The 57,671-nt window shown below is 40.9% G+C and carries 57 protein-coding genes and 2 tRNA genes (2 of these 59 cut by a window edge); 26 read left to right on the plus strand and 33 right to left on the minus strand.

The window, feature by feature from the left end; all coding sequences use genetic code 11:
• The 3 genes from METTI_RS15150 to METTI_RS08915 form a co-directional block, all read left to right on the plus strand.
• Positions 1–1,075, plus strand: the 3' portion of a protein-coding gene (locus METTI_RS15150) for a PAS domain-containing sensor histidine kinase (protein ID WP_169729107.1). The gene continues 209 nt to the left of window position 1, outside the view; 1,075 of the gene's 1,284 nt are visible here — the last part of the coding sequence; the start codon falls outside the window, past its left edge; it ends in the stop codon at positions 1,073–1,075.
• 167 nt (positions 1,076–1,242) lie between these two features.
• Positions 1,243–1,992, plus strand: coding sequence for a proteasome assembly chaperone family protein (locus METTI_RS08910; protein ID WP_023845485.1), 750 nt, complete (start codon positions 1,243–1,245; stop codon positions 1,990–1,992).
• A gap of 4 nt (positions 1,993–1,996) precedes the next feature.
• A complete protein-coding gene (locus tag METTI_RS08915) occupies positions 1,997–2,386 on the plus strand; it encodes a DUF473 domain-containing protein (protein ID WP_023845486.1) in 390 nt (129 codons plus the stop codon).
• A 59-nt stretch (positions 2,387–2,445) separates the two neighbouring features.
• Here the strand turns inward: METTI_RS08915 and METTI_RS08920 are convergent, their stop codons facing one another.
• From METTI_RS08920 to METTI_RS08940, 5 genes are all read right to left on the minus strand, one after another.
• Positions 2,446–3,117, minus strand: coding sequence for a DUF169 domain-containing protein (locus METTI_RS08920; RefSeq protein WP_023845487.1), 672 nt, complete (start codon positions 3,115–3,117; stop codon positions 2,446–2,448).
• A gap of 4 nt (positions 3,118–3,121) precedes the next feature.
• Positions 3,122–3,820, minus strand: coding sequence for an endonuclease V (locus METTI_RS08925; RefSeq protein WP_023845488.1), 699 nt, complete (start codon positions 3,818–3,820; stop codon positions 3,122–3,124).
• Entirely contained in the window at positions 3,813–5,432 is a 1,620-nt protein-coding gene (gene sepS / locus METTI_RS08930; RefSeq protein WP_023845489.1) for an O-phosphoserine--tRNA ligase, read from the minus strand. Before sepS ends, METTI_RS08925 begins: the two co-directional genes overlap by 8 nt.
• A 66-nt stretch (positions 5,433–5,498) precedes the next feature.
• Positions 5,499–6,128, minus strand: coding sequence for a translin family protein (locus METTI_RS08935; protein WP_023845490.1), 630 nt, complete (start codon positions 6,126–6,128; stop codon positions 5,499–5,501).
• Positions 6,129–6,270: 142 nt separating this feature from the next.
• Positions 6,271–6,537 carry a UPF0147 family protein gene (locus METTI_RS08940; protein ID WP_023845491.1) on the minus strand — a complete coding sequence of 89 codons (267 nt, stop codon included), beginning with the start codon at positions 6,535–6,537 and terminating at the stop codon, positions 6,271–6,273.
• Positions 6,538–6,654: 117 nt separating this feature from the next.
• On the opposite strand from METTI_RS08940, the gene METTI_RS08945 reads away from it, so the two are divergent.
• The gene (locus METTI_RS08945) at positions 6,655–7,122 is read left to right on the plus strand and encodes an Sjogren's syndrome/scleroderma autoantigen 1 family protein (protein WP_023845492.1); all 468 of its coding nucleotides are present in this window, start codon (positions 6,655–6,657) and stop codon (positions 7,120–7,122) included.
• Positions 7,123–7,185: 63 nt separating this feature from the next.
• Here METTI_RS08945 and METTI_RS08950 read toward each other — a convergent pair whose 3' ends face one another.
• From METTI_RS08950 to METTI_RS08965, 4 genes are all read right to left on the minus strand, one after another.
• A complete protein-coding gene (locus METTI_RS08950; protein ID WP_023845493.1) occupies positions 7,186–9,477 on the minus strand; it encodes a DEAD/DEAH box helicase in 2,292 nt (763 codons plus the stop codon).
• A gap of 190 nt (positions 9,478–9,667) precedes the next feature.
• A complete protein-coding gene (glyS, locus tag METTI_RS08955) occupies positions 9,668–11,422 on the minus strand; it encodes a glycine--tRNA ligase (RefSeq protein WP_023845494.1) in 1,755 nt (584 codons plus the stop codon).
• Positions 11,423–11,935: 513 nt separating this feature from the next.
• On the minus strand, positions 11,936–12,727 hold the full coding sequence (locus tag METTI_RS08960) for a 2-amino-3,7-dideoxy-D-threo-hept-6-ulosonate synthase (RefSeq protein ID WP_023845495.1): 792 nt from the start codon (positions 12,725–12,727) through the stop codon (positions 11,936–11,938).
• Positions 12,728–12,781: 54 nt separating this feature from the next.
• The gene (locus METTI_RS08965) at positions 12,782–13,294 is read right to left on the minus strand and encodes a deoxyuridine 5'-triphosphate nucleotidohydrolase (RefSeq protein WP_023845496.1); all 513 of its coding nucleotides are present in this window, start codon (positions 13,292–13,294) and stop codon (positions 12,782–12,784) included.
• Between the two features lie 237 nt (positions 13,295–13,531).
• On the opposite strand from METTI_RS08965, the gene METTI_RS08970 reads away from it, so the two are divergent.
• Together METTI_RS08970 and METTI_RS15155 are read left to right on the plus strand one after the other, a co-directional pair.
• The gene (locus METTI_RS08970; protein WP_023845497.1) at positions 13,532–13,744 is read left to right on the plus strand and encodes a hypothetical protein; all 213 of its coding nucleotides are present in this window, start codon (positions 13,532–13,534) and stop codon (positions 13,742–13,744) included.
• 267 nt (positions 13,745–14,011) lie between these two features.
• The gene (locus METTI_RS15155; RefSeq protein ID WP_023845498.1) at positions 14,012–15,667 is read left to right on the plus strand and encodes a PAS domain-containing sensor histidine kinase; all 1,656 of its coding nucleotides are present in this window, start codon (positions 14,012–14,014) and stop codon (positions 15,665–15,667) included.
• Between the two features lie 157 nt (positions 15,668–15,824).
• Here the strand turns inward: METTI_RS15155 and METTI_RS08980 are convergent, their stop codons facing one another.
• Together METTI_RS08980 and METTI_RS08985 are read right to left on the minus strand one after the other, a co-directional pair.
• Complete coding sequence (locus METTI_RS08980) at positions 15,825–16,025, minus strand: hypothetical protein (RefSeq protein WP_023845499.1); 201 nt, start codon at positions 16,023–16,025, stop codon at positions 15,825–15,827.
• 157 nt (positions 16,026–16,182) lie between these two features.
• Positions 16,183–16,650, minus strand: a complete 468-nt coding sequence (locus METTI_RS08985) for a YqaA family protein (protein WP_023845500.1) — start codon at positions 16,648–16,650, stop codon at positions 16,183–16,185.
• A gap of 198 nt (positions 16,651–16,848) precedes the next feature.
• Between METTI_RS08985 and METTI_RS15160 the strand changes: the two genes are divergently transcribed.
• From METTI_RS15160 to tpiA, 5 genes are all read left to right on the plus strand, one after another.
• Positions 16,849–19,146, plus strand: coding sequence for a PAS domain S-box protein (locus METTI_RS15160; RefSeq protein ID WP_023845501.1), 2,298 nt, complete (start codon positions 16,849–16,851; stop codon positions 19,144–19,146).
• Positions 19,147–19,238: 92 nt separating this feature from the next.
• Positions 19,239–20,447, plus strand: a complete 1,209-nt coding sequence (locus tag METTI_RS08995) for an ISL3 family transposase (protein ID WP_048135336.1) — start codon at positions 19,239–19,241, stop codon at positions 20,445–20,447.
• Between the two features lie 77 nt (positions 20,448–20,524).
• Positions 20,525–21,136, plus strand: a complete 612-nt coding sequence (gene nth / locus METTI_RS09000) for an endonuclease III (RefSeq protein WP_048136008.1) — start codon at positions 20,525–20,527, stop codon at positions 21,134–21,136.
• Between the two features lie 261 nt (positions 21,137–21,397).
• Positions 21,398–22,576, plus strand: a complete 1,179-nt coding sequence (locus METTI_RS09005; RefSeq protein WP_023845504.1) for a bifunctional 5,6,7,8-tetrahydromethanopterin hydro-lyase/3-hexulose-6-phosphate synthase — start codon at positions 21,398–21,400, stop codon at positions 22,574–22,576.
• Between the two features lie 169 nt (positions 22,577–22,745).
• The gene (tpiA, locus tag METTI_RS09010; RefSeq protein WP_023845505.1) at positions 22,746–23,414 is read left to right on the plus strand and encodes a triose-phosphate isomerase; all 669 of its coding nucleotides are present in this window, start codon (positions 22,746–22,748) and stop codon (positions 23,412–23,414) included.
• Between the two features lie 22 nt (positions 23,415–23,436).
• Here tpiA and METTI_RS09015 read toward each other — a convergent pair whose 3' ends face one another.
• The 7 genes from METTI_RS09015 to METTI_RS09045 all read right to left on the minus strand — a co-directional run bounded on the left by METTI_RS09015 (position 23,437) and on the right by METTI_RS09045 (position 31,843).
• Entirely contained in the window at positions 23,437–25,275 is a 1,839-nt protein-coding gene (locus tag METTI_RS09015; protein ID WP_023845506.1) for an ATP-dependent nuclease, read from the minus strand.
• A 175-nt stretch (positions 25,276–25,450) separates the two neighbouring features.
• Positions 25,451–26,770: a prephenate dehydrogenase gene (locus tag METTI_RS09020; protein WP_023845507.1), complete on the minus strand. Its 1,320-nt coding sequence runs from the start codon at positions 26,768–26,770 to the stop codon at positions 25,451–25,453.
• A 2-nt stretch (positions 26,771–26,772) separates the two neighbouring features.
• The gene (aroE, locus tag METTI_RS09025; RefSeq protein WP_023845508.1) at positions 26,773–27,588 is read right to left on the minus strand and encodes a shikimate dehydrogenase; all 816 of its coding nucleotides are present in this window, start codon (positions 27,586–27,588) and stop codon (positions 26,773–26,775) included.
• Positions 27,585–28,289 carry a type I 3-dehydroquinate dehydratase gene (gene aroD / locus METTI_RS09030; RefSeq protein ID WP_023845509.1) on the minus strand — a complete coding sequence of 235 codons (705 nt, stop codon included), beginning with the start codon at positions 28,287–28,289 and terminating at the stop codon, positions 27,585–27,587. Before aroD ends, aroE begins: the two co-directional genes overlap by 4 nt.
• Positions 28,290–28,320: 31 nt before the next feature.
• Positions 28,321–29,463 (minus strand): 3-dehydroquinate synthase II, encoded by a 1,143-nt coding sequence (locus METTI_RS09035; RefSeq protein WP_023845510.1) that lies wholly within the window; start codon positions 29,461–29,463, stop codon positions 28,321–28,323.
• 37 nt (positions 29,464–29,500) lie between these two features.
• Positions 29,501–30,298 (minus strand): 2-amino-3,7-dideoxy-D-threo-hept-6-ulosonate synthase, encoded by a 798-nt coding sequence (locus tag METTI_RS09040; protein ID WP_023845511.1) that lies wholly within the window; start codon positions 30,296–30,298, stop codon positions 29,501–29,503.
• Positions 30,299–30,475: 177 nt separating this feature from the next.
• On the minus strand, positions 30,476–31,843 hold the full coding sequence (locus METTI_RS09045) for an ATPase domain-containing protein (RefSeq protein ID WP_023845512.1): 1,368 nt from the start codon (positions 31,841–31,843) through the stop codon (positions 30,476–30,478).
• Between the two features lie 365 nt (positions 31,844–32,208).
• Between METTI_RS09045 and METTI_RS09050 the strand changes: the two genes are divergently transcribed.
• A complete protein-coding gene (locus METTI_RS09050; protein ID WP_023845513.1) occupies positions 32,209–32,778 on the plus strand; it encodes a GMP synthase subunit A in 570 nt (189 codons plus the stop codon).
• 100 nt (positions 32,779–32,878) lie between these two features.
• Here the strand turns inward: METTI_RS09050 and METTI_RS09055 are convergent, their stop codons facing one another.
• From METTI_RS09055 to METTI_RS09065, 3 genes are all read right to left on the minus strand, one after another.
• Entirely contained in the window at positions 32,879–34,198 is a 1,320-nt protein-coding gene (locus tag METTI_RS09055) for a signal recognition particle protein Srp54 (protein WP_023845514.1), read from the minus strand.
• Positions 34,199–34,487: 289 nt separating this feature from the next.
• Positions 34,488–34,562: transfer RNA gene (locus METTI_RS09060), tRNA-Met, on the minus strand.
• Positions 34,563–34,684: 122 nt separating this feature from the next.
• Positions 34,685–34,759 (minus strand) — tRNA-Met (locus tag METTI_RS09065).
• A gap of 189 nt (positions 34,760–34,948) precedes the next feature.
• Between METTI_RS09065 and METTI_RS09070 the strand changes: the two genes are divergently transcribed.
• The 4 genes from METTI_RS09070 to METTI_RS09085 all read left to right on the plus strand — a co-directional run bounded on the left by METTI_RS09070 (position 34,949) and on the right by METTI_RS09085 (position 37,833).
• Positions 34,949–35,650: a phosphoribosyltransferase gene (locus METTI_RS09070; RefSeq protein WP_023845515.1), complete on the plus strand. Its 702-nt coding sequence runs from the start codon at positions 34,949–34,951 to the stop codon at positions 35,648–35,650.
• A 13-nt stretch (positions 35,651–35,663) separates the two neighbouring features.
• The gene (gene mtnP / locus METTI_RS09075; RefSeq protein ID WP_023845516.1) at positions 35,664–36,539 is read left to right on the plus strand and encodes an S-methyl-5'-thioadenosine phosphorylase; all 876 of its coding nucleotides are present in this window, start codon (positions 35,664–35,666) and stop codon (positions 36,537–36,539) included.
• 72 nt (positions 36,540–36,611) lie between these two features.
• A complete protein-coding gene (locus METTI_RS09080) occupies positions 36,612–37,070 on the plus strand; it encodes a Zn-ribbon domain-containing protein (protein ID WP_023845517.1) in 459 nt (152 codons plus the stop codon).
• A gap of 19 nt (positions 37,071–37,089) precedes the next feature.
• Positions 37,090–37,833 (plus strand): heparan-alpha-glucosaminide N-acetyltransferase, encoded by a 744-nt coding sequence (locus tag METTI_RS09085; protein WP_023845518.1) that lies wholly within the window; start codon positions 37,090–37,092, stop codon positions 37,831–37,833.
• Between the two features lie 29 nt (positions 37,834–37,862).
• On the opposite strand, the gene METTI_RS09090 is transcribed toward METTI_RS09085, so the two are convergent.
• The 5 genes from METTI_RS09090 to dinB all read right to left on the minus strand — a co-directional run bounded on the left by METTI_RS09090 (position 37,863) and on the right by dinB (position 43,166).
• Positions 37,863–38,135, minus strand: coding sequence for a ferritin family protein (locus tag METTI_RS09090; RefSeq protein ID WP_023845519.1), 273 nt, complete (start codon positions 38,133–38,135; stop codon positions 37,863–37,865).
• A gap of 11 nt (positions 38,136–38,146) precedes the next feature.
• The gene (locus tag METTI_RS09095) at positions 38,147–38,431 is read right to left on the minus strand and encodes a ferritin family protein (protein ID WP_023845520.1); all 285 of its coding nucleotides are present in this window, start codon (positions 38,429–38,431) and stop codon (positions 38,147–38,149) included.
• Positions 38,432–38,631: 200 nt separating this feature from the next.
• Entirely contained in the window at positions 38,632–40,554 is a 1,923-nt protein-coding gene (locus METTI_RS09100; protein ID WP_023845521.1) for a methyltransferase domain-containing protein, read from the minus strand.
• Positions 40,555–40,871: 317 nt separating this feature from the next.
• On the minus strand, positions 40,872–41,903 hold the full coding sequence (locus tag METTI_RS16105) for a PEF-CTERM sorting domain-containing protein (protein WP_023845522.1): 1,032 nt from the start codon (positions 41,901–41,903) through the stop codon (positions 40,872–40,874).
• A gap of 174 nt (positions 41,904–42,077) precedes the next feature.
• Entirely contained in the window at positions 42,078–43,166 is a 1,089-nt protein-coding gene (dinB, locus tag METTI_RS09110; protein WP_023845523.1) for a DNA polymerase IV, read from the minus strand.
• Positions 43,167–43,326: 160 nt separating this feature from the next.
• Between dinB and METTI_RS09115 the strand changes: the two genes are divergently transcribed.
• The 4 genes from METTI_RS09115 (at position 43,327) to dapB (ending at position 45,634) form a co-directional block, all read left to right on the plus strand.
• Complete coding sequence (locus tag METTI_RS09115) at positions 43,327–43,617, plus strand: hypothetical protein (protein ID WP_023845524.1); 291 nt, start codon at positions 43,327–43,329, stop codon at positions 43,615–43,617.
• Between the two features lie 134 nt (positions 43,618–43,751).
• Positions 43,752–43,946 carry a 30S ribosomal protein S17e gene (locus tag METTI_RS09120; protein WP_023845525.1) on the plus strand — a complete coding sequence of 65 codons (195 nt, stop codon included), beginning with the start codon at positions 43,752–43,754 and terminating at the stop codon, positions 43,944–43,946.
• Positions 43,947–43,970: 24 nt separating this feature from the next.
• Positions 43,971–44,846, plus strand: a complete 876-nt coding sequence (gene dapA, locus METTI_RS09125; protein WP_023845526.1) for a 4-hydroxy-tetrahydrodipicolinate synthase — start codon at positions 43,971–43,973, stop codon at positions 44,844–44,846.
• Complete coding sequence (gene dapB, locus METTI_RS09130) at positions 44,843–45,634, plus strand: 4-hydroxy-tetrahydrodipicolinate reductase (protein ID WP_023845527.1); 792 nt, start codon at positions 44,843–44,845, stop codon at positions 45,632–45,634. Before dapA ends, dapB begins: the two co-directional genes overlap by 4 nt.
• Positions 45,635–45,844: 210 nt before the next feature.
• Here dapB and pyrI read toward each other — a convergent pair whose 3' ends face one another.
• From pyrI to METTI_RS09145, 3 genes are read right to left on the minus strand one after another with little or no spacing between them, the layout of a single operon-like run.
• Complete coding sequence (gene pyrI / locus METTI_RS09135) at positions 45,845–46,315, minus strand: aspartate carbamoyltransferase regulatory subunit (protein WP_023845529.1); 471 nt, start codon at positions 46,313–46,315, stop codon at positions 45,845–45,847.
• A complete protein-coding gene (pyrB, locus tag METTI_RS09140) occupies positions 46,312–47,238 on the minus strand; it encodes an aspartate carbamoyltransferase (protein WP_023845530.1) in 927 nt (308 codons plus the stop codon). The genes pyrI and pyrB overlap by 4 nt, the downstream gene beginning before the upstream one ends.
• A 45-nt stretch (positions 47,239–47,283) precedes the next feature.
• Positions 47,284–47,742, minus strand: coding sequence for a DUF5788 family protein (locus METTI_RS09145; protein ID WP_023845531.1), 459 nt, complete (start codon positions 47,740–47,742; stop codon positions 47,284–47,286).
• A 78-nt stretch (positions 47,743–47,820) separates the two neighbouring features.
• Here METTI_RS09145 and hxlA point away from each other — a divergent pair, with 78 nt between their 5' ends.
• The 3 genes from hxlA to METTI_RS16190 all read left to right on the plus strand — a co-directional run bounded on the left by hxlA (position 47,821) and on the right by METTI_RS16190 (position 50,089).
• A complete protein-coding gene (gene hxlA, locus METTI_RS09150; RefSeq protein ID WP_023845532.1) occupies positions 47,821–49,119 on the plus strand; it encodes a 3-hexulose-6-phosphate synthase in 1,299 nt (432 codons plus the stop codon).
• A gap of 1 nt (position 49,120) precedes the next feature.
• The gene (locus tag METTI_RS09155) at positions 49,121–49,879 is read left to right on the plus strand and encodes an A24 family peptidase C-terminal domain-containing protein (protein ID WP_023845533.1); all 759 of its coding nucleotides are present in this window, start codon (positions 49,121–49,123) and stop codon (positions 49,877–49,879) included.
• 84 nt (positions 49,880–49,963) lie between these two features.
• Positions 49,964–50,089, plus strand: coding sequence for a hypothetical protein (locus METTI_RS16190; RefSeq protein WP_023845534.1), 126 nt, complete (start codon positions 49,964–49,966; stop codon positions 50,087–50,089).
• Between the two features lie 36 nt (positions 50,090–50,125).
• Here the strand turns inward: METTI_RS16190 and recQ are convergent, their stop codons facing one another.
• A complete protein-coding gene (recQ, locus tag METTI_RS09160) occupies positions 50,126–52,201 on the minus strand; it encodes a DNA helicase RecQ (RefSeq protein WP_023845535.1) in 2,076 nt (691 codons plus the stop codon).
• 176 nt (positions 52,202–52,377) lie between these two features.
• The gene (locus METTI_RS09165; protein ID WP_023845536.1) at positions 52,378–52,959 is read right to left on the minus strand and encodes a PEF-CTERM sorting domain-containing protein; all 582 of its coding nucleotides are present in this window, start codon (positions 52,957–52,959) and stop codon (positions 52,378–52,380) included.
• A 266-nt stretch (positions 52,960–53,225) separates the two neighbouring features.
• Between METTI_RS09165 and guaA the strand changes: the two genes are divergently transcribed.
• Both guaA and METTI_RS09175 read left to right on the plus strand, forming a co-directional pair.
• Positions 53,226–54,140 carry a glutamine-hydrolyzing GMP synthase gene (gene guaA, locus METTI_RS09170; protein ID WP_023845537.1) on the plus strand — a complete coding sequence of 305 codons (915 nt, stop codon included), beginning with the start codon at positions 53,226–53,228 and terminating at the stop codon, positions 54,138–54,140.
• A gap of 26 nt (positions 54,141–54,166) precedes the next feature.
• A complete protein-coding gene (locus tag METTI_RS09175) occupies positions 54,167–55,207 on the plus strand; it encodes an archaeosine biosynthesis radical SAM protein RaSEA (protein ID WP_023845538.1) in 1,041 nt (346 codons plus the stop codon).
• 44 nt (positions 55,208–55,251) lie between these two features.
• On the opposite strand, the gene argB is transcribed toward METTI_RS09175, so the two are convergent.
• Both argB and METTI_RS09185 read right to left on the minus strand, forming a co-directional pair.
• The gene (argB, locus tag METTI_RS09180) at positions 55,252–56,145 is read right to left on the minus strand and encodes an acetylglutamate kinase (protein ID WP_023845539.1); all 894 of its coding nucleotides are present in this window, start codon (positions 56,143–56,145) and stop codon (positions 55,252–55,254) included.
• 192 nt (positions 56,146–56,337) lie between these two features.
• Positions 56,338–56,628, minus strand: a complete 291-nt coding sequence (locus tag METTI_RS09185; RefSeq protein ID WP_023845540.1) for a non-histone chromosomal MC1 family protein — start codon at positions 56,626–56,628, stop codon at positions 56,338–56,340.
• A gap of 438 nt (positions 56,629–57,066) precedes the next feature.
• Here METTI_RS09185 and mptA point away from each other — a divergent pair, with 438 nt between their 5' ends.
• Positions 57,067–57,671, plus strand: partial view of a GTP cyclohydrolase MptA gene (gene mptA, locus METTI_RS09190; RefSeq protein ID WP_023845541.1) — the 5' portion only. 352 nt of this gene lie beyond the right edge of the window; 605 of the gene's 957 nt are visible here — the first part of the coding sequence; its start codon is at positions 57,067–57,069; the stop codon falls past the right edge of the window.

Consider the following 57,671-nt stretch of genomic DNA (forward strand, 5'->3'; position numbering starts at 1 on the left):
GAATGGACAGAGAATGAACAGTGAAATTGAATTTTCAAGGCTGAAGGCACAGGAGTTTGCAGAACGCTATTCTCATGCGGTCAAATCTGCAAAAGCATATGTATGGGATCTTGATCTGGAAACCGGGGATCTATTCTGGGATGACGCACTCGATAAATTATACGGGTCACCAATTGAATCTCAAAAACAACTTAAAAGCATATGTCAGTCATTTGGTATTGATATTGATGATGTTTCAAATCTTGGGAACTTGTGTAATACGAATGTGATTGAAGAAGATCTGACTGTTGAGGTTACTTTCCACCATCCTGAAAATGGAATGAGATTCTTGCTGGTTCATGCAACTACTTCATGTGACAATTCAAATCCTAGTAGATTAAGCGGATTAATTTATGATCTCACATCTTTGAGAAAGGTTGAGCATGCATTAAAGGAATCTCACCGGAAACTAAATCTTTTAACTCAGATAACTCGCCATGATATACTTAACAGGGTTCATATTGTACGTGGTTTTGGACAACTTCTGGCCAGGGAATTAGAACAGCCTAAACAGCAGGAAATGGCAGAACATATCGTTGTAAGTGCTGATCTGATTTTTGATCTTATATCTTTCACAGGACAATATCAGAACATTGGGATGCAAGAGCCAAAATGGCAGGATATTGCTGTTCTACTGGATTCAAATGATATTCGTAATTCGATCGATGGAATTGAATTGAACCGCCCTGACTCTGGAACATTGATCTATGCAGATGTAATGCTGGAGAAACTTCTGTTCAATTTAATTGAGAATTCATTGAGACATGGTGGTGATGTAAAAGTAATTTCTCTTTCATGCGAGCACTCAGATGAATACCTCAAAATAGTATATCAGGATGATGGCGTTGGTGTTCCGGAATCTGAAAAAGATCAGATATTTGAAAGAGGATATGGTAAAAATACCGGTATGGGCTTATTTTTTTGTAGAGAAATACTGGAAATAACTAATTTGGACATCCGTGAAACCGGGGCTTTTGGTGAAGGTGTCAGATTTGAAATGAAAGTTCCTCCTGGTTATTTCAGGATTGGAAATTAATTCAGATCTTTTCTATAACCTGAAAATCGGCTAAATTTAAATCCTGGTGGGAACTTAATGCTTTCTATCTTTCTGTTTTATTATGCTTACAAACGATGCTCTTATCTATAATCGGAATCTTATATTAATCAGGGAGTTTACTAAGTTGTATTTTAAAAGGTGATCGTTTGGCTGAAACAGATTATGACGATAATAATGTAAAGATCATAACTACAGAGATTCAGACTGAAAATCCGGTACTTATTGAGGGATTTCCGGGTATAGGTTTAGTTGGTAATATTGCCAGTCAGCAGATAATAGATGAACTTAAGATGGAATATGTCGGTTCCATAGATTCCAGGCATTTTCCACCGATAGCAGTTCTCTATGAAGGGCTTATCAACATGCCAGTCAGGATTTACGAAAGCACAGAGCATGGCATGGTAATGGTGGTATCTGACATTCCAATCAATCCTGTAGTTGCATACGATATAAGCAAAGCACTTCTCACATGGGCTCAGTCCATCAATGTGAAAGAAATCGTATCCCTTGCAGGAATTGCAACCATGAGCGAGGAACACAAAGTGTTCGGTGCAGCCACCAACATGGACATGCTGGAGAGAATAAAGGAAAAAGTCGAATTATTCCAGATGGGAACAATCTCAGGAATTTCCGGCAGCATCATGGGAGAATGTCTCGTACGTGAAGTGCCGGCAATAAGTCTGCTCGGTTCAACCATGAGTCAGAACCCTGACCCAAGGGCAGCAGCAGTAGTAATTGATGTCCTGAATCTTCTTTACGACTATGGTATCAACACAGAAGGTCTCATAGAACAGGCAGAGAAGATCGAAATAGAGATGCAGAGACTCGCTGAGGATGTAAGGACAACCGAACAACCCACTGCAGGTGGAAGAAAAGAGTTCCCAATGTACGGGTGATAACATGGAATATATTGCTTTGACAGGAATATCTGAGCGTGTTATCTCAGAACTGAGACAAAACAGGCTTCTGACAATCGAGATCAGGAGTCCTAACAACTTTCTGGCTGCACTGCGCATGAACGTAGGAGAAATGCTGTTCCTGACCCACACAAGTGCCGAGGATCTCACAGGTGGCAGCATGGGTATAATCACAAAACTGGTCAGGCATCAGGTATCAACCCACCGCGTAATGCAGAGCAACGAAGCCTTTTATGAGGAACGTGAAACCACGAGCCTCAGACTTCAGCTCGACCCAAACTGTATTGCACGTGTAAGAAAAGTCCTGAACAACACCATCGGTGAAGTCACAAAAGTAGATGCTGAAGAAATCCCACTCTACAATGCCAGATGATTGTAATCAATGAGTGTAATTAGTAGGATTAGTAGGTTCAATCAAATAGACATACATAATTAATCAAAAGTTTCAGGGATGGTTTTAAGTCCCTCTTCTATTTTTTCCAGCATACTATATGAAATTCCAATCGGAACTTCCTCATTAGCATAGCCGCTATGTTTCCTAGAACCCTTGCAGCCATAGGATATCCCAATTCCCTCTTTCAGTACCCTTGCAGTACAATCTCCACATATGGATGCCGCACCAATTGATCTTGAAGTGATACTCTCTCCAAAATGAAATGCATATGCCTGTATAATCTTCATTGCACTTTCAGGTTTAAGATAAAGCAAAAGAACATCAAATTCACCATCATTCTTCTTAAGCGGCTCGATTTTAATTGACCTGTACTCTTTTTCAATCCTCGGGAGTGAGTCCACAGCTCTCTTTGCAGTCTCTTCGTCTTTGTAGCGATTGGATTTCAGGTAATAATCTGCCGGACTGTTTTCACTCAGGCCAAGTATGAATTTTCCGGGTCTGCATCTCTGGTCTTCTATCAGGAAAGATTCTCCGTTTCGTGCCAGATGAATTAGTTCACAGTAAAGCCTCTCTGAAGTTTCACCTTCATCATCACACAGGGAGATGCACACAGGTTCGCCTTCGTCCATAAGCGCTTCAATATTCGGGTAATTTTGATAATATTGATGATTTGAATAATCAGGAGAATTTGAATCGTTGTATGTTTTCATAATCTCATTTCCTGTTCTTGTGTTCCGGAATTTCTATCTTAGCTTCCGCCGCATACATATGTGCAAGTCTCGTAGGTTCTGGCAATTTATATCCTTTCAGGCAGTGTTTTACAATTTCAAGCGAGCTTTCAACAGAAACCTTGTGTCCGGGTGCGATTATGATTGGATTGCTACGTTTATTACTTTTCAGAAGCCAGCCAACCTGTTCACCTTTGAACATCAGTTTTTGTGATTCTCCCACCTCATTAGGTGTTTCGGATTCACCGCAAAGGATCTTTTTGGAAACTCCAATTGTCGGGATATCCATAACCGCTCCAAAATAAGTAGCCATGCCTGCCTTAATCGGATGATTGATGCCGCAGGAATCAAACACAATTATGTCCGGTTTATTTTTAAGTTCCGTAAAAACAGATGCAATGGCTTTTCCTTCCCTGAAGTTCAGGTAGGTGGGTATGTAAGGAAGAGGCACTTTCTGTACAATGTGCTTTTTCTCAATTAGTTCAAGTGATTTATAGTCCAGGACAGGCATAGAGCAGATGATTTTATCGTCATAATATGCGCAGTCCACACCTGCTATTCTGTCTATCTTTCCAAAGCCATCCTCAAGGCTGAGATTCCCAATGGCTTTGTTCTGGAGGAGTCTTAGTTCCTCCAGAGTACGTGAAGATGGATCGAACCAGTAATCCAGTTCGCTATTATTCAATAGTTGCCCTCACAGTAGTGAACACAGGTCCACGGATGTCTATTTTCTTCTTGTTGCTTGTGATAAAGCGCTGTGCCAGTGGTTCAAGGCGAATGTTAATCTCGGAAGGAACCTTCACGATTCTGACCCTTGTTTCAACTTCGCTTTCACCATTTTCAACAGCACATTCAATATCCTTTGCAGCCTGGCATGCAAAAGCATCAAGGAACCTTACACCAGTCCTTGCAGAATGGTTCTCAAGTACTTTCTTCCACTTCTTATTGTCAGGTACGCCAAGTACGTCATTTTCGTATGCAACAATTTCATTAAACACTGCAGGTCCACAGAGTTTTGTTTCCTCTTCCGGTTCAATAACCGAGACCTTTACTGTCTTTCCTTTGACTGTACCTTCCCATGCAGGGAATTCACACGGACTTGGGGTTGAACCATTCTCCTCACAGACAGCCACGATAGCCTTTACAATTTCCATTCCTTCTTCAGTCTCAGGAACATTAGCCACATGCACTGTCTTTGCAAGTTCGTTGTCGGTCATCTTCCATTCAGAATACTGAGTAATCTGTGGATATGTGAGAGAACGGATGTCAGTTGCATCGTGGAGTATCATTGCAAGCCTTTCCACGCCAAGTCCCAGGTTCATCACAGGATAGGGTATATCGTACTGTGAGAGGGCTGTAGGTGAGTAAATTCCAAAGGTTGCTATCTCTATCCATCCGTCGGAGTATTTTGTCTTAGAACCCACCAGATTTGGATGGTAAGCAAATACCTCTATCTGTGTGTCAGGTACGTAGTACTTGCTGCGCTTGTCATCCGGCCTGAACATAAACTTCTCAAAACCGAACTGTGAAAGTAATCCCTGCGCTACTGCTTTTCCGTGGTCTATGGTCACATTCTCATCCATAATCACACAGGATGCAGAGTAGTAAGTCATCAGACGTGCCGCATCTTCGTCCTGCTCCCTTCTGAAGCAGCGGTCAATTGAGAAGAAATTGAAAGGCGGGTTTGCACGTTCAATTACTGATGCAAGACTGATGAACCATCCTGAAGTCATGTGACTTCTGAGTGTCTTCTTGGTAGCCTGAGGAATGAGTTCCTTAAATTCCGGGAAGACCTGGTCAATCATCTCAACAACAAGTGAGTCTGATACGTTGATACTTGCTGCAATCTCAGGTACGAGGTCATCTCCTTCGACATCTCCCTTCTTGTATGCGTGAAGAACTTTCCTGATGGTCTCAATGGCTTCATCATCAACTCCCCCGAGTATCTCCTTAATCTCAGCGATACGCTCGTCTGAGATACCTACATTCGGACGTGGGAGTCCTGCAAGGTAGAAGCATCTGTCAAGGACAGCCAGCGCTTCATGGCTGAACTGCTTGTGAACCTCTCTCTCATCAACAATAAGCGGGTTCATCATTTCCTCAAATCCCATTCTGAGGTAAGCATCACGAAGCTTTGAGATTGTGTCATAAACCGGATGTGGCTTACCATATTTGATAGTCATATGTGGGTACTGTTCATTCAGCTTTGACTCGCTGATGTACTCTGTACCCTTATTCCATGCAGCGTCAAAATCCTCGCTTGCTGCTTTTTTGATATCATCAGGGTTGAATTTCATGTATATTCCTCGTAATATGTGTAAATATGTAACTGAATTGAAAGCGGGTTAATTTTGATTAATTGACTAGTTTATTCTATTCTCAAATTCCTTCATTGCCTTTTCCAGCTTCTGCTGGCGCATTGCATTTGTAAGGTCGCCTCTGGTCTTCTCTATAATTGACCTAGTGACATCGGTCTTATGTCGAAGTCCGTGTGTCATGGCGTCGGGATAGTCAAACATCATGAGGCAATTGTATATCTCTTCCATCAGGCCCAGGTATTTTTCTCCTTCTTCGGGAGTATCTTTTCTAATAAGATCCAGAATATGTCGTCTGAGTTCCCCGCCAACATCTCCAAGCCCGTTAAGGTATGCTACGTTGCTGACATTAAGTTCCTGAGGTCCGGGAATCTCGTCATCTTCACCGCTGAGTATGTTGTACACAACAAGGCATTCGACGAATTCCTGCTGGGCATGTTCCAGAAAACCGGAATAGTATATGTCAGGATGATCCGCAAGCAATGTATCCATTTTTTCTATCATTTCTACGGATTTGGATATCAGCAAATTTGCTTTATCAAAATCCCTGTTATGTATGCTGTACATTGCTGTCCTGCAGTTGCGCACAACATCTCTGGAAATTGCCAGAGTGCTTTCTCTTGCTTTGTCTTTTTCCTCAAAGCTGTCTTTTATACTACAGGATATATTGTAGATCATTCCAATCCTTTAGTTCATTTACAGCTTGATATAAACAGTTTTTCAAAAGCCTGGATAAAAACAGTGATATTTTGTCGAAACTACGGCCTATGCATAGTTCAAAATTAAAAAAAGTAAAAGGCGAACAATTATATTGTTCGTTTTACTCGTCGACCGGAATGGTCTCGAGCTGGCTTGCAACATCCCAGATGAGTGTTCTTGTGTGAACAGGGATGTTAGGGTCGTTGCTGATATCCTCAAGAATGGATATGCTTGATGATGTCCTCAAAAAGAGAGGTTCATCTTTCTTACTTAATGTTTCCAGTATATCATTTGCAGAACGCCTAATGTTTCTTGGTACTGAATTATCGTTTGCGATATATTCTAACTTTTGTTTGCATTCTTCAATGACTTGATCAAAATTTGACATGTAGGATCACCTTGATAAGTTTGAAATCAAAATAGGGTTGCTCAATTTATCCCTAAATAATTATATTCTATAAAAAGACTTTCATTGGTATATAGGTTTTGAGAAAAAGGAGATAACATGTCAAACACTGATGATGAAAATATACAAAAAATATCCCGAATGCTTGAGATTGGCGGAACAATGCTTGCACAACATTGTGGCAACTGTGGAGCCCCTCTCTTCCGCTATCAGGGTAGGGTACTATGTCCGGTCTGTGATGATGTTCGCGACCCACGTGGAAGCATGCAGCAAGCATCTGCTCCGGTAGTTACACCTGAGCCAGAAACAGAAATTTCTCCAGTAGAAGAAAAGAAAACTCCGGTTGCGGCAGTTCCGAAAACCACGCCTGTAAGATCTCAGTCTGAAGATACATCTGTGGGACAATCAACTTCAGCTCCGGCATCAATCCCTGAACTGGAAAATTTGCTCGTAAGAAAAATGGTTTCACTTGCAAATACTATGCAGGATGAAACTGATGTAAGAAGAATATCTGATTATCTTGATATGATCGAACGCTGTATGGATATAATGAATAAAATGAAGTAGCCAGGTAATCTTCAATTTGGTAAGTGGTAAACTCCACTTAACTCCCTTTTTTATTTTTAGGAATCAACGCTTATACTCACTGCCGATAATTTCCCTTATTTTTGCTGCGGTCTTGGGTCCAACATTGTTGACATCAAGCAGTTCTTCATAACTGGCTTTCATCACATTTTCCACAGAACCGAAATGTTTCAGGAGGTTTCTGGCTGCTTTCGGACCGATATCAGATATTGAAGACACAACATATTCCTGCTGCTGTGGAAGCATAGCAGCAGCTTTCTTCCCGTGCATGTTAACTTCCCGTTTCTCATCAACCTGCTCTCTTTTTGCAACCTGTTGTAAGAGGGCAGCAGTATCTTCCGGGTCGCGCGTATAGAATATTGAAACCCCAAAATCCAGTGATATTGATGACAGGGTTCCATGAATTGCATTCGGATTTATTCCTCTGCAATTAAAGAGGCTTTCACCCTCAATTATCAGTATTGGCTTTTCATAGGCTCTTGAGAGGTTTGATATCTGCTCGAACAGTTTTTGTTCAATAAGCGAACCCACAAAGTCCTGTGTATCTTTCCTTTCCGCAGCAATGCGGTCACTCAGGATGTAGTCACCAACTTCCAGTGTTTTTACTGTAATTTCAACACCGTTTCTGTCAAGGGAACGGGCAACAGAACTGCGAATCTCACGCTGGTCCACAACAATTTTGATATTATCCTTGTTTTCAGGTTTAGATTCATTGTTGTCATCGTATTCAAACAATGTCTTCTGGTCCTTCCCGTTACTATCCAGCATGAATTCCTCTTCAATTGAGTTATTCTTCCGTGCCGGCATGGCTGACTGAAGCTCTTTCATGTTGCTCTGCATTTTCCTTTCCTTTGAAAGGCTGCTCCAGTAGTATCCTTCATCCCTGGTGCCTTTTGTAACTAGAACAACAACACGACCTTCATGCTTTCTTCCTGTTCGCCCTTTTCTCTGGATACTCCTAATTTCAGAGGGAATTGGTTCGTAAAACAACACAAGATCTGTTGATGGAATATCAAGGCCTTCCTCTGCAACCGAGGTTGCCACAAGAACATTGTAATCTCCAGCCTTGAATTGTTCGATTATCTCGACCTGTTGCTTCTGTGTCAGTCCCTTATCCTTGTATTTGGACGCCTGTCCCACAAATCTCACAGGTCTTATCCCTTCAACTTCGGCAAGTGCTTTTGTCAGCATCTCGGCTGTGTCACGATAATTTGCAAAAACAATAACTCTGGAATGCGGCTTGTTCTCAAGTTCATTAAGGACTATATCTTTCACATATTCCAGTTTGGGATGCTCAAGGTCACAGTCTTTCAGGCGGTGTACGACCTGCCTGATGTAAAGGTCTTCAGCAAGACGCTTTGAAGCCTTGCTTCCACTTTTAGAACCTGCTTCGTTGTCCAGTCTTTCCATGTACATACGGAGAGCTTCAAGTCCCTGAGTTTCTGTGATTTCCACAGCGTGGCTTACTTTCAGTATCTCTGCAAGCAAGGAAATTGCACTATAAACTGAAGTATCGGGCATTCCTCCCCTGAGTTCTCCCTGAAGTTTTGTCTGCAATCCAAGAAGGTCTTTTTTTGAGACAAATCTCTTATTATATATTGGGTAACCAAGTTCAGTAAGCTTCTTGTACCTGTCTTCAAGGACCTTATTCAACAGGTCTTTAATCTCTTTCATTTCGTCAGGAAGGTTGATGCGCTTCCATTCGATCTCTTTTTTATGAATGTAAGGTTTGACATCGCTATCTGATTCAGTTTTAACGGCAACCGATTCAATGTGAAGTGATTCACAGACCTCCGCTATCTTCTCATCAGAACTTCCAGGACTTGCAGTAATCCCTAAACAAAGAGGGTTTTTTGCGGTTTCAAAATATTTCTCTGCAATATAGGTATAAGCGTAATTTCCAACTGCACGGTGTGCCTCATCAAATGTAATGTGTGTAACATTTTCAAGACTTATTCTTTTGGTAAGTATGTCATTCTCAATGACCTGCGGTGTGGAAATGATTACTTTGCCTGTTTTCCAGAGTTCTGATCTTTTTTCAGGACTGATGCTACCTGTGAATGTGAGGACTTCTTCCTCCGGAATGTTCATTACATTTTTGAAAAAAGATGCATGCTGTTCCACAAGAGGTTTTGTTGGTGAGAGCACCATGACCTTGCCGCCTAATTTCTCAAGGCGAGATGCCATGACAAGAAGACATACAACGGTTTTTCCAAGTCCGGTTGGCAAAACCACAAGTGTGGAAACATCAAGAGCCTTGCCCGCCAGATCAAGTTGATATAGCCTCTGCTCCACAGTATCTGCTTTTATCAAAGGGTGTTTGATATATTCCGGCATGTTACCATACTTGCATGTTTGCAATTTTTATGATTATTATAATATTTACATTAAGTATCTGGTTTTGCAATATATAATCTCTTCAGGCTTTTAAAGCTGAGCTAAGCAGGGTGAAAGTATTGTTTAATTTCGAAAACAGGAAATGAACTAATAAAGTAAAAGAAAAACTAAAAGAGAAAAGAAAATGAATTTAGAGTGCTTTTCCAGCACTCTCAAAATCCCTATTCATGTAAATCATCTCATAAATAAGGTCTGCAATTCCGTCAATTGGTGCACGAACCTGCTTCATGCTGTCCCTGTCCCTGATTGTGACGGTGTTATCTTCCAGTGTATCATAGTCTATTGTAATGGAGTATGGTGTTCCAATCTCATCGTTTCTTCTGTAACGTCTTCCGATGGTTCCTGAGTCATCATAGGAAACAAGCAGGCCTTTTTGTTTCAACTGAGCCTCGATTTGCCTTGCAGGGTTGATGAGTTCTTCCCTTGTAAGCAGTGGAAGAATTGCAACCTGTACAGGAGAGACTTCCTTCTTGAATCTCAGGACAATCCTTGCTTCTGCCTCTTCATTCTCAGTTTCTTCCTTGCCGCTGACCATTTCCTCTTCAAATGCATGTTCCATGGTTGAGTAGAATATCCTGTCAATACCGTAGGATGGCTCGATAACGTGAGGAATGACATTTTCTCCGCTTATCTTGACAGTTTCCTCTGCAAACTCGACAATATCTCCGGGTACAGTTACTTCTTCTCCGTCAACAGTGATTGTGATGTTCTCCTGTTCGAGTTCTGCCTGGTTGAGTGCTTTGAGTGCATCTGCAACAGCCTTTGCCTTTCCTTTGAAGAGTGGTCCGAGTTTACCCATATTTGGCTTGACAACAAACTGAGTAACCATCTTAGGTTCGCTGTATTCTCTGTAGATTGAGAGTTCGGTCTTGCTTACAGCAGCATGTGCCTTCAGGTCATAGTCTGTCCTGTCTGCAATTCCCACAACTTCTACCCAGTCGAATCTGTCAGTTAGAATCTCAGCATCCCAGCAGTCTATTGCATAGTGTGCCATCTCATCTTTCTGGTGCTGTCTGAATCTCAGCTTGTCTGCTGAAATTCCAATACGCTGGAGAAAATGGTTTGTAAGTCCTATCTGGTAAGCGAGGAACTCGTGGGCAATGGTGCCTTTCTCCACTGCTTCGCCGAGAGTCATTTTCTCGATAACACCTTTATGCTGTGCTTCCTCGGAGTAAAGGTTGATAACAGTGTCAGCAAACCTGCTGAAGTTTGCGTGTTTTTTGTCGTTAGGATCAATAAATATCTCAGCTTCAGCCTGGGTAAATTCTCTTAGCCTGATAACTCCCTGTCTTGGTGAGATCTCGTTACGGTAGGATTTTCCGATCTGTGTTGCACCGAACGGAAGTTTCTCACGGTAGAATCTTGCGAGTCTTAAAAAGTCAACAAACATTCCCTGTGCAGTCTCAGGACGCATGTATCCCTGTCTTCCTGTACCCGGGCCGATGTTTGTCTTGAACATGAGGTTAAATTCATAGGCCTCTCCCAGTTCCCCATCACATTCAGGACACCTGACATTGTTCTCTATTATAACTTTGTCAAGCTCTTTGACGTGAAGTGCGTCAGCACAGTCTACTATTTTGTCAATAAGATGATCTGCCCTGAATGCTTCTCCACAGTTTTTACATTCACAGAGAGGATCTGAGAAACCGCCAACGTGACCTGATGCCACGAAAACTTCTTCAATACCGATTGTTGGGGCTTCTATCTCCATGAAACCCTCCTGTACAACGTAGGTTTCTCTCCAGATCTGCTCAATCCTGCGCTTTAAGGTGCTTCCAAGTGGTCCGTAGTCGTAAAATCCTGCGGTTCCTCCGTATAGCTCAAAAGAGTTCCACAAAAATCCGCGACGTTTAGCCAGTTCTATTACCTGCTCATATTTATCCATGAATGATCCTCGATAATTGTGTATATCTATGATTCTTATGAGTCATCGATATGCCCATTACATTTAATGGTAACGAAAGCATCCCCAAAACATCTATGTTCATAAAATCTGATTTTATGTAGTAATATGACATTTTTATACTCGCAATTATTATATGCATGTTCATATATTGTATGATTGAGCAAGGTCGAATCTCAATCAAATCATATCATATCGTACCACCATCTAAATATGATTCAATTGGTCATTTCAACACTGACCTTGCTCTTCCTATCCATTTTTTTGATATTGAATATTACTATTGAATCCTGTTTATCCAATGGTTTTTTTCATCAATGAGCTAACATTATTTTTTCTTGGCTGTTATTTTCAATTAGCTCCGATTCTGTGTAAGGGTACACACGTCAAAAAAGAATGCATTTGTGAATAGTAAACAAAACCCCTTTGTTTCCACTGGAGTATAAAATATATACTATTATGAATAAAATTAGCGAAAATAAAATATGAGTGCTCTTATTCTTTGAGCACTTCTTCCGGGGTCATTCCACCATGTACAATCCTGGATATGTGTGACACCAGTTTTGTAGGGTCATCTGACTGGAATACGTTTCTTCCGATAGCTACTCCTTTTCCTCCGGCCTGGAGTGAGTCATAAACCATTTCCAGGAGCTGTTGTTCAGTATCCATTCTGGGACCGCCTGCAACTACAATAGGTACAGGACATCCGCTGACAACTTCCTTGAATGTATCAATATCACCGGTATAATTTGTCTTGACAATATCTGCTCCAAGTTCCGCTCCGATCCTTGCTGCATGCTTTACATACTCAACATCATGTTCGGAGGTTACTTTAGGTCCTCTTGGATACAACATTGCAAGCAGAGGCATTCCCCATTCATCGCATTTTCGGGCAACATGTCCCATGTCCTGAAGCATCTGTGCCTCGTCATCAGCCCCAACATTTACATGGATTGATACTGCATCAGCACCGACTTTGATAGCTTCCTCGATGTCTGTGACAATGACCTTGTGGTTTGGGTCAGGTCCCAGGGATGTTGAAGCTGAGAGGTGTATAATAAGTCCAATGTCTCTTCCATATCCACGGTGGCCGTGTTTTGGAAGTCCCATATGTCCGAGAACTGCGTTTGCTCCGCCGTCTGCAACTTTGTTCACAGCAGCAGGCAGGTCAATAATTCCTTTTATAGGCCCTGCACCCACACCATGGTCCATTGGAATGATAATTGCATTCTTTGTATTTCGATCGAAGATCCTTTCCATCCTGACAGATTTGCCTATTTCACTCATGATTGCGTGATTGCTTTAATTATAGATAATCCTAACGTAGATTATGTTACTATGTCACAGGTTCTCATGTTGGTACTTTCCGTTGTACCCTTCTGAAAGTTTGCTGTGCAGGTCAAAAAATATCAGTTGCATTACACGTGCATTTCTTTTCAGCCTGAATCCATGAGGATTGTAAACAACAAGCATGGATTCACTTCTTCCTCTGTAGCCGGAATCCCATACTGCAGTTCCTATATTTGCTCCGCATCTGAGTAATGTGGATCTTGGTCTTGCAATGGCAGCCCTGTCAAGAGGAATGTTGACTATTTCGTTGAATGTAATTTTGTATACTCCGGGTTCCAGGTGTGCCCAGTCTTTCTCATCAAATTCCACTGGTTTTGTAGAAGGTGTTTCTCTTTCACTATTATCAAAGTCAACTGCACCGGAACTTGTGTATGTCTCGATACCTTTGAGGGTCAGTTCAACACTGTTTGGTTGCAGTTGAGTTTCAGTATCTATCATGTTCTCAACAAGTGGCGGTTCGCTGTTTATCAATTCCCTGAGTTCGTTTCTGGATAATAGGGTCATGGTTGTAGGTTTGCATTATCTAATATATCATTTTGTGTAGTATCCAGAATATCTGTAAACACAAATTAGTATTAAATTATATATTTGTAAACCAATCAGTTTATATTTCTTAGTAACTATCTGGTTTATGGTGAGTTTGAAAATGTTTTCATAATTCCAGTTCCCTGAGGAAAAGGCATTGGATGTGGAAACCTGTATCGAATACATAAAAATATTTGACTAGAAGGAGTGAATGATGTGAGTAGTACGGATCTAGTAAAGAATGGAAGCAGGCCTGAAATGTTGTTTAAAGTAACTTTAAGCCCTGATGGAACCACTTATCAGAAAGAGATTTCTCTTGTTTTCCCGAAGTATGCAAGTGCAGATCTTCCTCATTATAAAGAGGAATTTGATTCCCAGTCACGTGAAATGCGTGATGACTGCCAGTGGCATTTCCAGGCAGAGGATTGATATTTTAATCCTCTCTTTTTTAATTCTGATCAGTATTTACTGATCTGAATCTTATATTTTCTATTTGTATTGTATGGCTATTTTCTCATAGAATACTCGTATCCTGATTTTTTCTTGTTACTATGACTTTTCATTTTATTATTTTGATAAAATACTTTTATTTATTATTACTATCAAATAGTGAACTCGGAAGTGAGCTGCCTTTGAAATCTGATATTCTATGGGTATTCAGAAGGTAACCCTGAACAGGTATGTGGGAAAGGTATTATGGTGAATCTGAAGTCTAATGGTCTGCAGGGGAATGATGACATTCGTTCCAATAGTGAAACTGATGTTTCCTGTACTTCTTCCCGTGAATGTGATAATGTTCAATCGGACGATTCTGTCAAAAATACAGACTCTGAATCGGGCAATGGTGCAGACTTTTTAAGTCCTACTGATAGGTTTTTCATGGAAAAGGGTGATGTGTACCGCTCCCTTTTCAAGTACAACAAAGCAATTACCCTTCTCATTAATCCTGAAAACTTTGAAATAATTGATGCAAATAATGCTGCGTGCGATTATTATGGCTGGTCGCTTGAAGTCATCACATGTATGAAGATACAGGACATCAATCTTCTTCCTCCTGATAAAATATTGGAAGAGATGCAGAATGCAGTTGCTGAAAAAAGAAACTATTTCCTTTTTAAGCATAAACTTGCAGATGGCCAGATCCGTGATGTGGAAGTGTATAGCAGTCCTGTAATTGTAAATTCAAAGAAGCTTCTTTACTCTATTATCCATGACATAACTGAACGCAAGAAAGCCGAAGCTGAATTAAATAAAAGAAATATGCAGCTTAGAACTGCTCAAAAAATAGGTCATATCGGAAGCTGGGACTTAAATCTGAATTCTGGTATGATGGATTCTTCAGATGAAGCTAAAAGAATTTATGGGTATGAACCCGATGATACTATTTTCTCTCTTAAAGAGGTACAGGCCGTAGTTTTTCCAGAATATCGGCCGATGATGGATGAGGCAATGCGGGATTTGATAGGACATGGGGTCACCTATGATGTGCAGTTTAAGATCACCAGGCAGAATGATGGAGCTGTACGTGATATTCATTCAATTGCCGAATATGATGCAGAGAAAAATACAATTATAGGTACAATTCAGGATATCACAGAACGCAAAAAAGTTGAAGATGCTTTGCTGCATGCTAAGATTGTTGCAGAGGCAGCAAATCGCAGTAAGGATGAATTCTTGGCTACCATGAGCCACGAATTGAGAACTCCGCTTACATCTATAATTGGTTTTTCTGATATTCTCATGGACAATATGTTTGGTGAGTTGAATGAAAAGCAGAATCGTTATGCTGGCCATATTTTAGATGCTGGTAATCATTTGTTACAACTTATCAATGATGTGCTGGACCTCTCAAAAGTGGAAGCAGGAAAAATGGAGCTTCAATACGAATATTTTTCATTGTCTCCTGCAGTAGATGAAGTAAAAACCCTGGTTTCTCCAATGGCAATGGATAAGAGAATAAAACTGGTCATTGATACCGATGAAAGTATTGGGGAAATCCACGCAGACAGGACTAAGCTTAAGCAGATTCTCTATAATCTTGCCAGCAATGCAATAAAGTTCACTCCTGAAAAAGGTACAGTTTCTATTATTTCAAAACTATCGGAAAATATGGTTCATTTCTGCGTAAAGGATACAGGAGTAGGTATTTCAGAGAATGATCAGGCCATACTTTTCCAGCCATTCAGACAGCTTAATTCATACACCACTAATGAATATGCAGGGACAGGTCTTGGGCTTGCTCTTGTGAAGAAGTTCGTAGAAATGCACAATGGTAAAGTATGGGTTGATAGTACGGTTGGTGAGGGTAGCGAGTTTTGTTTTTCGATTCCCGTTAATAATAGCAATAAGTGATGCGGACTAATTTTTAAAAAGGCAGGTTCGGTAAAATTCGAACATCCAGCCTATGCTGTGCAAAAACAACGCCAAAAGCAGTCAGACACGGGCTCTGATGAGAGCAGAATAAGTTCTTAATTTGTGTCTGCAAAGATGTCGTTGTCTGCATTATGTTTTATTCTTCTTTCTTTTTTTTTAAAAAGGCATAGGTTATCAAAGCCACTATAATTGCACCTGAAAATATAGTTATCAACGCTGTATTGTTTGGGAGGTATGTATAGGCGATAATTGCCAATAAAGTTCCAAGAGCTACAGCAACAGGTATCAGCAAAGAATTTTGCTTAAGTGTCTTCTCTTCTATTTCTAATTTTGCCATTTCCATGTCTCTGAATGTTTTGCTATCTTTGGTAATATATATTTATTTATATGCTCTGGATGAGTATATATACTTTATCCCTTTGAGACATATGTTTGAACAATCCCGTCTTAATTATGGCTTAAAACAGGTAAAACATGTACATCAAAATTCAAAATCACTGGAAAAACATCAGGGTTCCTGCCGTGAGGTAAGCCAGTGCTGCATACCTTGCAGTTTTTCCTATGAACACATAGAAAGAAAATATCCTGAAATCAAGCTTCATAATTCCTCCTGTTGCAGTAATTGCATCGCCTATAATTGGGACCCAGGTAAAGAGCAACAAAAAAGAACCATATCTGGCAAACAATCTATCGGTTTTTTTCAGTTGTTCATCAGAAATAGAAAAATACTTTTCAATAACATCCTGCCTGCCTCTGATTCCAATGTAATATGTTGTGCATGCTCCTATGTAATTACCAATAGAGGCAACCATTACTACAGGCAGAATAGAAAAACCTTTACTGATTAACAGGACTACATAAGCTTCCGAACCTATTGGAAGAATGGTTGATGCAAGAAAACTTGCAATAAATAAACCAGCAAGTGCATGCTCTTCTACAAGTACAGACAGTATCTCTATTATTTTTCAACTCCGGATTTTTATTTTTCTTTGCATCTTATGATAAAACATACTAATGACATTTATATATTAATAACTCTATACTCATCAATGTAACATTTGCTCACTAGTGTAAAAACCATCCCATATAATCATAACTGCGTTTCATAGAATAGTCACTTATTTAATCAAATTCAAAATTCTGATTTCCAGGGTTTAAAAATGGAAGAAAAAACCGAATATACTATATTGATCGTAGATGATGACCCTCTAAACGTCAGGCTTCTGGAAGCATTTCTCTCAAAACACCATTCAGTTCTTGGAGCCTATAGCGGAGAAGAAGCTCTTGAAATAATAGAGTCTGAACCTGTTGATCTTGTAATATTGGATATAATGATGCCCGGAATGGATGGATATGAAGTCTGTCGCAGGATAAAGGCAAATGAATCAACGAAAATCATTCCAGTGGTTGTCGTCACAGCTCTTTCTTCAAAAGATGACAGGATAAAAGGAATAGAAGTAGGTGCAGATGAGTTCCTCGTAAAACCCATTGACAGGGTAGAAGTTCTCACACGTGTGCGAACTCTGTTGAATAACAAAAATCTCTATGATGAATTAAAGCTTGAAAAAGACAGGGTACAATCTTATCTTGACATTGCAGGATGTATTATAGTTGGTTTTGATAAAAAAGGCTATGTGAAGCTTGTAAACAAAAAATGCTGTCAGGTTTTGGGATATGCCGAGAAGGAACTCATTGGTAAAAAATGGGTGGATATTGCCATTCCGGAAGACGAAAAAGAACGGGTATCCATGGTATTTAATAGCATATCAAAAGGCAATCTGGAATTAGTAAAAGTAAATGAAAACAGTGTTCTGACTAAGAGTAAAGAAAAGAGGCTCATAAGCTGGAACAATTCTTATCATAAGGATCCTGATGGAAATATTGTCGGCGTACTAAGTTCCGGTTCAGATGTAACTGAGGAAAGACTTGCCACTAAAAAACTTCAGGCATCCGAATCCAAATTCAGGGCTCTGTTTGAAAATGCTGCGGATGCTATATTGGTATTTGACTTTGATTGTAATGTTATTGATGCAAATTCAATAGCATCAGAAATGCTTGGTTACTCAATTGATGAACTGTTAAAAACGACCCGTTACGATCTTGTGGCACCGGAATTTCATGGTATTTGCAGTGAAAAAATGAGTGATGTCATGGAACACCAGTCCATAAGGCTGGAAATGGTCTACATGGGAAAAGACGGATCCCGCATTCCTGTTGAAATGGGTGTCAGAATAATAGATTATGATGGGAATCCTGCACTATTGAGCAATGTACGGGACATAACCGAAAGAAAACTCGCTGAGAAAGAACTCCGTGAAAGTGAGCATAAATTCCGTCTTCTTGCTGAAAATACAAATGATGTAATATGGACTCTGAATAAAGAAGGTAAATTCACCTATACAAGTCCTTCTGTATTCAAATTAAGGGGCTATACTCCTGAAGAGGTCGCAAAGCAGTCATTTGAGGAAATCTTCCCACCAGAACATATAAAAACTATATCAGGTGCTATAGCACGTTTTCAGGATCACCTTGAGGCAGGCGAAATTAAATATTCTGAAACATTTGAGATTGAACAATATCACAAAGATGGTTCAAAAAGATGGACTGAAGCAATTGCAAACCCGGTTTTTGATGAGGATGGGACTTTTGAGTTCTTCCTGGGTGTGACGCGTGATATTTCCGAGCGCAAAAAGGCTGAGGAAGAAATTAAACGTTATACAGAGGAATTGGCAAGGGTAAATGAGGAACTGAAATCTCTTGACAGGATGAAGGACGAGTTCATATCAAATCTGAGTCATGAGTTGAAAACACCTCTGATATCCATAAAAGGTTATAGTGAACTGGTTCACGATGAAGTAATGGGCCCTCTGAATTCCAAACAGAAAAATGCCATGAAAACAGTTCTCGAAAAATATGATCATCTAAGTTTCCTCATGGATTCATTGATCTATATGAGTATTATCAAGTCAGGAAAAGTACAATACAGGCTTGATCCTATCAGAATAGAGGATATCCTTACAAAAGTAGTAGAGAATTTTTCCTTTAAATCCGAGGAAAAAGATCTTACTATTTCATTTGATTTCCAGGAGCATTTGCCTCTAATGAAAGGTGATGTGGAATATTTGCCCTATCTTTTCAGATCCATTGTTGACAATGCTGTTAAGTTCAGTCCTGATGGCTCGGAGATATCGATATGTGCATTTGAGGATGATGGACAGGTTCATGTGACAGTGACTGATTCAGGAATAGGTATTCCTGAGCATGAAATAGACAATATTTTTGAACGCTTTTATCAGATAGATGGTTCCAAGTCTAGGAAATACGGTGGAAGCGGAATGGGTCTTTATGTCAGCAAAACCATTGCTGAGATCCATCATGGTAAGGTATGGGTTGAAAGTACGGAAGGTTCAGGAACTACTGTTCATATTGTTTTTCCCGCGTATTCCAGATCCAGTTAATAGACTAGTTTATTAATTTTTCAATATAATCTCTTGGATCTCCTCAAGATTGAGTGGGTAACTTAATATTTCTATTCTCTAATTCACTTGTTGTGGACGATAAAGAACTCATTCAACTTGCCTTAGGACTCTCAAGTCCGTGGTATGTGAAAGACATTAATCTTAATGTTTCTAAGAAGAGAATGGATATTTATCTTGATTTTACAAGGGGAACGAAGTTCCCCTGTCCTGTTTGCAACAAACTGTGTGATCTCCATGATACTAAAGAAAGAGTATGGAGACATCTTGATTTCTTCCATCATGAAACATACATTCATGCACGAGTTCCCCGAACAAAGTGTGATGGAGATGATGTAAAACTTGTAGAAGTTCCATGGACAAGACAGAACACTGGATTCACATTGTTTTTTGAAGCATTGATTGTTGCTATGTCTAAAGAAATGAGTGTTTCTTCAATTGCTGAATTAATCAATATTCATGAAAATTCTGTCTGGATAATTCTAGCTCATTATGTTGAAGAAGCAAGATCAAGGATGGATCTCTCTAAGCTAGATACTATCGGGGTAGACGAAATATCTGTTAAAAAAGGTCACAGCTATGTGACTTTGTTCTATGATCTGAAAGAATCAAGAGTAATTCATATTGAAAATGGGAAGAAAAAAAGTGTTTTCAAGAACTTCAGGGAAATTCTTTCCAGGAAAATAGATCCTGATAATATCAAGTATATTTCAATGGATATGTATCCTGCTTTTAAAGGTGGAGCTAGAGAATATTTCCCGAATGCTAAGATCGTTTACGATAAGTTCCATATTGTCAAAATGATGAACAATGCAATCGATAAGATTCGAAGAAAGGAGTATCAAACAAATAAGGAACTGGGTAAAACGAGATTTATGTGGTTGAAAAATCCTGAAAATCTATCAGATCGGGAAGTAGTTAAGATTCAATCAATCAAAGATCTGGATACTGAAACGGCGAAAGCTTACAGATTTAAGCTTGGACTTCAGCGTCTGTGGGAAATCAAAAATATGGAAGTAGCAAGGGAATATCTCGATAAATGGTATTATTGGGGAACACATAGCAACATCAAGGAAATTATCACATTGGCTAAGATGATAAAAAGAAATTCTCACGGGATATTGGAATCAATTAAACAAGGTATCAGTAATGGTGTTGTTGAAGGATTGAACAACAAGATCAAGACTGTTTTTAAGAGATCATATGGATTAAAGACTGAAAAGTGTAGGAATACAATGATATTCTTGATGGCGGGTAAACTTCGTTTACCCACACGATGTTAAAGAGAACCAATCTCTTTTATTTTCTTTGGGGTACAGGTTCCAAAGGATTTTATATCCTGAAGTTTCTCTTTGTTCTGATGTACGCTGAAGATGTAGTCTCAAGGCTGTGGGAATTGTACCCGAGCGGATATTATCATATTAACAAGGACCCTTTCTATCTTTTGATATCCACAGTCCTTTCCCAGCGCACAAGAGATGAGGTAACCATTCCAACCACGCAAAAGCTTTTCAGTGTATTTGGTACGGTTCAGCAAATGGCAGAGGCAGATGTTGATGAGATACAGGAACTAATTAAAGAAGTGGGATTTTATAGGGTGAAATCCCAGCGTATTATCGATATTTCACGCATCATTCTACAGGACTACGGCGGAGTTGTTCCTGATAGTATGGATGAGCTTCTCAAACTTCCAGGTGTTGGGAGGAAGACTGCTAATTGTGTACTTGGGTATGGATTTGAGCAGGATGTCATAGCAGTTGATACTCACGTGCATCGGATATCCAATCGCATGGGACTTGTTGAAACCTCCGATCCCGATGAGACCGAAAAAGAGCTTGAGAAGGTGCTATCGAAAGAGGAATGGAAGGACATAAACGGTTTGATGGTGTTGTTCGGCAAGAATATATGCAGGCCTGTCGGGCCGAAATGTGATGTCTGCATCATGGATGATATTTGTCCGAAGCTCATTTGAGTTATTTTTTGTATTTTTGGCAGTTTTGATTAAAAACGCGAGTTTCAACAAACTATTTATTTGTATATACTATATAAAGCAGAAATCTCGTGTATCCTGCCATAACTCTAATATATAAAGCGCTGGTTTTGCACGAGAACTGATAAATTTCATAGTTGCAAATACTATAATAACTAATGAACTGGTTATAACGCAACTACAACTACAGATACGCTATTTATCCAGTATAAGTTAAAATACACATACAGTTGAGTGAGAATCATGTTATTAATCGGAGAAGCATTAATCGGCGAGGAACCAGAACTCGCACACGTAGACCTCATGATCGGAAACAAAGACGGTCCTGTTGGTCAGGCATTCGCAAATGGTTTAACACAGCTTTCAGCAGGTCACACACCTCTGCTTTCAGTTGTCCGTCCAAACCTTCCAACCAAACCTGCAACACTTATCGTACCTAAAGTAACTGTAAAGAACATGGGCCAGGCAGCTCAGATCTTCGGTCCTGCACAGGCAGCTGTTGCAAAGGCTGTTGCAGATGCTCTTGAAGAGGGAACATTCGGTGACCTTGACATTGAGGATCTTGTAGTAGTTGCAAGTGTTTTCATCCACCCTGAAGCAAAGGACTACAACAGAATCTACAGATACAACTACGGAGCTACAAAGTTGGCAGTTAAGCGCGCAGTAGATGGCTTCCCGGACATCGACACAGTACTCAAGGAGAAGGACAGAATGGGACACGCAATCATGGGGTTCAAGGTATCCAGACTCTGGAACCCACCATACCTTCAGGTTGCACTTGACAATCCAAACCTTCCTGTTATCCAGAACATTGTTAAGCAGATTCCTAAGAGTGACCACGTCATCCTTGAAGCAGGTACACCTCTTATCAAGCGCTATGGTGTTGACGTAATCACCAAGCTCAGGGAAATCCGCCCAGATGCATTTATCGTAGCTGACCTTAAGACCCTGGACACAGGAAACCTCGAGGCACGTATGGTAGCAGACGCAACAGCAGACGCAATTGTCGTCTCCGCACTTGCACCAATTGCAACCATGAACAAGGCAATTGAGGAAGCTCACAAGACTGGTATCTATGCTATCATGGACACTCTCAACTGTGACGACCCTGTAGCAGTGCTCAAACAGCTCGATGTACTTCCTGATGTAGTAGAACTTCACCGTGGAATCGACATTGAGGAAACAGAGCATGCATGGGGTAACATCGATGCTATCAAGGCACTCTCACCAAAGATCCTGGTGGCAGTTGCTGGTGGTGTACGTATCAACACAATGCCACAGGCACTTAAGGCAGGCGCAGATGTCCTTGTAGTTGGAAGAGCAATCACCAATGCAAAGGATGTAAGGCAGGTTGCAGAGAAATTCATTGAAGGTCTTAACAACCCTGAAATCGACCAGTTCAGAGTTATGACCGATTTCTAAGCGTGTGGAATTTCCACACTCTTTTCTTCTTTTTTCTAAACTTTCAGTCTCACTTTTTGCTTCTTCTGCGTTTTTTCTAAGATTATATTTATAGTTGGAGTTACATCTATATTGCTGCGTACGAGATACGCATACTGATATTCATATAATCATATTGGAGAGATTTAATTTGAGTTCTACACTAATTGTCCTGAACCTCAAAACATACCTTGAGGGTACAGGCGAAGGCGCCGTAAAGGTTGCACAGGCATGTAAAGAAGTTGCAGATGAATGCGGAATTGAAATTGGTGTTGCACCACAGTTCTGTGACATCTACCGTGTTGCATCACAGGTTGACCTGCCGGTCTACTCACAGAGTCTTGACCCGGTTGGAGCAGGCAGCTTTACAGGACATGCATTCGTCCAGTCAATCAAAGACGCAGGCGCAGTTGGAACCCTTATCAACCACTCCGAATGCCGTCTTACCCTTGCAAACATTGATGCATCAATCACAACTGCAAGGGACGCAGCTCTCAAAACAATAGTCTGCACCAACAACGTTGCAACATCAGCCGCCGCCGCAGCACTCGGTCCTGATTATGTTGCAGTTGAACCCCCAGAGCTTATCGGCTCCGGCATCCCTGTATCAAAAGCAGACCCTGGAGTAGTCACTGGTTCAGTTGATGCAGTAAAGAGGATCAACCCTGCAGTACAGGTTCTCTGTGGTGCAGGTATATCAAAAGGTGAAGACCTTGCAGCAGCTCTTGAACTTGGTTCTGTGGGAGTTCTGCTGGCATCTGGTATTGTAAAGGCTGCAGATCCGAAGGTAGCGCTGGAAGACCTTGTGAGCAAGGTCTAATTATTCTTTTTTAATTATTATTTCATTTGGAATTTTCATACACATCTTTTATTTTGCAATGTATTCTCTTAAGTAATTTTATGTATGCTGGATATTCTCTTTTTAGCTCCTCAGCAGATTTGTTTGCAATATCATCCATTACTTTCTGAGTAATGTGTTTCTTCAAAATAGCATAGTCAAAAGCTGTATCTGATTGTGTCCGAACTGCTGATTTTATTTGGCTTATAATGGGCTTATTATTTGTAGGGGTGAATCTAAATCCATAAAGTTCATTTACGGATTCTATTATAACTCTCTCTGGAAGAATATCTTCCATTTCGGCATCGTCTTTAGAAATATCTGCTAAATCTTTAATTTCAAAGCAATTATTCATAATATCTGGATCTCCTGCCCGGATTGATTCTAATGCCCCTCTTCCAGCATTATCTGAATCTACTAACACAAATCCATTTATGTATCGGCTATGGAAAAATTTAACATATTTTGAAATCTCTCCTGTCCCAGTTGCTACTATGGTTTGGAATTTTGCAGGCTTTATTTCATCCTTTAATTTATCTGTAAATGAATCAAAAATGTCTTTATCTGTTCTTCCTTCTAAAACTAAAATATTAGGTTGAATTAATTCAAAAATAGAAGTGCCTAATGAATTATATATTACTTCATCTTCAAGTGGGTTATTAGGATCAACACACTTAACCATAGTTTTGGAGTCTTCTTTCTTCACGGTATAGTGCCTCTCCAAATTCTTTTTATCAACCATAAAAATAGAGTGTGAAGAAGCTAGAACAATATTCTGAATTCCAATTTGCATTAATTCGTCACGGAGACATTGGATACTCCCGGGATGCAGACTTATTTCAGGCTCATCCAACAAAATTATATTATTTACTAATTGTTTTGCTCTGTTTTTTACAGATAATGAAAGTAGTATGGATATAAACTGTTTGAACCCATCACTTCTTTGTTCCATACTAAATGTTTGATTAGTATTGTCTTTATCTTCGACATAAATATGGCAAAGATTAGTTTCTTCCATTCTGATTCCAATATTGATCTGATGTTCTGGCCATATTTTATTTATTTGTTTAGTAATGGCCTGAGACATATCTTTTTCGAGCTCCTTTCGAGTATCAAACTCTTTTTGTATTAAATTTACAATCTTAACTATTTCTTCTCCATTGTAGTTTAATAGCTGAAAAATATGTTTCAGTGGAATGGATGTCTCGGTTTTATTTTTAAACTCTTCTAGATTTATGGGTTTAGTTATGAGGTATTCTGGTGAATACTTCCAGTAAATAATCGGTGGAACAAGTTTGTCAATTGCTTTTTTTGCTTGGTCATTGACGCATTTTTCAACTTTATTCCTCTCTACAAAATCTCCTGTTCCAACGAGTAATTTTCCAATAGTAGCTCCCAGACTTTTGTCTTCATTTTGGAAAAGGATATCATACATTTCTTTGGATTGATGAATTATATAGGCTTCTTGTCTGCTTGAATTTTCATCAAACTGTATTCTTTTTTCGATGTAAAAAGGTTCAATCGCATTTCTAAAACCATCTGCTATAGTTAATTTTACATCATAAGAAGCTAAAATCTGTTTCACTTCATCTTTTTTTGTTAGTCCAAAGAAAAATTTGATTATTATTGGTTCGCTCTTTTTCATTGCAGCTTTATTGCAATCGACTCTGTATTGGACTGTTTTTTCAGGGGCTAAAAGGCCAATTGCTTTCAGTATGTTACTTTTTCCAACTTCATTTATGCCAAAAAATGTGTGGAATCTACAGCCTGCAATTTGTTTTATATCAATTTCAAGATGTTCAATGCTTCGATAATTTTCAATAATAACTTTTTTCAATAACATTTAGTTAAACCTCATCTTTTGGTTCTACTCCAATACTATTGAGAAAATAGTATCTTAATTTTTTTATTTATGTCATAACTAAATGTTGAAATAGCTTAAATACTTGTGCAAGATATCTGCTAAAAATAGGTGTTCTAATACATTTTCATGTATTCATGTGGATACTTCTGTTTTTTTACCATCCACGAATACTACAACCAATCCCCATCAGTTGCCTCTCAATTCCCAGATGCACTTTCTCAGCTTCAACATCACCCATTATCATTACACGGAATGTAACACTCAGCCGCTTAGTTCCCTCAACACCCTCATACCTGTCAATTATCTCAATTGAAACGATGTCGTCATTGCAGGAAACAAGTTCCATAATTACATCAGCATTGGCTTCCTCGGGAATCAACACTGAAATATCTCTTAAATGATGTTCGAGGTTTTCGAGTTTCCACTCATGCAGTTCCTCTTCATCTAAAAGACGGATGTTCTCTATTTTCAGAGGTACCATCCTGCTGCCGCATTCAAGAACAACGTCTCTAGGACTTACTTTCTTGATAATTCCTGTGTGCACTATACCTGAATAGATGTGCCTGACACCAATTTCCTGTCCAATGGAATCAAGCAGCCTGTCAAATTCAGCAATTTTTGAGTTTATGAGTTTGTCAGACCTGCGGAGTGCCGATGCAGTATCTCCAAAATGCACAGCTGCATCCTTCATTTTGTTGGTGAAGGCTTCAACATCCTTTTTTCTGACAATGGATGACATCTCGCTGCATTGGTTCATGAAAGCATCATGCACTTTGAGAACTTCCGGGTTCTCCATCTGGATGTATGCGTAGAGGTATGGGTTCTGTCCGAGTATCCTGCCAACGAAATCAAGCATGATATCGTAGACCGGGCTCATGAATCTCCTTGATTCATTCACGCTGAAATCAAGAGCATCAAAGGTGGTTCCTATGGTGATGTATGCAAAGTGAGTGAGTCCCTGCACAACGGAAACGAACCTGTCATGCTCTGCTGGTGTGATCACTTCGATGTGTGCTCCGTTATCCTCAAAAAGTGAGCGCATAACAGGGAACCATTTATCACATCGTCCTTCGATGGGTGTTAAAATAAAGATCTGCCCATGCAGGCTTGGTATGGATGGTCCGAACATAGGGTGGGTACCGAGTATCTCCACATCTTCGGGAGCATACTTCTTCATGGCTTCAGTTGGTCCGACCTTTAGGGAAGTGAAATCCATAAGCAGGCTTCCACTCTTCATCTTGGGTGCAGTTTCACTGATAACCCTCTCGGTTATATTGATGGGTACTGTTACGATAACAATGTCACTGGTACCTATTTCAGCATCAAGGTCGCTGGCAAACTCAACACCCATTCGCTCAGCAACTTCAACTTTACCACTGCTGCCCCAGACAACAACCTCGTAACCGTGGTTCTTAAAGAAAGGAGTGAACCACTGCCCCATTTCACCGGTACCGCCTATGATAAGGACTTTCAAACTCAGAAGCCCTCCAATACCGCTTTCTTCATAACTTCAATTGGTGGCTCAACGCCAGTCCATATCTTGAATGCCTCTGCACCCTGGTAGACAAGCATCATCTCACCGGTGACAGCTTTAGCTCCGGCTTTCTTTGCCTCTTTCAGAAGGGTGGTTTCCAGAGGGTTGTAAACGATATCAAATACAGTAAGTTCTGAATGCATGTCCTCTGCTCTTGCTATTGTTCCCTCGGTCTTTGGATGCATTCCGAGAGTGGTGCAATTGATGAGTATATCACTATCTGCAATCAGTTGCTTCAAATTCTCAAGTCCACAGCCTTTTGCATTACCAACTTTCGACACACCGGCTGCAAGCTCGATAGCCTTTTCCTCAGTCCTGTTGGCTATGGTGATGTCCGCTCCGTCCTTTGCAAACTGGAATGCGATGGCTCTTGAAGCTCCACCTGCACCAACTATCAGTACATTGGAACCCTTAATCTTCACTCCTTTTTCCTCAAGGCTGCGTTTTGCACCAAGTCCGTCGGTATTGTAACCGACCATTCCATCCTTGAAGTCAACGGTGTTCACAGCACCAATTCCTTCTGCCAGCGGGTCAGCATCGACTATCTTCAATGCTTCCTGTTTCAGTGGAACAGTAAGGTTCACTCCGCCAAAACCCATGGCTTTAGCTCCAAGAAGCGCATCCTTCAGATTCTCAGGGCTGACCCTGAAAGCATGGTATGTGCAGTTCATGCCAAGTTCCCTGAAAGCTGCATTATGCATGTCGGGTGATTTGGAATGTGCTATCGGGTCACCAAATACACCAAAAACCGTGTTCAAAAGAGAATCTCCAGGGCTGATTTAAGTTCGTGTATCTTTATCTGTCCAGGTGCAACAGCCTGTGCTATTGCTCCGTATGTGAGTCTTGAACCGTAACATGGAGCTACAATGCGGCTGTGTTTGCCGATCTCGCCCATTGCAATGGTGCACACTGGTTTTTTCATGTCAGCAGTTGCCTGGAGTACGTTCAGCACATCCTGTGTAGAGTGTGGCATGACTGCAAGTTTTGCAATATCAGCACCGGCTTCATGTGCATGATTGAGTATCTTTTTCATGATCTCAACAGAAGGAGTTCCATCAAAATCATGAGCAGAAACAATTACTGTTACTCCTGCTGCTTTTGCTGCTGCAATGACTTTATTACGCTGGTCTTCGTCAGCGCTAAGCTCGATATCAACAGCTTCCACAAAAGGCATAATGTCAACCAATAATTTTATTCTATCATCTTCTGAACCTTCCCATTTGCCGCCGTCAGATTGTAATCTATTGGTTGCAATACATGGGAGGTTGGTATTCACTTTTATTCTTTCAATGGTCTTCTTAGCTTCTTCAAGGTCTGAAAAATTGAGAAGATCAAGCCTCAGCTCAAGAACATTTGCACCCAGCCAGTTTGCAGCTTTTGCATTCTCTGCCGGGTCATCGTCTATCACTGAAACGATAGCGGGCTTTTCATCAAGGTCAAAGTTTCCTATCTTTACCATTGAATCGCTCCTGAATTTCTCTTCTTCTCACTTATTTCTCGATTATTGTCTCTTCGATCTTCATTCCGAAGTGACGACCAATATCTTCTGAGTGAACAAGTATTTCATCGCCTACCTTGACATCTGTAACAGCTATTGGTTCTTTGTCCTTTGTGACGAGTTTGATGGTTTCTGCATTCTGCAAAATGTTCTTGATTATCTTTCCATTTAGGTCTGCTTCCACAAGAATAAGTGGTCTTCTCTCTATCTTGACCCGACCGACAACGCCTGTTCTCTGCTTACCGTCACCATCTACTATTGTGACCTGATCACCTGCTTTAAGCTCTGAAAGGTAGCGTGTTTTCTCTCCTACCTTAATATAAGCGTGAACTGCACCTGCGTTGACTCTGAATGGACGTGAAGCAACGTATGGACTTTCCTCGGATTCAGAGTGCACGAGGAACATTCCGTTTGCCTGTGAACCCACAAGCATTCCCTCTCCTCTTACCATGAGATTGCATGTGTCAACACAAACCCTGTCACCCATACCGATTGCCTCAACTCTTGTGACAACAGCAGTCTGGATTGCAAGGTTCTTGACACCGGCTGTTTCTGCAACTTCCGCTGTCTTCTTGATGGTACTCAGGTCCTTTGTGTCAAGCATTACACCGTCGGTTCCGTGTTCCATTGTCTCGAATGCAAGTTTTGCTTGCTCTGAATTCTGGACGCCGGAGAGAAGCATTACATTCTCCTTCTGAAGTCCTGCAATAAGGTTCTCCAGTGGAATGACCTGCCAGTCAGTGCCTATTGTAACGAGATAATCACAGATGCTTCCCATTTCTGCTGCAAAGTTCTCGTAATCCTTGTTGCGGATTATGACGTATCCTGCAACCTTGAGTCCTTTTTCTTTCAGGCGAAGAGCTGTTGTAATGTCAAGAGATCCAGCATAGTCTGGTGGCAATGGCTTTGTTCCGTCTCCTTCTCCGCCTTTTCCCACTACAACAATTTCAGCACCATCAACAGGGTTTGAGGAGAAAGCTGCTACTTTCACATTTCCAAGCTCTTTTACCTTCTCAACATCAGCAGCATCAACCATAATTGCATCTACGCCGGATTCCATTCCGGTGGTAATTACAGCCTTGCGTTCATCCCAGTTGCCTTCATCGGCTTTAATCCAGATTATCTTATTATTCATAATGAGCACGTCCGCAAGCACAGGAAACAATCTCAGCTTATTTCAGCATTTCCAGTGCTTCTTCAACTGACTTTTTGTAGTGCACTATCTCTGTAATGGCTTTTGTAATTTTTGTAGGGTTCTCGTGCTGGAATACGTTCCTTCCTATTGCAACACCCCTTGCACCACCTTCCATAGCACCTTCGATCATCTGGAGGAATTCTTCATCTGTATTGGTTTTTGGTCCTCCTGCAATCACTATTGGTACTGGACAACCCTGCACTACGTCTTTGAATGTATCCGGGTTGCCGGTGTATAATGTTTTTACAACATCTGCACCAAGTTCTGCGCCAACTCTGGCAACATGTGCTATAAGTTCAGGGTCATGCGGGTTGATGATTTCTTTTCCACGTGGGTACATCATTGCAAGAAGAGGCATTCCCCAGTAGTTGCACTCCTCAGCCACGCTTCCAAGTTTCTGGAGCTGGTCTGCTTCTGTTTCGGAACCTACGTTCACGTGGATGGAAACTGCATCTGCTCCCATTTTCATGACTTCTTCAACAGAGCATACCTGAACCTTGTTATTAGGATCTGGTCCAAGGATTGTGGATGCGCTCATGTGAACTATGAGTCCCACATCATGTCCGTATCCTCTGTGGCCGTGGTTTACTATGCCTTTCTGCATGAGAACTGCATCTGCACCGCCTTCTGCTACCTTGTTGATGGTGTCAGCAACATCAATGAGTCCTTTTATTGGGCCATCAGATATTCCGTGGTCCATTGGGATTATCACGATGTTTCTGCTGTCTCTGTGCATGATTCTTTCGATACGGATCTTTTTACCAATTTCTGACATTTGCTTTCGCCTTCTATAAGATTGAGTTATATTGAATATACATTGATGTATTGTTAAGTACATTAATGTATTTGTTTAGTTGCATGTTAGTATGTGACATAGTAGCATGGTTTAGTATATAAAAGTTTTTGTATGACGGGCTGAAACGAATTAAAAATAAAGCTCAGATTTCAAAGATCAGATATCTTTCAGGAATTCGCCGATGATGACTCCTTCAGAACTTATGTCGTAGCTTATAAGGTGCTTCTCATGGTCACTGCCATGCATTTTCAGAATGGACATGGTTTTTCTGATTTCTTTGCCAATATCCATATGCTTGAGAAGTATCAGCACATCTGCAAGTGATGATACAGGTATCTCTGTCTGAAGTATATTGCTTCCAGCAGCCATGTTTCCGCTAATAAACATGGATGTAACACTCATATTTTTGAAGAGCCGTATCAGGTTGGCAATATGTTCTCTTTTTGCGATCTGGGTATCGAAAACATAATCAAAGCCTGAAATATCATCCAGTAGAACTCTTTTTGCTCCCATTTCCTGAATGTAGTTGCGAAGTTCGATTGTGTGTCTGCATGCATTAATCTCAGAAGGTGGCGTGTAAATTATTCGTATTAATCCCTGTTTTTCCAGTTCTTCAAGTTCAAGCCCAAGACTTGCTGCATAGCGCCTAAGTTCGGCCGGGCTGTCCTCAAAAGTACTGATTATTCCGGGTTCACCGTTTTTGGCACCCTCAACAATAAAATTTAGCCCAAACAGTGTTTTCCCTGTTCCGGTATTTCCGGCTATCAATGTAGCTGATAATTCAAAAAGGCCGCCTCTGCTCAATTCATCAAACTTAGGAATGCCTGCACTGATTCTGTTAATCTGTGCTGTTTCTTCAACAACTGGTGCGGTAATTCTTGGATAAATAGTAACCCCATTGGAATTTATGCTGAAACTATGCTCACCATCAATATAATTGGGACGATTCATCTTGATTATTGTTATCATCCGTTTGCTGCCTCTTCTCTGGATCTCCTGGGACAGATGAACAATACCATCTGCCACATCGCTGATAACTGATCTGCAAACATCAGATTTTGACATGGTTCCTGTAAGGTAAACAACAGCATTCCATTCGACTATGGCTGAATTTAGTGAGTAGATAAATCTTCTCCTTTCAGCTTCCGGGAAACCAAATCCAATAGGTGTTATGGGGTCGATAAGTATCCTGTCAGGTTTGACGGAGTTCACTATGTTTCCAAGTTCTACCAGCATTGTAAGAGGATCTCTTTCAACGGAGCTGACATTAAATATGTGTACATTCAGGGCTTCCTCATAAAATGAATACTCAGATAGTGATTCTCTTATGGAATTCTCTGATTGTGTTGTGATGCAGATGTAAAGTACCTTTTCACCGTTACGCGCTGCTTCACACAAGCTCTGGACTCCAAGTATGGTTCTTCCGCTGCCTGTATTACCTGCTATGAGTATTGTGGATGGGGCAGTTATCCCACCGCCCAGTATCTCATCGAAACCGTCTATTCCTGTGAATTTTGTTTCCAATTTCAGAACCTCGTCCCGGGTTATTGCCAAGCAATAATGAGAATTTCATGTAAAGGATTTATTTGAAATTTCCTCTCCCTTACTTAATTTACTTTTAATTTTACTTAACATTATTCATGAGTTCAATATATTTTAAAGCAAATACTGTTTTAATATGCCTGTACAGTTTCTTATTTAAAAGGTTGTAGAGGTTTCAGACGCTATGTTTGTGCTATGAAACTATCTTATATGGTTAATTACTATAACGCCAATATTAATACTGGAATTAATAATAAATCTATGCTGATCACTGATCATATTTGGAGATCTTCTCTATCTCTAATCTAACGACTTAATATTAACACAAACTAAATCAGGGAACTAATATGAGAGAGTTAAAAATCCTTGTTATCAACAATTACGGGCAGTTCTGCCACCTTATCCACCGTTCAGTAAGGGATATGGACATGGAAACAAAGATAGTAGCCAACACAACACCAGTTGAAGAGATCCTCGAAGAGGAGCCAGATGGGCTGATACTCAGTGGTGGTCCCACAATGGAACGTGCTGGAATATGTTCCGAATACGTGGAAAGCATTGACCTTCCAATTCTTGGAATTTGTCTTGGACACCAGATTATTGCTAAGACTTTTGGCGGCGAGGTTGGTTCCGGAAACTCCGGTGGCTATGCAGATATAGAAGTTGAGATCGTGGAAGAAGATGATCTTCTGAAAGGACTTGGTCCTAAGACCTCAGTCTGGGCTTCACATGCAGATGAAGTTGTCAGAATGCCCGAAGGCTTCATTCAGCTTGCAAGGTCTAACATTTGTGAATGTGAGGCAATGAGGCATGAAGACAGGCCAATATTTGGGGTCCAGTGGCATCCGGAAGTTGCTCACACAGAAAAAGGAGAACAGTTGTTGACGAATTTCTTTGAGGTATGTGAGAACTATTAGTTCTTACATTCTCTATGTAATTACTTAATTTGACCACTCTTAAACCATATTCAGTATTTATTATGTCAAAAAAAATCAATTGATGTGAGAACTATTGCTCTCACATTCCCATTTTCTTCATCATTTTTTGCATATTGAACTTTCCGCCACGGAATCCTTTCATGGCAGTCTGCATCATCTTATGATATTTTAAGAGCTCTCTGACATCTTCAGGAGCACAGCCTGAACCTCTGGCAATCCTCTTAATACGGGCACTGCCGATGATCCTTGGATTGAGCATTTCCTCTTCTGTCATTGAATCCATAAGGACTCTGTAACGTCCGAGTTTGTCACCCGTCACCTGATATGCATCTTCCGGTATTTTGGCACCCATTCCTCCAAGAGGCAGCATCTGCATAATTTGCTTCATTGGTCCCATCTTGTTGAGACTTTCAAGCTGTTTGTACATATCTTTCAGAGTGAACTTTCCACGAAGCATTGATTCCATATCAAAGTCTTCTTCACCGAGTGCTTCCTCTGCCTTTTCAATAAGACTCTTGATATCACCCATTCCAAGAAGCCTTGAGATAAACCTGTCAGCTTCAAACCTTTCAAGGTCATCAGGCGTTTCACCAATACCAATGAATGCGATGGATGAGTTTGTTTCAGAAACAGCGGAGAGCGCTCCACCACCTTTTGCGGTACCGTCAAGTTTTGAGATTACAACACCGGATATTCCGATGGACTCATTGAATGCACGTGCCTGTTCGCTCGCCTGCTGGCCGATTGCACCGTCAAGTACCAAGAGCTTGTAATCAGGTTTTGCCACAGCATGTATTTCTTCCATCTCTGTGATGAGGTCACTTTCAAGTGAGTGACGTCCGGCAGTATCCACAATGAGAATGTCGTTTTTCTCGAGTTCTTTAAGACCTCTTTCAACGATTCCTACTGCATCCGGATTGCCTTCTTCTCCGTAGAATGCAACATTAAGTTTAGTACAGAGAGTCTTCAGCTGCTGGTATGCACCTGGCCTGAATGTGTCAGCACAAACCACACCGGGTTTCAGTCCTTTCCTCTGGAAGTAGCGTGCAAGTTTTGATGTTGTGGTAGTTTTACCGCTACCCTGCAAACCTATCATCATGATGGTCTGTGGTTTGAGGGGAATGTCGGTACTCTTACCGATGATATTAATGAGTTCCTGGTAAACAATTCTAATTACATGTTCTCTGGGGCTCATTCCTGAGGGTACTTCTTCTTTCAGTGCACGCTCTTTGATGTGCTTTGACATCTGCATTACAAGCTTGACATTTACGTCTGACTGAAGCAAAGCCCTCTGGATATCCTTGACGACCTCGTTAACGGTACGCTCGTCGATACGTCCAGATTTTACTATTTTCTTAAGGGCATCCTGCAGGGAATTCCCGAGTTTATCCATTACCATTTAAGGATCTTCCTATTCAGTTCTCTCTTTTTGCTCTAATAAATGGGGAGTTCATATTTAATTCTGTTGTGAAAATCATCTATTTTTAGATTTACAAATCTTTCGTTTTATGACATTACGCTATCATAATGGCTGCAATATCAACTCTCCCGGTTGTTGCTGCAAGTCTGAAAATAAGAACTGATAGTTCCATTTTGATATCCTGAAATTACTCGAATGATTAAATGGTATAAAAAAGTTACAACTCAGCTTTCTGGACGATATTTAAACCAAAATGGTGTTAGAAAAGTAGCGGGGGATAGATTCGAACTATCGGTCTACGGGTTATGAGCCCGTCGGGATCTCCTGGCTACCCCACCCCGCTTCGGGGATTGAAGTTTAACTTGTAAAGCAAATCCTTCTATGTCTGCATACTATATATGTATATTTCCAGAACAAGGCTCTAACACACTAATTGATGTTTAAATCAAAATGATGTTAGAAAAGTAGCGGGGGATAGATTCGAACTATCGGTCTACGGGTTATGAGCCCGTCGGGATCTCCTGGCTACCCCACCCCGCTTCGGAGATTGATGTTTATTCTGGAAGGGTACTCCCCCATCAACTATTTCATAGTTCATATAGTTTGCGTGTGACTTTGTTTTTATAGCAGGATTACATGATTAATTATGTGTTTGATAATAGGTAAATTATATCTCTTAGCTGTCTAAATATAGTGTTTCATCTTAATTTTATTAATTGGAGAGATAATATGGCCTTACCTGACAAATTCAAATGTGTTGTTACAAACTGGGATTACATTTATGACCTGTGCAGAGAAGTTGCAAACGAAGTGAAAGCTTCAGGTTACGAACCAGATATGATAGTTGCCCTTGCAAGAGGCGGATGGTTTGCAGGTCGTGTATTATGTGATTTTCTTGGTCTTGATGACCTCACAAGTCTTAAGATTGAACACTACCTTGGAACTGCACTTGCAGGTGATGAGCCACAAATAAAATACCCTCTTGCCGACAAAGCTGTTGCAGGGAAGAAAATCCTGATTGTAGATGACATTGCAGACACTGGTAAGAGTCTCATGCGCTCCTTTGAATATGTAAATGAACAGAACCCCATAGAAGTCAGGACTGCAGCTCTCCAATATCTGGATTCCTCTGAATATAACCCTGATTTTGTAGGAGAACGTCTTGAAGAATGGGCATGGGTTGTTTTCCCATGGAATTTTATTGAGGACATGACCGATCTCATCTCAACCCTCATGACAAAAGAGGATAAGGAACTCTGGGATGTTGCTTCCATAAGGCATGGTCTTTACATGTATCACTCACTTGACTCATTTGCATTTGAGATTGCACAACCCGGAAGGCTTCCTGAGATTCTAGAAGAGATGCATCGCAGAGGCGTTGTATGCTCTGTGAATGAGGATGGAAAACAGTACTGGAAACTTGCTGAATAAAACGAGTGATAGAATGCAGGAAAAAGCTAAAGCTAAAGCTGATATCGCAATTATAGGCGGAAGCGGCATTTATGATGCCAATCTGCTTGACAACGTACGGGATGTTGATATTGACACACCTTTTGGAAAACCTTCTGATTCAATAACAGTTGGTAATCATGGTGATGTAGGTGTGTGTTTCCTTCCAAGACATGGCATTGGGCACAGGATATCTCCATCAGAGCTGAATTCAAGAGCCAATATCTTTGCTCTTAAAAAACTTGGTGTAAAGCGCATAATCGCTGCATCTGCTGTGGGAAGTCTGAAAGAAGAACTCAAACCACTGGATATTGTTATCCCCAATCAGATATATGACCGTACAAAATCCAGGCCATCAACTTTCTTTGAGGATGGCATTGTGGTTCACATGGGATTTGCAGATCCATTCTGTCCTGAGACTTCAAAGACCATAGTTGATGTTGCCAATTCAAAAGGATACAGCGTCAAAGAAGGCGGAACTTACGTTTGCATGGAAGGTCCGCAGTTCTCAACTCGTGCAGAGTCAAGAGTCTACCAGTCACTTGGCTTTGATATTATCGGAATGACTGCAATTCCTGAGGCAAAACTTGCACGTGAAGCTGAAATATGCTACTCCATGATTGCTACTGTTACAGATTATGATGTTTGGTATGAGGAAGATGTTACCATCGAAACTGTCATTGAGAATGCAATGAAGAACGAGGCTGCTGTTAAAGATATAATCGTGTCAACTCTTGATAAATTGAGTCTTGAACAGCATTGTATGTGTAAGGATGCTCTGATGGGTGCGATAACAACCGTTCCGTCCATGATACCTCATGAAACAAAGAGAAGACTTGATCCTCTTATCGGGAAATATCTGGATGAGTAAGTCTCAGCTATCTGTAAGTGGCTTATCGCAAGTGTTTTAATATATCATGATGCTTATTTAATTCGGTGGACCATGCCTCATAAGTGTACAAGATGTGAATCTATCTTTGTAGACGGCGCTTCAGTAATACTTAGCGGATGCCCTAATTGTGGCTGGAATAAGTTCCTTTATGTCAAGGATGAAGAGCTTGAGCAGCAATCTCCGGAAGGTTCTGAAGCTCAGGAAACCGGAGAGGAACATGTCATTGATGAGACTTCTTCTGAAACAAAAGGAGAACAGTCTTCAGGAGAAATAATCCGTGAGATTGATGATATCCTTGGTGTTGAGAAGGAAGAATCCAGTGTCACTGAAGAGGAAGGCGAAAGGGTTGAATCCGTGCGTATCCTTGGTCCCGGCTCTTACGAACTGAACCTTGATTCCCTGCTTGATCGCAAGGAGATTGTAATGGCCTTCAAAGAAGATGGTGCATATGCTCTCCATCTTGGTTCTGTTTTTAAGGAAAACAAAGATAAGAAAAAGAAGAAAAAGTAAATCTTCTTTGAGGTAAGCAATGGATGTAAATCCAAAAGAACGATTCTTTGAAGTTGATGCTCTGCGTGCAGTCGCAATCGTTCTGATGGTTATCTATCATTTCTTTTTTGATCTTGATTTTTTCAGCATCTCTGAATTTGACATGCATTCGGGTCTTATTGTAGTTATAGGAAGAAGCGCAGCTATCCTGTTCATTTTCCTTGTGGGTGTTTCACTCACTTTAAGTTACTCAAGAGCATCCCGCTGCAAATCTGGAAAAGAGATATTCATCCACAATCTCAAAAGAGGTGCCGGAATCTTTGGCTGGGGTCTTGTGATTACGCTGGTAACCGCAACATTCCTTGAAAGCGGCACGATTTACTTTGGAATTCTCCACCTGATTGGAGTTTCAATAATCATTTCTTATCCCTTTCTAAAATACCGATGGTTCAACCTGATTGCAGGTCTTGTACTGCTCTTTGCAGGAATCCCAATGGATGCTGCTTATGTTGATTATCCATGGCTTTTATGGATAGGTCTGAAACCTCATGGTTTTTATACTCTTGATTACTTCCCGCTGATACCCTGGTTTGGACTTGTCCTTCTGGGAATCTATACAGGGAACAGTCTGTATCCTGATTACAAACGAAGTTTCAGGATGTGTGATTGCGAGGGGAATGCTGGCGTGAGATTGCTTGAGTATCTGGGGAAAAAGTCGCTGTTGATCTATCTGGTGCATCAGCCGGTGATTGTGGGAATGCTACTGCTGCTTACAAGCTTCTAAAGAAGTGTTCTGCATATAAGACACAGAACTCAATCTTTTGCCAGTGAATAACTTGCCATTACCTTTAGATATTCATGGTCAACTTCCATGAGGACTGTCTGGAACATGGCTGCATGAACTTTTTCTTCTTTAGCTATATCGAGTAATATTGTCTTAAGGTCTTCATTTTCGGTGAGATTTGCCATCTGTTCGTACATATTAATGGCATCAAACTCAGCCATAATGGCAACTCTCATTAACTCTTTATCAATGTCATCTTCACTGATATTTTTAAGTTCAATGGGAACTTCTGAAAATACCATTTCATCACCCTTTATTTGCCCAGTTCTTCTTTAACTTCTTTCTTTCCAGCTTCCAGCTCATCAACCTGCTGCTGATCTATCTGAAGTAGAAGTGTCTGGAACTCTCCAATGTGCGTTTTCTCTTCCTTTGCAACATCAAGAAGTACATCACTGACTTCTTTATTGTCAGTCATACCTGCCATTTGTTCATAGAGGTTGATGGCATCAAGTTCGGCCATGAGTGCGGCTCTTAGTATCTCTTTGTCAATATTTTCTTTTTTTATGTTACTGAGGTCTATAGGTACTTTTGAAAACATATATCCACTCTCCATATCCAGTATTCACTAACTGGCAATAATCGATTCAATGTGATTTTATTTGCCTGTAAGATAAAGGCAAATAATAACTCCCATCTAATACATGAAGCCTCAGTCTATTTAGAACTAACGAAATAAGTCATGGAACAAAATCAAATGTCATATGATCTGTTCCATTAAAAATAATTTTGAATTGCAGTTTATCCCTGTTTCTGCCCAGATATCCTCTCATCCGCGCTCTTGAGTATCATGGCTATCATATCGCTGTACGAGATATCAGCTATCTTTGCCATTTTTGCAAGGTGTCCGTCCCAGCACCAGCCGGGGTTGGGGTTGACTTCAAGGAGTTTTGGGTTGCCTTTTGCATCAAGTCTCCAGTCAAGGCGGGTGTAATCCCTGCACTCCAGCCTAGTTATGAGTTTCAGGCTGCACTCGATAATGAGTTCTTCAGTCTCTTTTGGAAGATCAGCAGGTGAGGATTTAATTTTCCAGTAAGGTGAGTCTGGTATCCACTTTGCTTCGTATCCGCAGAGTTTTGGAAGTTCTTCAGGTAAGTCAGAGTAATCTTCCTGTGTAAGCGGCAGTACGGTATAGTTCTCAGGTGGGTTGCCTATGATTCCTATACTGAGGTCTTTTCCGGAGAGGAATTCTTCCACAAGTATCGGTTTGTCGTAACCAAGTCCTTCCCTGATGTCATAAATAGCCCTGACAACTTCATCGCGGCTGTTACAAACGCTGTGCTGGTTCAGTCCGAAACTGGAGTCACCAAAGTTAGGTTTTACGATTACCGGGAAATCCATGGGCAGCTCGAACAGGGTGTCCTCTCCTTTAACAACAATACCTTCAGGAACCGGAACACCAAGATCCTTTGCAATCCCCCTCACAAGTGCTTTATCATAGCAGAATGCAAGGCACTGCGGTCCTGATCCAGTGTAAGGAATGTTAAACATTTCAAGTATTGCAGGCACATGCAGCTCTTTTTTAGGATCGTTATCATATCCCTCGTCACAAAGATTGAAAATGAAATCTGTTTTAGATTTTATCTTTGCAAGGTCTGTGACAAGTGTATCGTGGTTATCCAGATATTTGAAAGAATAATTTTCAAGCCCATGGAGTCCGCCTTTAAGCTGGTCAATGGTGTACATGTCATCATCATCAAAGACACCGCAAGGTTTCAGTGAATCGTTTTTTCTCGGGTCTCCAAAAACAACGACTACATTCTTCTTTGCTTCCTTCGCCTTTTTTCTCTTGGGAGTCCATTCTTTCCTGACCGTGGCAGTCACAGTAATGCGCCTTTCCATCATTCCAAGATCCTGGTTTCTCAGTGTCTGTGAATTAATGGAATCAACTATCTCAATGTCCGTGAAATCTGCTTTTTTCAGCAGTTCTTTCAGCGTTTCAGTTGTATAGAGGCGTTCAGCATAGAACTGGTCTGCTATAACTCCTGATGTATCGTTGACAATGACTTCTCTGGATATGAGTTTCTGACCATCGGTTGAAATAGATCTCTCCCTGCACACAAAGTTGTGCTTGTCAATCCATTCCCACGAACGTGGCTGGTACTTTTCCTTTAGATATGAACCATCTGCCACATCAAGCAGCACCTTTCCCCAGGGTTTGAGTATCCTTTTTACTTCTTTTAAGACTCTCAGGTCTTCATCAGACGTTTCAAAATAACCAAAACTATTTCCAAGGACCATCACAACATCGAATGTGTCAGTTGTGTATGGTGTTTTTCTTGCGTCCCCTTCCTTGAACTTGACACCAAGACTTTCCTTTTTAGCAGTGTTCTTCGCCCTCTGGATAAGGTAGTGTGACCTGTCAAGTCCATCTAGGTTCTTTATACCTCTTCTTGCAAGTTCCAGTGTGTGTCTTCCCTGGCCACAGCACAGGTCGAGCACATGGCTTTCAGGTGTCAGTTTAAGTATTGATGAAAAAGTATCTATTTCCTGTCTGGTGATGCTTGCATCTTCTACTATGTCTGCATCGGTTTTCAGGTAGAGTGAATTAAATATTTTCTTCCACCAATCAGGGTTCACATGCTCTTCCAGATGTGGTACAGGTCCCAATGTCCTTGATTTTTGTTTTTCCTTGTTCTGGTATTCTTTAGGTCTTTCTTTCATCAGGTATAGCCCTCTAATTTTTGGAACACATATTACAGTGTATTCAAAGGCTATACTGGTGTTTAAGGATAAATAACCTATGATTACAAGTTTTATTTAGTTTTAATATCATAAATCATTATTAATCATATTAATACTAATTTTAACTCCTTATTTACTAAAAAAAAGATAAATTATGTATTATTTATCACTATTAATTATTCCTTCATTGCAGAATTACAATATCAGCCATTTACTGATATCTTTGCAAGTAACAGGGTATCTTAAATGAAAAAGAAATCGTATTAAAAAATAAAAAAAGCAGAGTAAGTTTTCACTTACTCATTCTTGCGTCTCTGGATTACCAGTGCAAGACCAAGAATTGCAGCTACTGGAAGTACAAGTGTTGGGAACTCTGGAATTTCCTCTTCGCCACATTCTCTTACAATTGTCTCAAATTCCACTTCGACCATTGGGCCCTGTGCACCATGAACATCTACAGGAGTGACCTGTACCATCCATTTCTGTCCGGCACTTGTGTCTGCAGCAGGTACTGTGCATCCTGTGTGGTCGATTCCAAGTGCGAATTCATCATCAAGGTATCCGCCGGTTCCTACATCCACATACCATCTGTACTTGTATGTAACAGCATCTTCATCTGGGTCTGCAGGGTCTGGACCGGTTACAGTAACAGTAAGGTCATCATTTGTATCTACACAGTATGCAGGGTATTTCTCAACAACAGGCTCGTATGGCACATGGTTGGAACCATCCAGACTGTATGTTACAATAAGCTTACTGTATTCAAGTGTGGTTGCCCACTCATCATAATTGTGGTAAATGTCGATGTCAATCCAGATGTCAAGTTCTCCATCATCTGTCAATAAGGTAGGATTTACATCGAATGTTGTGGTTGCCCATTGACCATTTGTTCCCTGGAGATATACCGGGTTCATGTCTACACCATCTGCAGTAACATGATCGTATTCTCCATCAAGGCCATGGTATGTTTCCGCATCGACATCATATGCACTTATGACAAGCTGTACGGAATTGATTGTAAGATTTGGATCATTATATATTGCTGAATCTAATGTGTGTGTCCAGCCATAGTCTTCATCCCACCAGCTGTATATGTCAAATCCTCCATTGGCAGGTTCAGTGTAATGAGGAGCTGTACTGCTATCGTCCACTGTCTGAGTGTATGTGAAGGTTCCGTCTCCATTATTTACAGTTGATTCTCCTGTTGCAGCAGCCAGTTTTATCATTGGCTCTGGTCCATTTGAGCTTAGGTCATTTGTTTCATAAGCACTTGCCATTCCTGTGAATAAAGCCAGCACTACAAGTAATGTAATTATTTTGCATTTCATATATCGCACCACCCAATATCTATTGGATCACTTTTTAGCTCAGAATAGGTTTGTTTTGTCCCCCTTATTCCAGCTTATCCACATGTTGATTTTTCTTTCATATATAATTATTCGAATGACCTGTATATCATAATAATGATGATTAGCATATAATCAATATCTCTAATTTGTTTATCAATAAAAATCACTCAAAAAAGTCTGTCTTTCATCAATCTTCTCAAGCTTAGTGACCCCTACTCCAAGTAACCTGAATCTGCCTTTTCCCATGAACTCTTCCATAAGTATCAGCGCATTCTTTGCGATGACCTCTTTATCAGTGGTTGCAGCATTCAGGGTTCTTGCACGGGTGTATGTCCTGAAATCCTCGTAACGAACCTTGATTGTTACAGTCCTGTATCGGAATCGCTTTTTCATCATTGAAGCGTGGACTTTCTCGGTCAGTTCTTTGAAAACCTGTTCAATTCTCCCGGGGTCGGAGATGTCTTCATCGAATGTGTCTTCAGTGCTTACGGATTTTACTTCTTCCCGTTCTTTAACTTCCCGTGTGTCAATACCATTTGCAAGCTGGTGCATTACAACCCCGAATTTTCCAAAGCGTGCTATAAGCAACTGCACATCACAGGTGGCAAGTTGGCCAACAGTTTCAATTCCCAATTCTTGCAGTATTGGCTGTGTCTTCTTACCGATTCCCGGGATTTTAGATACATGCATTGGGAACAGGAAATCCTGTATGTCCTCAGGCCTTACAACTGTCAAGCCATTGGGTTTGTTAAAATCCGACGCAATTTTTGCAATCACTTTATTTGGTGCCACGCCTATGGAACATGTGAGTCCGTGAAGTCTCTGGATCTCACTTTTAATCTTCTTTGCAAGCAATGTTGCAGATTCATAGTCCGAAATAGATTCTCCAATGTCAAGGTATGCTTCATCAACACTCACCTGCTGGAATTTGTCTGCAAAAATGCGAAGTGTCTGCATAATTTCTGCCGATACTTCTTTGTAGAGCTTCATGTTAACTCTGAGATAAACTGCATCCGGGCATAGTTTGTAGGCTTTTGAAATTGCCATTCCGGAATGTATACCAAATTTTCTTGCTTCATAAGAGCAGGTGCTGGCAACTCCTCTTCCACTACCACCTTTTGGATCAGAACCTACAACAACAGGTAATCCTCGAATTTCCGGCTTTTCTCTCACTTCAACTGATGAATAAAAACTATCCATATCAATGTGCAGTGTTATTCTTTCCCTTCCAGAGTTTTCCATTTAGTCTCCATAAGTGTTTTTATTCAACTGCAGTTATATTTACAGCCTCAATTGAATATATCATTTATTTTGATTTTTTGCTTATGCCTAACGGAACTCTGATATAATATCAGGAACCATGGCAACCGTATAAAGTAATAAACCAATGGTCCTGTAAATCATGTATTATATCTATCTTGCAATTTTTGCTTACGTAGCTGTTCTTTATCTAACATTGAGGGATATCCGGATCTATAAAAGGACCAAACTTGATTCTTACCGTAAAGGGGCAATGAAAGGTATTCTTGCTTCGTCAATAGTACTACTTGGAATCCTGTTCACAACTTTTAATCCGGAAATGGGTCTTCTTATTGTATTTATTGGTATGTATGCCAATAAAAAAGGTGTCCGGGAGCGTGTATTCAACAACGCTGATGCTATGGATCGTTTTCTGGGAAAGACTGATATATAATCAAGTATTCAGGTGCAGTTCCAGTAATCCAAAAGGTATAAATGTAAGGGTATTTATTATAACCCCGACACAAGTTACTACTATAAAGTTTCAAGTTTCATCAAATAATTAATTCATAATAATGGAGAATTATCATGGGAAATATTAGACAAACAAATATCAAGAGAATCGCAATTCGCTTAGCCGAAAACCACGGTAACGTATTTACAACAGACTTTGACACAAACAAGCACCTTGTGACAAAGTACACAACCATCGAGAGCAAGGTTATCAGAAACCGTGTAGCAGGTTACGTGACAAGAAAGATGACCCATAAGCCAAGAGAGTAAGGTTTCTGGAGAGGGGATGTTCCCATGTTCGAAGGAGTTTTACCTGCTCTTGTAACGCCATTCTTAAAGGACGGTTCTGTTGATTCAGAAAGTTTCAAAAACATTGTCAATTTTGTAGAAGAAGGTGGCGTTTCCGGAGTTGTTGTCTGTGGCACGACCGGTGAATCCGCAACCCTGGAGACCAGGGAACACAAAGAGCTGATTAATCTTTGTGTAGATTGCGCTAAGGTTCCTGTCATTGCCGGTACAGGTTCTAACAACACTGCAGAGGCGGTGGAACTTACTAAACACGCAGCTGACGCGGGAGCAGATGGTGCTCTTATAATATCCCCATATTATATCCGGCCCAACAACGCAGGGCTGATAGCTCATTTTAAAAAGATAGCAGAAGCTTCAGATATTCCTATAGTCTTATACAATGTCCCATCCCGTACAGGGCAGGACATGCCACTGGAAGTTATTGTAGAGCTTTCAAAGGTTGAGAATATCGTGGCTGTCAAGGAAGCAAGCGGTAGTCTTGGCAAGTTTTCACAGATTATTGAAGAAACTGCAGACGAAGACTTTGAGGTCCTTTCAGGAGAGGACGGTCTTACGTTTCCATCAATGGCCATAGGCGGCGCAGGTGTAATTTCTGTGGTTGCTAATATTGTTCCTGCTAAGATGGTACAACTTGCTGAAGCTGTAAAGGCCAGCGACCTTGAAACTGCCAGAAGGATTCACTTTGAGGTAGCACCACTTATACGTGCATTGTTCACAGAAACAAACCCTATACCTGTAAAGAGGGCAGTAGAACTTATAGGTCTTTCAAGTGGTGACATGAGGCTCCCTCTTGCGCCATTAAGTGATGAGAACAGTGTTCTTCTTGAAAATGTCCTACGCAAGATGGGGTGTATTGCATGATCAATGTTGGTGTAACCGGCGCTTCCGGAAGAATGGGAAGACTTATTATTGATAATATTCTCAAATTCGACGACCTGAAATTAACATCAGCCTTTGATCTTATGAACATCGGTAAGGATGTCGGTGAGGTAGCTCAGATAGGTTCATTGGGAGTTGCTATATCGAGCGTAGAGGATATTGAGTCTGTCCTGAAGGAATCTAAAACTCAGGTTCTTATTGATTTTACAATTGCAGATGCAACTGCTGTAAATGCACCAAAGGCCGCATCAGCCGGTGTGAGTCTTGTGATAGGAACTACAGGTCTTTCTTCTGAGCAGAAAAAAGCAATTGAAGATTCAATTATCAGCAACAATGTTGCAGGAATTATCTCTCCGAACTATTCAGTAGGAGTAAACGTTTTCTTTAAAATACTTGCAGAAGCTTCCAGATATCTTGGTGACATGGACATTGAGATCATAGAAGCTCACCACATGCACAAAAAAGATGCACCAAGCGGAACCGCACTGGGTGCAGCAAAAGTCATTAGTGAAGCACTTGGCGGCAAGGAATTTGTGTACGGCCGTGAGGGCTTTGCACCTCGCGGAAAAGAGATTGGTATCCATGCAGTACGCGGTGGAGACATAGTTGGAGATCACACTGTTCTTTTTGCAGGTGATGGTGAGAGAATAGAGATAAAGCATCAGGCACATTCAAGGCAGGCTTTCGCTGGTGGTGCAGTCAAAGCAGCAGCCTGGATTGGCAACGCTGACTCTGGTCTTTATACCATGCAGGATATACTGGGGTTATAAATCCCTCTTTTTTTGGTAGGCATATGTTCATTTGTGGCACAGTTATCGGAAAATGTGTGCACAATATGGCATGATAAATAATTAACAATGGTCATCGATATTATATATTTGTCTACATATAATATGTATTGTAGCATGACAACTTTTGATGCCATTGTTACTACCTCCAAACTCCAATCGTTTCTTCCTTTTTTTATTTTTTTAATTCTTTCATAGCAGGTGCTCTGCAATATTTTCGGAGATTACTCTTCCGCAATAATAACATCTGAGTTTCAGGAATATGTTTTCGGTATCTACAGTAAACTTTGATGTAATAGGTTCATTGCTGTTGGATATACAGTTAGGATTTATACAGCTGACAACTCCTTCTACAAAAGCCGGTATGTGTACTTTGTACTTGCTGGCAACATTAAAGTCGCGTATGATGTTGATTGTAGCATTTGGTGAAATGAGTGCTATTTTATCAACTTCTTCAACATTCAGCTCACGGTTCTCGACTTTAACTACATCTTTTTTTCCATATCTTCCTTTGGAGTTGATCACAACACTAACAACTCCTTTTGATGAATCAGGAAGTCCGAGGATCTTCAATACATTAAGAGCCTTGCCTGCGGTGATATGGTCGATGACAGTACCATTCTCTATCCTGCTCACCCTGAGCTCTGTCTCAATATCGGTCATTCTATCGCTCCTAATACCAGTCCAAGAAGTGCCATTCTCACAGGCACGCCATAGAATGCCTGTTTAAAGTAGCAGGCGTGTGGTGTAGCATCCACACTAGCATCTATTTCATTCACTCTTGGAAGTGGATGCATAATCTTGAGTTCCGGCTTTGCATTCTTCAGAGTTTCCAGGTTGATCTTCAGTTTGTTAGCCACTTTGCGGTACTCCGCAGGATCAGGGAATCTCTCTTTCTGTATACGCGTCATGTAAAGCACATCCACATCCCTTGCAGCTTCTTCTATGGTATCCACTTCTTTTATCTTGGCTCCCCTTTCAATGATATCATTGATTATTTCTTCCGGCATACGCAATTCTTTAGGGGATATCAGGGTTATCTGTGCGCCGTAATGTGAAAGTGCGTAACATAATGAATGAACTGTTCTTCCATATTTGAGATCACCTGCAAGTGCAATTTTTAAGTCTTCAAGGTGGCTTTCACGCTTGATTGTATAAAGGTCAAGCAGGGTTTGAGTGGGGTGATGGCCAGCGCCGTCACCTGCATTAAGAATCGGTACACTGGAGAATTCAGATGCAAGATGTGCCGCTCCTTCTTTCGGATGGCGGAGAACAATGGCATCGACATAGCCGTCAACAACTCTGATGGTATCTGCAAGTGTTTCACCCTTTGCAATAGAACTGGCATCCACCGAACCCAGGTTTAAAACATCTCCTCCAAGTCTGAGCATTGCAGTTTCAAAAGACATTCGGGTTCTTGTACTTGGTTCAAAAAAAAGAACTGCAAGAATCTTTCCTGAAAGCAGGTCCGACCTTTCTTCTCCGCGTGCAATCGGTTCCATCTTTTCAGCAGCAGCGAGTATATGGTCGATCATCTCTCTGGAGAAATTCCTCATAGAAATGATAGGTTGGTCCTTAAAATTCATCGACTACTAAAGGCATTGCATGGGATATAATATTTGCCTGCTGACTCAGGACTTTTTGCTCCAGCATTTATCTTTCATCTCCTCAGTAAGGCTGTCCCACTCGCATGTTTCAACATCATCACAGATGTGTCTGCACTTGAAAATAGCCTTTCTTTTTGCAGATGTTGTTAATTCTTTAAGGTCCATAATGGCCCTGCGAATGCCTGCAGCTTTCTCAAAAATATGATTTGCTTCATCAGAGCTAAGATGTCCCTTCCCAAGACATTCCTCATACTCATTTTCCTTAGCTGCCAGCAGTTCAAGAAGTCTATCGATGTTTTCCACATCGCTTCTTTCTATCCTGGGCTTGTTAACGATCTCCCATACGATCTCATGCAGGTGCACTTCCTTTCCGTCGATTATAACCTTATAGGGTATCTCTTCTCCTACCCAGAAAAGACTACTATGAAGGCTTTTTAACAATTTTTCTCTTTCTCTGTTGGAAATCTCTTCATTATCCTTCATTTCAGCTCCCAAAATTTAACAATATTAATTTTTACGTGATTAAATTTATAGGTTTTCAAGTATTTTAGTAGTGTAAGTATGTCCAAAGTTGATCCTAATAAACCAATTATTCAGGTTGCTCTTGATATCCTGGAAACCGACAGGGCAATACAGATAGCAAAAGAATCTCTGGAAGGCGGTGCAGACTGGCTTGAGGCCGGGACTCCTCTCATAAAAAGTGAGGGTATGGATGTTATCAGAAAACTAAGGGAAGCTTTCCCTGATAAGACCATCATTGCTGATATGAAAATAACAGATACCGGTGCCATGGAAGTTGAAATGGGAGCTAAGGCAGGTGCTGATATCATAGTTGTCCTTGCAAGTGCAGACGATTCCACTATACTTGAATCTGTACGTGCGGCCAGAAAGTACGGAGTAAAGATTATGGCAGACTTAATCTCTGCAAATGAGCCTGTTTTCCGCAGTATGGAAGTGGAAAAGCTGGGTGTTGATTACATAAACGTACATGCAGGGATTGACCAGCAGATGGAGGGTCATGATTCACTTTCCATCATGAAGGAAGTGGTCAGGAAAGTCAATATTCCCGTTGCAATTGCAGGGGGTCTGGACGCGGCATCATGTGCCGAGGCCGTAAGCGCAGGTGCTGACATTGTGATTGTCGGTGGAAATATCGTCCGTTCATCCAATGTGACTGCTTCTGCAAAAACCATCAGAGGAAGTGTTGATTCACCTTCAACTGTCAGGTCCATGAAAGTTTCAAAGGATGAGGAAATAAGAGCGATACTGGAAACAGTTTCAACATCCAACATTTCCGATGCCATGCACAGGAAAGGTGCCATGCAGGATATCTTCCCAATGAGGGAAGGCAAAAAGATGGTAGGTACTGCGGTAACTGTCCAGACCTTCAAAGGAGACTGGGCAAAAGCAGTTGAGGCCATAGATGAAGCAAAGGAAGGCGATGTAATCGTAATCTACAATGGAAGCAGGCATGTTGCTCCCTGGGGAGGACTTGCCACTTTGAGCTGCCTTAATAAAGGAGTTGCTGGTGTGGTTATCGATGGTGCCGTGCGGGACATCGATGAGATTCGGAAAATAGGACTTCCTGTATTTGCTACCTGTCATGTGCCCAATGCAGGTGAACCCAAAGGTTTCGGTGAAATAAATTCTGAAATTGTTTGCGGGAACCAGACTGTAAACCCGGGTGATTACATTGTGGGTGATGACAGCGGAGTCGTTGTCATTCCAAAAGAACGCGCCTATGAGATCTCTAGACGTGCTAAAGAGGTTGAAAAGACGGAGCAGCGTCTTTTTGAGGAGATTCGCAGGGGTGCAACATTATCTGAAGTCATGAAACTTAAGAAATGGGAGAAACACTGAAATGATTGAATTGTTAAAAGTGCTTGTATGCATGCCTTTTTTGTTATATTCCTGCTATTCGGATATCAAAACCCGGCGTGTTTCCAATAATGTATGGTTTATGATGTTCGGTGTGGGATTCATATTTATCATGTACGACCTGATGACCTATGGTCTCCCTTATCTGGTACGCAACATATTGTCGTTCCTCTTCATATTCGCTTTTGTGTACATCCTTTTCCAGGTCGGAGCCTTCGGAGGCGCAGATGCTAAAATATTAATGGTTATCTCGCTGATAATTCCAACGTTCCCTGCAATAGAGTTGGGTTCCACAAGTCTCCCACTCACCGGAGTTCCTCCAATCAACCTCTTTGCTTTCAGTGTATTTGGCAATTCCGTAATTCTTACTGTAATAGTTCCGATAGGACTGTGCCTGTATAATCTGGTGAAGAATCCATCTGAATCTTTGAAAAGGCCACTTTACATGTTCATAGGATATATCACTCCAATATCAAAACTGGAAAAAGGCCATTTCCGTATGATCGATTCTTACGAGGATACAAAAGACGGTTTAAAGTTCAAATTTTCAAGGTCAGGTACAGAAATCAGTTCTGATGTGATTAAAGAGCTGAAAATGTATCAGAAAGAAGGCAAAGTAAAAGATGGTGTATGGATAACTCCAGGTCTTCCGTTTATGATTCCAATAACTGCCGGATTCATAACAGCGGTTGTCTATGGGGATCTTATATTCCAGCTGACAATGCAATTCATGATGATGTGAATTGCATTTTAATCTCTTTTTGAGTTCTGTTTTGCATCAGGTTTTAATATTGTTTCTTTCAAATAATTAATTGGAGATGGGTCAATGGAAGAAAATAAACCTGAAAACAAAAAGCAGAAAGAAGATGATCAAAAGGCAAAGGTAAACCCGATTCATCCTGGTGATCAGAGGGTTCGCCCTAAAAGGCACCTTCTTGATACATGTGAATAATCTCTGAGGAGTATGATTTACAGAATCAGTGTTTTCTCATTTTCTTTTAACAATTGACGAGTAAACACTTCTGATTTCATCATCTGAATAGTTTCCACCCAGTTTATCTTTTATACTTCTGATGAGGTCATCTTCAAGTTCATCCAGTGCCTTAAGAACTATTTCTTTTTTAAGAGCCGGTTTTTGAATGCTGTTTTTGGAAATATCAGCTTTACTTTTTTCTTTTGCAGGAACTTTCTTTTTGGCTTCTTTATTTCCCGGCTTTGATGCTTCTTCAGCTTCTAAATGTTCTGCAATAGCTTTGAGGAACATGTCGCCATATTTTTTGAGTTTGTACTCACCAACCCCTGTTATTTTCAACATTTCTTCCTTTGTAGCTGGTCTTCTTGCAGCCATCTGGCGAAGACTTGTATCTGCAAATATGATGTAAGGTGGTACATCCTGCATCTGCGCCAGGGATATGCGCAGCTCTTTTAATTTGTCAAATAGGATTTTATCAGGGTCATCGCTGATTCTGCGATGAACGACTGGATTGCATTCTTCCTCAAATTCATCCTCATCGATATCAGATATAACTGGTTCATATTCTGTTTGCGCATCCTCTACTTTTCGGGTAAAAGTCACAGTTCTTTTTCCATCAAGTATTTCCAGGCTCTTCTTGTTGAGTTTAAGAAGTGGATAACGTGCTCCCTCTACTTTGATTACATCCTGTCTGACCATCTCTCGTGCCATATCCTGCCATTCATTTTTGGAATATTTGTCTCCCTGCCCGAAACTTTTGAGCAGATGGTGTTTTTTGTCTGTGATCTTCTTTGCCCTGCTACCGGTAAGCACATCTATGACCTGGTTCATTCCAAATCTCTGGTTGAGATCCTGAATGCATTTGATTATCAGTCTGGCTTCTGTAGTTCCATCAACTTCTATACGTGGCTGAAGGCAGACATCACATTTGCCACAGTTATCCTCTGGTATTTCTTCTCCAAAATACCTCAGCAATACTTTTCGGCGACAGATGTTACTTTCACAGTAGTCCACCATGTCATTGAGCTGCTTGATTGCGATGTCTCTTTCTTCCTTTTTGTCTTTTTGTTTGATGAAATACTCAATTTTGTATTTGTCACCTCGACTGAAAAAGAGTACACATTCACATTCAAGTCCGTCTCGTCCTCCTCTGCCGGTTTCCTGGTAATATCCTTCAAGATTTTTGGGAAGGTCATAATGTATGACAAAACGAACATTGGGTTTGTCGATTCCCATTCCAAAGGCAATGGTAGCAACAACAATGTCTGCCCTGTCCTTGATGAACATTTCCTGGTTCTTTGCTCTCTGGAGATCAGTAAGGCCTGCATGGTATGAAAGTGCATTAAATCCGTCTTTCCTGAGTTTGGTGGTCAGGCTGTCCACAGTCCTGCGGCTCTGGCAGTAAATTATTCCGCTTTCACCTTTCTTTTTCCGCAGGTACTTCAGAAGGTTGTTATATGTGTCTTTCTTGGCACGCACACGGTAAAACAGGTTCTGCCTGTTAAAGCTTGCAATGTATACTCCACACTGCTCGATACCAAGTTGTTTTATGGTGTCTTCTCTTACCTTTGGGGTAGCTGTGGCGGTCAGTGCAATAATGGGTATTTCCGGAAACTTCTTTTTTAACATGCCGAGTTTTCTGTACTCCGGTCTAAAATCATGTCCCCATTCTGAGATGCAGTGACTCTCATCAATGGCAAAAAGGCTTACGTTAAGACTCTTAAGAAGTGTGATGGTGCCTGACATCGTCAACCTTTCAGGTGCCACATAGAGAATTTTGATTTCCCCTCTTTTCAGCTCGTCATAAATGCGTTTTGACTGGGCAGGTTTCAGTGTACTGTTAAGGTATGCGGCATCAACACCATTCTCTTTCAGACTGTCAACCTGGTCCTTCATAAGGGATATCAGCGGAGAGACTACAACTGTGATGCCATCTTTTAGAAGTGCAGGTAGCTGGTAACAAAGAGATTTCCCTCCCCCGGTAGGCATAAGAACAAAAGTATCACGGTCATTTAGCACATCATTGATTATTTCCTTTTGTAAAGGACGAAAATCAGAATATCCGAAGTACTTGCTGAGAGTCTCGTGCATCTTTAGACCATACTTGTTTTTCCTGAATATATGTTACTGACGTATTTAATCTTCGGGTATGCAGGGTGAAAGTATTCTACTATTCAGTACAGTAAAATTAGAATCAAAAAAGAGGGGGTAATGGATGATTTCAGGAGAAAAAGAGGAGGGGATATTTTCCCTGAAATCATTCCTGTTTATTCTCTTCTGCGCTGCATAACAAGTGCAAGACCTATTATAGCTAGCATTGGTATGGCAATAGTTGGGAACTCCGGAATCTCCTCTCTCTGGCATGTGCAGAACTTCAGGTTATCGATCCATGCAAACTCAGCATATCCTGTTTCCTGGTAGGTAATTGTAATGTAGGATATGCAACTGTCTCCGTTAGACGCTAATTCTATAATTTCAGGAATAAACAAATTTCCTCCTGATGCTGTATCAACTACATTTCCCTGATTATCGTATGCTGTAGCTTGAGTCCCTGCATAGCTACTATGTTTAAAGCTCACGCAGGAAACTTCCGGGAAGAAACTAATAGTTGTTGTTTCTGTGAATTCTGCTACTTTGTTACCGTTTGATGCGCTTCCGGACATTGCAGGTTCAAACGTAACTCCATTGTACTGTGTTCCTATTGTTTCTCCGCATGTTGTGTCTTCAAAAGTGATGACCACGCCTTCACAGTCACATCCATAATCGCAATTAGCACAACCTCCATTTGCGCCTGCAACGACTACAAACAAGGCTAATAAACTCAATAAAATAACTATAATTTTTCTCATTCTAAAACCCCTTTGATTAAAAACTGCCACGTATGCAGTATGAACTCTTCAATATTTTCTATTTATATTTCGAGAATATATTAGAATAAGAAACAATGTTAAGCAACAATTTTTCTAAATAATCAAATTCGGTACATGGTAGGCTATTTTGTAAATACTTTTTATTTTTCTCCGGTAAGGCTCTTATCTCCGGGCGAGCATTAATATGTACGAAACACTATTTCAGGGTAAAATTCATAGTAATCTTATAATCGGAGTTCTCATTCATGGTAAAAGTAGACAAATTCATTCCTAAAGCAATAGATAAAATCCAGAAGCAGATAGATGGAAAAGCCATCATAGCACTCTCTGGTGGTGTGGACAGTTCAGTCTGCGCAATACTTGCACATCGTGCCATCGGTGACAAACTTACACCAATTTACATTGACACAGGTCTCATGCGTAAAGGTGAGACTGAGAGAATAAAGGAAATATTCTCCGACATGAACCTTGAGGTCGTAGACGCAAAAGACCGTTTCCTTTCAGCACTTGCAGGTCTCGATGATCCTGAAGAGAAGCGCAAGGCAGTTGGTGAGGCATTTATTCGTGTTTTTGAGGAAGAAGCAAAATTAATCAAGGCTGAATATCTCATTCAGGGAACCATCTACCCGGACAGAATTGAATCAGAAGGCGGAATCAAGTCCCACCATAATGTAGGCGGCCTTCCATCAGTTATGGACTTCAAGGCAATTGTAGAGCCTATAGATGACCTTTACAAAGATGAGGTTCGTGAAGTTGCCCGTGCACTTGAGCTTCCACACGAGATATCTGAGAGAATGCCATTCCCGGGACCTGGACTTTCCGTAAGGATTGTTGGCGAGGTAACCGAAGAGCTTGTTGACGCTGTAAGGGAAGCCAATGCAATCGTTGAGGAAGAACTCGTTGAACAGTTCCATCCATGGCAGACCTTTGCCGCAATTGTCGGAAAGGGAACCGGTGTGAAAGGTGACGTCAGGGTCCATGGCTGGATTGTTGCTGTCAGGGCAGTCGGTTCAAGAGATGGAATGACTGCAGAGGCAATGGAACTCCCATGGAGTGTCCTCAGGAAGATTGAATCAAGGATCACCGCTGAGATTCCTTCAGTTGCAAGAGTACTTTATGACCTTACTCCAAAGCCACCTGCAACAATCGAGTTCGAGTAATCATCTAATTTACCAGAGCAAGATAAATGTCACTCAACAAAGCAGTTCTTGATATTCGAAATCGCCAGAGGATAAAACCCTCTCCTTTAGATGTTCCTGCAGCCTCATGGACTGGGAAGGATGTCATTGAATCCGGTGAGATAGATACTATTACTATTATCTTTAAGACCTCCGGATGCTGGTGGGGCAAGGCAGGCGGCTGTACCATGTGCGGTTATGTCTATGACAGCGCACAGGACGTACCTTCAGATGATGACCTGATGGCACAGCTCGAAAAGGCAATGAGGAAAGTTTCAGACTATGACCGTTTCATGGTCAAGATATTTACCTCCGGTAGTTTCCTTGACACAAAGGAGATTCCCATTGAGGTAAGGCACAGGATACTTGAAAAGCTGGACGGCGATGAAAGGATTGTCAAAGTTCTGGCAGAGACTCGTCCTGAGTTTGTGACCGAAGAAAATGTGAAGGATTGTGTTTCAGTTCTTAAGAACACGGACTTTGAAGTTGCAATGGGTCTTGAGACAAGTTCTGATGTCATACGCAAGCAATCTATCAATAAAGGCTTTAGTTTCCAGAACTTTGCAGATGCAGCGATTGCAGCCAGGGAAAACGGTGCAACCGTAAAGTCGTATCTTATGCTTAAACCTCTGTTCCTTTCAGAAAAAGAGGCCCTTGAAGATATTGTTCAGACTGTCCGTGATTCGGCAGAGTACACTGATACATTTTCAATTAATCTCTGTAATGTCCAGCGAGGAACTTATGTTGAATATCTCTGGGACAGGAAACAATATCGTTCGCCATGGCTCTGGAGCATTGTAGACATTCTTCAGAGAACAAAGGCAGAGTTTCCTGATATGATAATTACATCCGACCCGGTTGGTGCAGGTTCAAAAAGAGGACCACATAATTGCAGGGAATGCAGTCACGATGTTGCCGATGCAATAAGGTTGTTCTCATTGACGCAGGATTTATCATGCTTTGAGCATTTGTCCTGTGATTGCAAAGATCTATGGGAGCAGGTTCTGGAACTGGAAGACCACACCTTCGGCAGTCCGATCCTCGATTGATTTGATTGGTTTTTTATTTGAAAATGAAATCTTAAGATGAGTTTTCACTCATCTTCTCTTTTAAATACCATTGTTCCGATTCCGGTGTCAGTGAATAACTCAAGTAATATTGAGTGTGAGACGCTTCCATCGATAATGTGAATCTTTTCGACACCGCTGGTAACTGATGTTGCGGCACTCCTCATTTTAGGTATCATTCCGCCGGATATTAGCCCACTGTCAACCAGTTCCTCTATATCCTCAATGGCAACTCTGGATATGCGTGAGCTTCTGTCATTAATGTCTTTGAGAAGACCGGGGACGTCTGTCATCAATATGAGTTTTTTAGCTTTCAGCGCAGCAGCAATATCTCCTGCAACGGTATCAGCATTTATGTTCAGGGCTTTTCCGTTGATGTCCATGGCAATTGGTGAGATTACCGGGATGTAGTCTTCTTTTATGAGTATATTAATAAGCTCGGTGTTGATTATCTCGGTATCACCCACCCAGCCGAGGTCTACTTCATGCTCCACATCCTCGATCATTACTTTTTGGGATGGCTTCTTTTTGGCTATGATGGTTTTTCCATCCTTGCCTGAGAGTCCGACTCCTTTTCCGCCGTGCTTGCCTATGAGCGCAACGATTTCCGTATTGATGTTTCCTACAAGAACCATGCGTGCTATCTCAAGAGTTTCATCGTCTGTTACCCGCAGGCCGCCTACAAATTGAGATTCCTTGCCCATCCGTTTCATCTTTTCTGAAATTTCAGGTCCTCCTCCATGCACGATTATGGGATGGATTCCTACGAATCTCAAAAGGACTACGTCCTGTATGATATCGCTCATTACTTCAGGATTGACCATTGCGTGACCACCGACCTTGATCACCATTATGGAGTCATAAAAATCTCTTATGTATGGCAATGCTTCGATCAGTACATTCTCTCGATTAAGTGTCATGATGTTTACCTATGATTATTTTCTGGATTCGGCTAGTCATCAAATAATAGCCGGAGCTCTCTGTTAATATGCTCAATTGATTTAAAAATAGTTACTGCTACAAAGAATCCAGTTGTTTATAGCTGTTTATTGAATAAAAACCAGAATCTGGAAAGTAAAACAAAAGACCCGTAGTTGGGTCTTTTATGAAAATCAGACTTTCTCGAGTTTCTCGATGCCGACCTTCTTTACGAATGGTTTGTTTATCTTGTCAGGCATCCAGTCTGGCTTGTTCTTTGGAGCGTCGACAATTTCTTTCCATCCCTTGAATACGTGTACTTTCTTTGTTCCACGCTCGCGGAGTCTAATCTCCTCTGGCTTTGACTTCTTACCTTTACCTCTGTTTGCCACCTTCAAAGCTGCCTGTCTTGGCTGCTTTCCAGTGAATACCCCGTGCTCATTTCCTTTCTTGTCTCTTAACACAAAATTTCTTGTTTCAGACATGATGTCACCTCGTAATCATTATGCGATTACATCTGCTAACCGTATTTAGTATATAAGGTATATATATTTTTCTTTTAATGTCGTCTTTTGTTCTCGTTTTGTAGTATTTACTACTATTTAGAGCAATTATTTCGGCAGAATATGGGTGTATTTTTATATAATTTTGCAAAAGTAGCTTCAGTTATCAGAGCGGTATGTGGCAACATGTCAAGTTAACTTGATTTGTAAACCGTTAGTGATTTATATTATTTATGCAATCGGTTGCCGCATTATAACTTATTATATTCTTATATTTCTATTTTCTTTTCTTTTACCATTCCAGGGCTGTAACACAACATTTACATGTAATGAATCCCTTTCACCATGATATAATTACTATCCGGTATCTGTATTTGCAGACCGGATCCTCATCCTTTACTTGATTTTAGAGGTATAATTATGGAAGTCCCGGTTGTCAAATTACCAGATATACAGGCTAACAAGCCCCAGATACCCATTAACCTGACACGCGTCGGTGTTACTAACGTAAAAAAACTCGTACAGATTAAAAGGAGGGACAAGCGTCCGGTAATCCTCATCTGTACCTTTGATATTTTTGTAGATTTGCCATCACACCTGAAAGGTGCAAACCTCTCACGTAACTTTGAGGCTGTCGATGAAGTTCTCGAGAAGGCAGTAAACATGCCTGTCTATGAAATCGAACAGCTTTGCAGTGATGTTGCCCAGAGCCTTTTGAAGCGTCATGAATACGCAACCCGCGCAGAAGTAATTCTTAAAAGTGAGTATGTTCTCAAAAGAGAATCCCCTTCAACAAAGATGGAATGCCAGGAAGTTGTTGATATCTTTGCTGAAGCTATCGCAATGCGTGAAGATGTAGAAAACATGAAAGTTAAGAAACTCATCGGTGCTGAAGTTGTAGGGATGACTGCATGTCCATGTGCCCAGGAAATCATGAGGGATAACGCAAGGCAGGAACTCGAGAATATCGGTGTTGATAACAAGCACATTGCAGAGTTCCTTCACAGGGTCCCAATGGCAACACA

Origin of the sequence: Methanolobus tindarius DSM 2278, assembly GCF_000504205.1 — an archaeon.
Taxonomy (GTDB): Archaea; Halobacteriota; Methanosarcinia; order Methanosarcinales; family Methanosarcinaceae; genus Methanolobus; species Methanolobus tindarius.

What these genes read in the sequence shown, in the direction of transcription:
- METTI_RS08915 (WP_023845486.1), top strand. Translation starts at nt 1,997, where the DNA reads ATGGAATATATTGCTTTGACAGGAATATCTGAGCGTGTTATCTCAGAA.
- METTI_RS08920 (WP_023845487.1), bottom strand. Translation starts at nt 3,117, where the DNA reads ATGAAAACATACAACGATTCAAATTCTCCTGATTATTCAAATCATCAA.
- sepS (WP_023845489.1), bottom strand. Translation starts at nt 5,432, where the DNA reads ATGAAATTCAACCCTGATGATATCAAAAAAGCAGCAAGCGAGGATTTT.
- METTI_RS08935 (WP_023845490.1), bottom strand. Translation starts at nt 6,128, where the DNA reads ATGATCTACAATATATCCTGTAGTATAAAAGACAGCTTTGAGGAAAAA.
- METTI_RS08940 (WP_023845491.1), bottom strand. Translation starts at nt 6,537, where the DNA reads ATGTCAAATTTTGATCAAGTCATTGAAGAATGCAAACAAAAGTTAGAA.
- METTI_RS08945 (WP_023845492.1), top strand. Translation starts at nt 6,655, where the DNA reads ATGTCAAACACTGATGATGAAAATATACAAAAAATATCCCGAATGCTT.
- METTI_RS08950 (WP_023845493.1), bottom strand. Translation starts at nt 9,477, where the DNA reads ATGCCGGAATATATCAAACACCCTTTGATAAAAGCAGATACTGTGGAG.
- glyS (WP_023845494.1), bottom strand. Translation starts at nt 11,422, where the DNA reads ATGGATAAATATGAGCAGGTAATAGAACTGGCTAAACGTCGCGGATTT.
- METTI_RS08960 (WP_023845495.1), bottom strand. Translation starts at nt 12,727, where the DNA reads ATGAGTGAAATAGGCAAATCTGTCAGGATGGAAAGGATCTTCGATCGA.
- METTI_RS08965 (WP_023845496.1), bottom strand. Translation starts at nt 13,294, where the DNA reads ATGACCCTATTATCCAGAAACGAACTCAGGGAATTGATAAACAGCGAA.
- METTI_RS15155 (WP_023845498.1), top strand. Translation starts at nt 14,012, where the DNA reads ATGGTGAATCTGAAGTCTAATGGTCTGCAGGGGAATGATGACATTCGT.
- METTI_RS08980 (WP_023845499.1), bottom strand. Translation starts at nt 16,025, where the DNA reads ATGGCAAAATTAGAAATAGAAGAGAAGACACTTAAGCAAAATTCTTTG.
- METTI_RS15160 (WP_023845501.1), top strand. Translation starts at nt 16,849, where the DNA reads ATGGAAGAAAAAACCGAATATACTATATTGATCGTAGATGATGACCCT.
- nth (WP_048136008.1), top strand. Translation starts at nt 20,525, where the DNA reads ATGTACGCTGAAGATGTAGTCTCAAGGCTGTGGGAATTGTACCCGAGC.
- METTI_RS09005 (WP_023845504.1), top strand. Translation starts at nt 21,398, where the DNA reads ATGTTATTAATCGGAGAAGCATTAATCGGCGAGGAACCAGAACTCGCA.
- METTI_RS09015 (WP_023845506.1), bottom strand. Translation starts at nt 25,275, where the DNA reads ATGTTATTGAAAAAAGTTATTATTGAAAATTATCGAAGCATTGAACAT.
- aroD (WP_023845509.1), bottom strand. Translation starts at nt 28,289, where the DNA reads ATGGTAAAGATAGGAAACTTTGACCTTGATGAAAAGCCCGCTATCGTT.
- METTI_RS09035 (WP_023845510.1), bottom strand. Translation starts at nt 29,463, where the DNA reads ATGAATAATAAGATAATCTGGATTAAAGCCGATGAAGGCAACTGGGAT.
- METTI_RS09040 (WP_023845511.1), bottom strand. Translation starts at nt 30,298, where the DNA reads ATGTCAGAAATTGGTAAAAAGATCCGTATCGAAAGAATCATGCACAGA.
- METTI_RS09050 (WP_023845513.1), top strand. Translation starts at nt 32,209, where the DNA reads ATGAGAGAGTTAAAAATCCTTGTTATCAACAATTACGGGCAGTTCTGC.
- METTI_RS09055 (WP_023845514.1), bottom strand. Translation starts at nt 34,198, where the DNA reads ATGGTAATGGATAAACTCGGGAATTCCCTGCAGGATGCCCTTAAGAAA.
- METTI_RS09070 (WP_023845515.1), top strand. Translation starts at nt 34,949, where the DNA reads ATGGCCTTACCTGACAAATTCAAATGTGTTGTTACAAACTGGGATTAC.
- mtnP (WP_023845516.1), top strand. Translation starts at nt 35,664, where the DNA reads ATGCAGGAAAAAGCTAAAGCTAAAGCTGATATCGCAATTATAGGCGGA.
- METTI_RS09080 (WP_023845517.1), top strand. Translation starts at nt 36,612, where the DNA reads ATGCCTCATAAGTGTACAAGATGTGAATCTATCTTTGTAGACGGCGCT.
- METTI_RS09085 (WP_023845518.1), top strand. Translation starts at nt 37,090, where the DNA reads ATGGATGTAAATCCAAAAGAACGATTCTTTGAAGTTGATGCTCTGCGT.
- METTI_RS09090 (WP_023845519.1), bottom strand. Translation starts at nt 38,135, where the DNA reads ATGGTATTTTCAGAAGTTCCCATTGAACTTAAAAATATCAGTGAAGAT.
- METTI_RS09095 (WP_023845520.1), bottom strand. Translation starts at nt 38,431, where the DNA reads ATGTTTTCAAAAGTACCTATAGACCTCAGTAACATAAAAAAAGAAAAT.
- METTI_RS09100 (WP_023845521.1), bottom strand. Translation starts at nt 40,554, where the DNA reads ATGAAAGAAAGACCTAAAGAATACCAGAACAAGGAAAAACAAAAATCA.
- METTI_RS16105 (WP_023845522.1), bottom strand. Translation starts at nt 41,903, where the DNA reads ATGAAATGCAAAATAATTACATTACTTGTAGTGCTGGCTTTATTCACA.
- dinB (WP_023845523.1), bottom strand. Translation starts at nt 43,166, where the DNA reads ATGGAAAACTCTGGAAGGGAAAGAATAACACTGCACATTGATATGGAT.
- METTI_RS09115 (WP_023845524.1), top strand. Translation starts at nt 43,327, where the DNA reads ATGTATTATATCTATCTTGCAATTTTTGCTTACGTAGCTGTTCTTTAT.
- METTI_RS09120 (WP_023845525.1), top strand. Translation starts at nt 43,752, where the DNA reads ATGGGAAATATTAGACAAACAAATATCAAGAGAATCGCAATTCGCTTA.
- dapA (WP_023845526.1), top strand. Translation starts at nt 43,971, where the DNA reads ATGTTCGAAGGAGTTTTACCTGCTCTTGTAACGCCATTCTTAAAGGAC.
- dapB (WP_023845527.1), top strand. Translation starts at nt 44,843, where the DNA reads ATGATCAATGTTGGTGTAACCGGCGCTTCCGGAAGAATGGGAAGACTT.
- pyrI (WP_023845529.1), bottom strand. Translation starts at nt 46,315, where the DNA reads ATGACCGATATTGAGACAGAGCTCAGGGTGAGCAGGATAGAGAATGGT.
- pyrB (WP_023845530.1), bottom strand. Translation starts at nt 47,238, where the DNA reads ATGAATTTTAAGGACCAACCTATCATTTCTATGAGGAATTTCTCCAGA.
- METTI_RS09145 (WP_023845531.1), bottom strand. Translation starts at nt 47,742, where the DNA reads ATGAAGGATAATGAAGAGATTTCCAACAGAGAAAGAGAAAAATTGTTA.
- hxlA (WP_023845532.1), top strand. Translation starts at nt 47,821, where the DNA reads ATGTCCAAAGTTGATCCTAATAAACCAATTATTCAGGTTGCTCTTGAT.
- METTI_RS09155 (WP_023845533.1), top strand. Translation starts at nt 49,121, where the DNA reads ATGATTGAATTGTTAAAAGTGCTTGTATGCATGCCTTTTTTGTTATAT.
- METTI_RS16190 (WP_023845534.1), top strand. Translation starts at nt 49,964, where the DNA reads ATGGAAGAAAATAAACCTGAAAACAAAAAGCAGAAAGAAGATGATCAA.
- recQ (WP_023845535.1), bottom strand. Translation starts at nt 52,201, where the DNA reads ATGCACGAGACTCTCAGCAAGTACTTCGGATATTCTGATTTTCGTCCT.
- METTI_RS09165 (WP_023845536.1), bottom strand. Translation starts at nt 52,959, where the DNA reads ATGAGAAAAATTATAGTTATTTTATTGAGTTTATTAGCCTTGTTTGTA.
- guaA (WP_023845537.1), top strand. Translation starts at nt 53,226, where the DNA reads ATGGTAAAAGTAGACAAATTCATTCCTAAAGCAATAGATAAAATCCAG.
- METTI_RS09175 (WP_023845538.1), top strand. Translation starts at nt 54,167, where the DNA reads ATGTCACTCAACAAAGCAGTTCTTGATATTCGAAATCGCCAGAGGATA.
- argB (WP_023845539.1), bottom strand. Translation starts at nt 56,145, where the DNA reads ATGACACTTAATCGAGAGAATGTACTGATCGAAGCATTGCCATACATA.
- METTI_RS09185 (WP_023845540.1), bottom strand. Translation starts at nt 56,628, where the DNA reads ATGTCTGAAACAAGAAATTTTGTGTTAAGAGACAAGAAAGGAAATGAG.